A 57,671-nucleotide genomic window follows, 5' to 3' on the forward strand; every position below is an offset into this window, starting at 1 on the left:
AGAAAAATAATAAATAGTAAGAATAAGATGTAAATTTTACTGTTTCACTTCCTCATCAAAATATAGCAAAGTAGGATAGAGTTAGGACTAACTATAGTTATTGGTTGCTTAGGCAGAATAGAAAGAAGAATGACATTTAACGGAGATAGGTAATATGAAATTTCCTTTCCTTCCTCATAACTTGAAAAATGAAAGCATCAACTGAATAAATTTATGCAATATACAGTGAAACGAATTGAGCTTAAAATCCATTTTTATTTCTGTTAGGTGTTTTTATGCAATGGGTTGTCGCTGAAACATATTCATTTCCTTACGAGGCTCAGATTGCCAAAACGCAATTAGAAGCAGCAGAAATTCCAGCACGTATTGAAAATGAACATACTATTAATATGGATTGGCTTTACTCCAATGCTTTGGGTGGTGTGCGATTGTTAGTTCCTGAAAGCTATGCAGAAGAGGCTAAATCATTACTTGCCCAAGATTTTAGCCAAGAATTAGAACAACAGTTTGGAGCAGGTGAAAGTTGCCCTCATTGTGGTAGTCGTGATATACAGCCATATACCGAAGGAAAACGTCCCGCTTATTTGGTTTTTCTATTGCTTGGTTTTCCGCTCTTTTTTTATAAAAATGGAACGAAGTGTAAACAGTGTCAACATTTTTGGAGTTAGTGCTCTATTGGAAAGTCGGCAAGATATTTTAAATATGTAAACTTTAGATCAAATAAATTACTTACTAGAAAATATTGCAAAATTTGATCAATAAAACCAGCGCATCATTCAACAGGATTTTAAAGTTGAAGGGATGGTCAAAGACTATGTGGATTTTCATATTGAAGAATTAAGTGATGATTGCTTAGAAAAAATTGGGATTTCTAATCCAATAGACAAAGTACAGCAGTTTTTAACCAAACTATATTTAACAAGGCTAGGGCTTTATCCAGATGGAAAATATGATACAGCATATTTTACTGTCTTTAATTACACTGATAATCAGCAATTATCCGATCCACTGATTGTGGTCAAAATAGATCATCAAGGTCATTTGGATCATCTAAATTGGGAAAGTTGAAATATAGAGCTAAATCTAACATGTTCATATTTTGCTAAAATGAAACAAAGGCTAAGCTTTAAGCTTGATATATTCTGTGTTGAGTTTATATGCTTATTTGTACAAGTATAAGTAATTAATATTTGCTGAAAGCTGAATCGTACAATTTACAAATAATGGATCAACATGGATAGAAATACTCCCATTTATGTTTCTTTAACAGGTACAAACAGCCATCAGATAAAAATTCCAGCTGGGCAAGGAAGCTTCTCAATTGGTCGAATCGGCATGGACAAGAAAAAGTTTGATGTTCTTGTCGATGAGAATGCTGTAATCAATTGGGCTGCTTTTAATACTTTTTATACGCCACATGGTCAACAAAATGCGCATTTGCATCCTTATGGAGATTGGCCAAGATTTTTTTATTATTGGGGAAATGATCAGGGTTTTATTGAATGGGCGAAGAAAAGAGTGATAGAAGATTTTTCTTGGCGACCTACGCAAGCGATTTGTCTAGATTTAAGTCATGCTCAAATTCATAACTTTTCAATCAAAGCAGATCAACATCCAATCACATTAGTTTTAAGTCATGCTGATGGTGAGAATAAGAAGGGGTTATATTCGCTTCATTTGGCTGGTCATATTGAGTATTTTGAAATTATTACCACAGCAGCATATCCCCATATGAGAATAGAGCCAAGGACGAACAAAGATCCAATGGTATCGGCATACCATCTTCCTGTTATGAAAAATTTAGCGGCTATAACTTCGTTAGATTTAACTGTTAAACCTTTAGGTCAAGCTTTTGATTGTGAAAGCTTATTACAGTTTCCTAATTTAAAAAATCTAAACTTAACTGGGAATATAACCAATACAGCAAGTCTAAAACAACTTCAGCAACTTGAACGTATTGGAATACGCTATGCTGTAAATTTGGAAGGCTTTCCAGTTTTAAATACATGGGAAAACTTAAGGTCCTTCATTGGATGGAATATTGATGAAAAAACAGGGAAAAGGTTAAATGCTGAATTAAAGTATTTAGCTAAAGAAAAGCAACTGGATTATTCTTCGGTGTCTAAACTGAGGAGTTCAATATGGTTTACCACTGAATATGGAATTCCATTTGAAAATTGGGAAAGCAATAATGCAAAAATTGCACTCAAAGCATATAAATCTGCTTTAAAAGAAATCTCCAAGGCGAAGACGAAGCAAGATGTGAAAGGGGCAATTATTGGACTTGTAGAGATAATTAATACATTGCCCAATATTGAAACTGTTGAAAGAGAAGATACTGGTCTTGCTGTACTACAACTGGTTGAAGCTTCAACATTCGATATAGATCAAGCAATAGTGAATACTTGGTTTGATGAAATACGAAATTTTTAAAATATTCTGTTGTTAAGTAAAAAACGGCAAGTTTTCTTACCATTTTTAAATTTGGATTAGAAACTATATTGCATAGCAAAGCTGATAAGTGTTTTTTTCTGTAGATGCAACTGTCCAATTCGGTTTTTTTAACTACCGATTGAGTAGCAGCGAGTTTCTTATTGATGTTGTAGTCAGCGCTAATTCCGTAACTTACGATCGCCACGACGATTTTTCTGTCGTTGCAAAAATATATTTAGCTTTTAGTTGAATTGGTATAGAAGTAATTGCATAAGCAAAGAAATCTATTGAATTATCCGTGCCACACTGTTTAATCAATCCAATTCCGTATGTCTAAAAAGTGGATTTGGTTGCACTTAGTGGATAATGCTATGCTAGCAGAGGCTTAAAATCAGGCAGTAAAATAAATGCTAAAACAGCAAGAAAAATTGAGTCCATTGCAAGTTGAAAACCTATTAAAAACCTTAGCACAGCGTTTTCATCAGCATACAGAACGACATGCACAAATGAACTGGGATTTTGTCCAGAAACAACTTTTGCTTTGCCCAGAAAAGCTATGGGCTTTACAACAAATGGAAATGAGTGGCGGTGAGCCTGACGTGGTTGTTTTGCCGAACACAGAAGGTGTGTATTTTTTTGATTGCGCAATTGAGTCACCAAAAGGGCGGCGTAGTCTGTGTTATGACCGAGAGGCATTACTCAGTCGCAAAGATCATCCTCCTGAAGATACGGTGATAGACTGGGTAAATAAACATACCTTAGCACTAATGACTGAACAACAGTATTATGCTCTACAGCAAATATTCAATTTTGACTTAAAAACATCCAGCTGGGTCGAAACACCAATGATATTACGTCAGCAAGGTGGAGCGATCTTTTGTGACCAGCGTTATGGGCGTACATTTACCTATCATAATGGTGCTGCCTCATATTATGCGAGTCGTGGGTTTCGAACCTATATCAAACTTTAATTGTTAAAAATTGACAGCGTGAAATCCTAAGATTCTCTCGAGCTTGTTTGTATTTTTTGTGTTTAGATATAACTGCTGTTATATCCTACATATTGATATTTAAGTTAATGATTTTTAATTTTGGTTTGGGGAGCTGTATGTTTATTCAAGGATGACATTCATGTTGCTAAACCAAAGATCTGTCATAGATGATGAAAAGATATGCTCATTATTTTTAAAAGCACTGAATTTATATGATGGTTACTCAGCTAATGAATATGAATTTTATAAAATGAGTTTTTGTATTTTTGAGTCGAAAAAAAACGGCAAGATCACTTGCCGTTTTTTATTAAAGGTTCGGATTAGAAGTTATATTCCATACCTAAGCCAATAACAGTTTTCTTTTTCTCTGGTGTAGATGTAGTTGACCAATCACGTTTTTGTTGACCAACAACACCGTAGAAACGAGCTTGCTTATTGATGTTGTAATCAGCGCCAATCCCGTAAAGGTCTTGTTTACGATCATCACGGCCATCTAGTTCTGTTGTTGCAGAAATATATTCAGCTTTTAGCTTAATCGGTGTAGAAGGAATCGCATATGCAGCAGTGATGCCATAAGCATTTTCTTTCAAGCCTTTGAACGATGTTACTGTAGTACCAGAAGTGGTTGCAACTGTGTCATCAGTTGGTTGAGCTGTTTGCCATAATGCACCAAATACTAAGCCATCAAGACCAGCAGGTTTCAAGTCTACTGAACCTGTAACACGGATTGCGTCAGAGTAGATTGTGTTGCTGCCTAATTCAGAGCTATATGCATTATATTTAGATGCAACACCGAAGTTACCTGCAACAGCAGCAGCAAAACCGTAGTCTTTGTTGTCATAAGTAAGTGATGTAGAGATACCATCTCCGAAACTATCACGGCTACCTTTTTGACCTTTAGCATCATTTTTTAAAGCAGATGATTCTTCACCTTGCTGGAACATGATGTTGAAAGCTAAACCAGCCAATAATTTTTTATCAGTTTCAAAACCGATCACGTTTTTTAAACGATCTTCACCAACTAAAATCGCAGTCATATCGAGTTCGTTGTGATCGTTGAAGATATCTTGGTTGTTACCAGCAGCATTTTTGAAATATGAATCAAACTGACCAACTTTTAACGTTGCGATACCGTCTGATTTAATCCCCACGAAACGGTTACGGTTAGTGAAAGCATCGCCATCACCATCAGCACTGATTTGCCATTCTGCCAAGTAAACAGCAGACAATTTATCTGTTAATTTCTCTTCGCCTTTAACACCAATACGAGAAGCGTTAGAGTTTACTTTAGTTACGCTTTCGTCTTTAAAGCCATTCTTATCAATTTGATCTAAAGTTACGTTGAATTTACCATACAATGTTGGCGCTGCTTGAGCTGCGCTTATGCTAAGGGTGGCGATTGCTGCAGCGAGTAGCACTTTTTTCATTGAGATTTCTCCAAAACATGTTCAATGGGTTTGCAGTTACTTTTTTTATTCAGTAAGTGTGGGTTTGTGCACTACTTACTAACTTGCATGCAGTATCTGTAAACTTTGTTACATATCAGTGAAGAAAAAATGACAATTTAATGACGCGAATTTAACATTTGTGTAATTTGAATAAAAAAATGAGGCTTGATTAGCCCCATTGATTCTAAAAAGGTTTTTAATTAAGCCAGTGCAGTCTTAATTTTTTCAGCAAACCCTTTAATTTTTTCCTGATCGCCCATTTGAATAGCATGACGACCTAATTCATGCACCGAGCTCGGAATCAAATGAAAGTGTACATGAGGTACAGTTTGTCCAGCAGCAGCTCCAGAAAGTTGCATTAATACAATACCTTGAGCATCTAAAGCTGTTTCAATTGCTTGCGCTATTTTTTGCACAATCTTGATTGTATAAGCAGCAATTTCAGGATCTAAGTCGAGCAATGTCACTGCTGGAGTCTTCGGAATAATCAGGGTATGCCCATCGGCTTGCGGCATGATATCCATAAATGCAAGCACATGATCATCTTCATAAACTTTAATTGCAGGAAGTTCACCACGTAAAATTCGTGCAAATATATTCTGATCATCATAAGCCATGTTTATTTCCTTGAAGGTGTGAATGTGATTATTTACAGTTCAATTCTTTCTGACGTTCCTTGATAGAGTCAAGTTTTTGCTGCTCTTTTTCAGAAAATTTAGGCTTACTTGTATAACAATTGTCATTATTATATTTTGCTTTTGCTTCAGGATCTTTAAAACAGAACCCTTTTGATGCATAAATGACATTGTAATCATCTTGCAATTTTTTACATTCTTGGGTGTTATCAGCAAAAGCGTGACTAGCGACTAAAATAGATAAACTAGAAAGTGTAGCAATTACATATTTATTCATGATACGACCTCGAAATTGACATATTTACATGTCACTTAATGTGATTATAAGGTTTAGTTGTGATTATTCAATGACGAAAAATTAATCTAATGTAATTTTGCTCCATGATTCATACATTTTTACCGCGGTAGAAAAATCGCTATCAGGCTCTGAAAGACTATTGGCTGCGGTAATTAAGCTTTGTGTTAAACCAAGAATAGGTGCTGATAATCTTGCATCACGAACTAAATCAATGGCAATACCTGTATCTTTTGCCAATAAGGGTAAAGCAAAGGTCAGTGGAAAGCTACGATTGAGGATACGTTGCGGTAGTGCAGTTTCAGTCACACCACTTTTACCACTGGATGCATTGATACAATCAAGCGCTTCATTTAAATCTACCCCATGTGCTTTCAGCGTAGTAAATCCTTCAGCAGCAGCACATAAATGAACCGCCATCATCATATTATTTATAGCTTTTACTGCAAAGCCTGCACCTGAATCACCAACACGTTTAATTAATTTACCCATCGCCTGCATTGCAGGTAGGGCAATTTGAAACGCTTCTATGGAACCGCCGACCATAAAGGTCAGTGTTGCATTTTCAGCGCCAATGGTTTGACCACTTACAGGTGCATCCAAGAAGTGAATATTATTTTTGAGAAGATACTCAGATTGTTTACGCGCAGCATCAGGTACACCACTGGTACAGTCGACCCAAATCGCGCCATTTTTGATCTTTAAATCTTGGATTAAATCATCGATATCTTGGCTGGTCGGTAAACATGAAAAAATAATATCAGCTTGCACCGCTTGATCGAGTTCGACAGCTTGAGTAGCAAACTCAGTTGCATGTTGCTTGGCCTTTGCAAAATTTCGATTCCACACATATACGGTATCAAAATGTTTGGGTAAATGTGCTGCCATACGATAGCCCATTGCGCCTAAACCAATAAATGCAACTGTAGTCTTCATATCTATCTCTTAAATTTTTGTCGATCTTTGTTCTAACCATCTGGACAGTGTAGGCCAAAATTCATCTGCACTTTTTTGACTAGACATTAGCCCTAAATGTCCCCCAGGAATAAGAGTAAACGTGACATCACTACTCTTTGTCAATTCGCTTAAAGGCTTAACTGCGTCTGCGGTGACCATTTGATCATTTTTTCCAGCCCCAATCATCAATGAACAGTCGATATTGCGAAGTTCAATTTTATGGTTACTGAGCTGAATTGCCCCATTTTTCAGTGGATTTTGTAGCCAAACATTAAATAACATGTCTTGATTGACACCACCGGGGTAATCCACCATGTGATTTAAAAAATTTCCAAGGGTGGCGTGTTCATGCAAGAGCTCTTTGTCGTCTAGATTTAACAACAATTGTTTATGACCCTCATACCAACCCTTAGGATCTAAAATCTTAAAACCAATGGCATTGAGTAAGCCCGGGGTATGTATCAGTTTTTTCGGTAAACCACCTTTATATAACGTATCTTTCAGTTTTTGATTCTTTATAATCAAATTATTTATTTTTTGATAAAGTTTACCGATGCCACCCGATGCATAACTGTCAATTGGGCTGGCCAGTATAATTAAGTTTTTAACATAATTGGGTTGACGTAATGCCGTGTAAAGTAATACAAAAATGCCGGCCATGCTCCAGCCATGCAATGAAATTTGCTCACTTTGAGCATGTTCTCGGATTTTATTAATGCATAGCGGCATAGCTTCATCAATAAAATATAAAAAGTTTAAATTGCGATCCTGATAACTGAGTTTTCCCCAGTCCAATAAATACACATCATAGCCTTGTTCGGTAAAATATTTAATAAGTGAACGATAAGGGTAGAGATCGTAAATTGCCATATTGATCGACAATGGCGCAGTAAAAACCAAAGGTTCCTTAAATTTTTTTTCAGCAGCTGCGTAGTAACGCACTTTGGTTTGATGATGCTCTGCAATAATTTCATAAGGGGTACTTTGAGATAAAACCAATGACTTACCATTGAAGATACGTGTGGTTAGATTCTTCAATTTGGATTTGCGCTGTTGGAACTTAGCTGATACTTGTGTCATAAGCGGTGTTTGTCTCATTTTTATGCAGATTTAAGCGAAGTGTATGTGATAATTTACGATTTTACCTTGACCTTAAATACATAGGGCGCTCAAAATGTTGGCAATATTTTACAAAGGCAGTTTTTGGACTGAGTAGTTGAAATGAGCCAGCACGACGACATTGAATACCAACTTGATACTTTAGCGATTCGTACAGGTCATACACGCAGTTTTGAAGGTGAACATAGTGAGCCAATTTTCCTCACTTCGTCATTTGTGTATGAAAATGCAGCGGAAGCAGCAGCAAAATTCTCTGGTGCTGAGCCAGGTAATATTTATTCACGTTTTACCAATCCAACTGTAGCAATGTTTGAAACGCGTTTAGCTGCACTAGAAGGTGGTGAACGGGCTGTGGCAACAAGTTCAGGTATGGCTGCAATCATGGCCGTTGCAATGTCGTTCTTAAAAGCAGGCGATCATGTGATTTGTTCACGTGCTGTTTTTGGTTCTACAGTTTCATTATTTGAAAAATATGTTGCTAAATTTAATGTCGCAGTGACTTTTGTTGATTTAACTGATTTAACCGCTTGGCAAGACGCGGTACGTCCTGAAACTCGATTACTGTTTGTTGAGTCACCTTCAAATCCATTGGCTGAAGTCGCAGATATTCAAGCATTATCAGATTTAGCACATGCAAATGATGCTTTATTGGCGATTGATAACAGTTTTTGCACACCAATTTTGCAGCGTCCATTACAATTTGGTGCAGATTTAGTGATTTACTCTGCCACCAAATATCTAGATGGACAAGGTCGTGCACTGGGTGGTGCTGTGGTCGGTAATCACAAATTACTTGAAGAAGTATTTGGTTATGTTCGTACCACTGGCCCATCTATGAGTCCATTCAATGCATGGGTCTTTTTGAAAGGTTTAGAAACCTTAAGACTGCGTATGAAAGCGCATTCTGAAAGTGCACAAAAAATTGCCGAGTGGTTGGTTGCTCATCCAAAAGTGGAAAAGGTTTATTTTGCTGGCTTAGCAGATCATGTTGGGCATGAGTTAGCAGCCAAACAACAAACTGGTTTTGGTGGAATCGTTTCTTTTGAAGTGAAAGGTGAACGAGAAGGTGCTTGGAAAGTTATTGACCATACACAATTTATCTCGATTACAGGTAATTTAGGTGATGCTAAGTCAACAATTACCCATCCAGCAACAACGACTCATGGTAAGCTTTCTCCTGAAGCAAAAGCAGCAGCGGGTATTCGTGAAGGTTTAATCCGTTTGTCTGTTGGCTTAGAAGATGTCGATGATATTATCCGTGACCTTTCTCATGGATTAGATTTAATTTAAGATAAGCAAAATTTGTAAAAGAGTTTCTTTCATTTTCTTCTAGGCTTTTAAAAAACTAGCCATGAAAGTGCAAGACAGAGATTTAATTTAGGACTTTTGTTCGGAGTATTTTATGAACATTAATATGCTTATGCAGCAAGCGCAACGTATGCAGAAAGATATGGAAAGCAACGTTAAAAAGGCAAAAGAACAACTTGCCCAGACTGAAGTGAATGCTGAAGCTGGTGGCGGTTTGGTAAAAGTAACAATGACTTGCCGTAATGTTGTTAAGCGTATTGAAATCAGTCCAGATTTGTTGCAAGACGATCCAGATATGATTGAAGACTTGATTGCAGCAGCAATGAATGACGCGGCTCGCCAAGCTGAAGTCATTACAGAAGCGAAGATGAAAGAAGCCAATTCAGGTATGGGTTTACCACCAGGTCTTTCAGGTTTGTTCTAAGGAATCATAGGTGTTTAGCGACCGTTTTGATCAACTCGTACAAGCTTTACGAATCTTACCCAGTGTTGGGCCGAAATCGGCTCAACGTATGGCACTCCATCTGATCATGAAAAATAAAGAAGGTGCTATTGGTTTGGCGCATGCGCTAAACGAAGCAACTTCCTATATTCATGAGTGTAGTGTTTGTCATTCTTTAACTGAAAATGAAGTCTGTGATATTTGTTGCTCAAATGATCGGGATGATCAGCTGCTTTGTGTGGTTGAGTCTCCTGCAGATGTAATGGCAATAGAACAGTCTGGTAGCTTTAGAGGCAAATATCATGTATTGGGTGGACATTTGTCGCCTTTAGATGGTATTGGTCCTGAAGAAATAGGTATTCCATATTTAGTGCAGCGTTTAACCGATGGTAAAATTACTGAAGTAATTTTAGCCACCAATGCAACTGTAGAAGGACAAGCGACTGCGCATTATCTTGTAGAAGCGACAAAACATTTGTCTTTGCAAATGACACGGATCGCACAAGGTGTGCCACAAGGTGGTGAATTGGAATATGTGGATAGTCATACGTTGAGTCAGGCTGTTCATAATCGCATGAGAATGAAATAGCGATCTTAGACTTGCTACCATTTAGAGTTTGTTGAGCTTGGATGTTTAGCGCAAATGCGATAACGATTAAAAGATTAACAAACTCTGTCTCATTTAAAAATTATTTACATTCAATCTAAATTTTTTAGGTAAACTCAAGCTAAAGCAATGATTAGCCATGTTATTTATTACTTTAAAATATACTTTTATTAAGTTGTAAAACCTATATATAAAATAAATATTCACAAGAAACTTTATTGAAAAATAAGGTGTTTACGGAGAATTAGTTTAAAAATATTATATTTAAATTTTATATATTAAGGTAAAATCATATTTCATTTGAATGTAACATTTTGACTTAAACTGACATGTTTCAATTTATTAATCAACAGACCGATCTCGAACATGTGTTGAATTTGATGCAACATACTTCGACTTATGGTCTAGACACTGAATTTATTAAAGTCGACACACTTTGGCCAAAACTCGGTGTATTCCAAATTAATGTCAATGGTCAAGTATTTTTGCTCGACGGCACAACCTTAAATTTAGATCGCTTTTGGTTTCAACTTTTTCAAGCACAGCAAAATATTTTTCATGCTTGTGGAGAAGATATTGATCTCATTTATCATTATGCAGATCAGAAAAATCTGAAGAATGTCTTCGATACCCAAGTGGGGTTGTCTTTTTTAGGACATGGTCTACAAGTCAGTTATCAAAATGCATTGAAATTGGTGTTAGAGATTGATATTGATAAAGATCAAACACGTTCAGATTGGCTGGCTCGACCGTTAACAGATGAACAAATGAATTATGCAGCCAATGATGTTTTATACATTATGCGTCTGGCTGAAAAAGTAAAAGCTGAATTGGTCGAGAAAAGCTTATACTCACATGTGCTTGAAGATTGTCAAAATTTAACCTTTGAAATTGCTTCAGAAACACCAAAAGAAAAATTATATTGTGATATTGGTAATTATCGTCATTCCAGAAAACAATTGATGCAATTGCAACAATTAAGTGTTTGGCGTGAAGAAATGGTCAAAGCACTCAATCAACCACGGAGCTTTATTCTAAAAAATGCCACGATGATTGATTTGGTTGAAGTCAATCCTAAAAATAATTTTCAATTGTCCTCTGTGAAGGGAATACGTCCAAATATTGTGCGAGAGCATGGAAAAACAATTTTAGATTTATTGAAATTCCTACCTGAAACCGATGAATGGCCACTGCGTATTGCGCGCCCAATCAAGCATTCTTCTCAGGGAATCACGCTTGAAGTAGATGAGTTAATTTCTCAGGTTTCATTTGAAATGCAAGTACCTAAAGAAGTACTTATGCGTAAAAAATGGTTAAATGCCTTGTATCATCATGTGGTATTTCATGGCAATGAACAGGATTTACCTGGTTATTTGTTGGGGTGGCGTTATGAATTGCTTACCCAGCCACTTATCCATCTGTTACAAGAAGATATTAAGTTTTTAAGTATGCAGATGAAGGTCAATGAATAGCGGCTGTTACTGCTGCTGTTTAGATGAATAATCACCAATAGCCAAGAAAGCTTACTGCGTTATTGTTGATCAAAGATTTAGCAATTGGACATAAATAACGACTGATGCGTTAACTTTCGATAATGTATCCGTCGTTTTTTTCATGTATGCTGTCAACTAAGTTTTACTGAAGCTGTTGTTTAAAATGCATTGTGATATTTATAAATCGAGCAAAAAAGATGAAATGTATCTTTATGTGGCTCGCCCAAATCATCCAAATACAGACGAAAGTGCAGATCCCTTAGCGGCTCTTTCTGAGCCACTACGTGTTGCCTTTGGTCGTGCAACGCATGTAATGCATCTTGAACTGAGCGAAGCTCGACCTTTGGCACGTGTAAATGTGTTACATGTAATCGATTCACTCAATACAAAAGGCTTCTTTATTCAAATGCCGCCAGAAGGTTTAATTAACCCAAATGCGGTTGAACCAGAGGGATTACGTGGTGCTTGATCAGTTATCAGGAATATGGGCAAATTTTTTAGATCTATTTGATGCTATCCCAGAAGATAATATCGCAATAACCGTCTATATTCTTGGGACGCTGTTGATTTTATGGTGCTGGTATTCGATTTCAAAACGATTGCCATCGCCACTTGGCGGTATTACATGGATCATTGTATTTGCCGTTCTTGCAACCCCGACCATTTCTGAAGGACCAAACTCAGCGATTGCGCCAGCAATATTTGGACTGTTATTTGGTATTCTTACCAAGGATTCACCATTGATTTGGTCAAATCTTGCCTTAATTACATTTGTCATGGGTATTGGTTTAGTCATTGGATTTTTTTGGTCTAAATACAAAACCACGAAAAATACCCAAGCAAGCGCTGTAGCAAAAAATATTTCACCACTTTAAATAAAAAATAAAGGTAAGTTATGTCTGTCGATTCTCAACAATTCACAGGTACTGAACAGTATATCGCAACGGATAGTTTAAAACTGGCTGTAAAAGCAGCTCGAGCATTGCAAAAGCCATTATTGGTGAAAGGCGAACCTGGTACAGGTAAAACCTTATTGGCTGAACAAGTTGCTGAGAGTCTAGGTCTTAAATTAATTACTTGGCACATTAAATCTACAACCAAAGCACAGCAAGGTTTGTATGAATATGATGCAGTTTCTCGTTTACGTGATAGCCAGTTGGGCGATGACCGTGTTTACGATATTAAAAACTACATCAAACCAGGTAAGTTGTGGGATGCATTTACCAGCGAAGAACGCTGTGTATTGTTGATTGATGAAATAGACAAAGCAGATATTGAATTTCCAAATGACTTGCTACATGAATTAGACAAAATGTCATTTTTTGTCTATGAAACAGGCGAAACTATTACTGCAACCCAACGTCCGATCGTAATCATTACTTCAAATAATGAAAAAGAACTGCCAGACGCATTTTTACGTCGTTGTTTTTTCCATTATATTGAATTTCCTGATGAAGCAACGATGCGTGAAATTATCGCAGTTCATTTTCCGAATATCTCTGGAACACTGGTTTCAGAAGCATTACAAGTCTTCTTTAAATTACGCCAAGTGCCTGGCTTAAAAAAACCACCTTCAACATCTGAATTGATTGACTGGTTAAGCTTGTTAATGGCAGATGATATGCCTGAAGATATTTTGCGTAATCATGATAAATCAAAAGCGATTCCACCTTTATATGGTGCATTGATTAAAAATGAGCAAGATGTACAGTTGCTTGAACGCTTAGCCTTTATGTCACGTCGTTAATGAGGAGATCGCAACATGTTTGTGCGATTATTTTATACCCTCAGAAAATATGGTGTTCCAGTTTCAACACGAGAACTCATTGATCTCAACCAAGCAATTAGTGAAGGCTTGGTTTTTGCCGATCAAGATGATTTTTATCAATTAGTAAAGACAGTCATGGTCAAAGATGAACGCTTCTTTGACAAATTTGACCGTGCCATGAAAGATTATTTTGAAGGTATCCATACTTTTGATATCGATGATCTGCTCAGCAAAGTTCAAAAACTTCCCAAAGACTGGTTTGATTTAGAGTTACTTGAAAAACATCTCACACCTGAGCAGCGTGCTGAATTGCTGAAAGCAGGTTCGCTTGAAGAACTGATGAAGATGTTGGAAGAACGCTTGCGTGAACAACATAAAAAACATCAAGGTGGCAACCGTATGGTTGGCACAGGTGGAACTTCACCTTTTGGTGCTTTTGGTGACCATCCTGAAGGCGTGAGAATTGGTGGCCCGAGCCGTAAAAATTCAGCAGTAAAAGTTTGGGAACAGCGTAAATATCAAAATTTAGATGATGAACAAATTTTAGGTACTCGACAAATGCAAATGGCTTTACGTCGATTACGTAAGTTTGCTCGTCAAGGCGCTGCAGAAGAATTAGACATTAACAGCACCATTTATGAAACTGCCAAACAGGGCATTTTAGATGTACAAATGGTGCCTGAACGGCGTAACCGAATTAAAGTTTTGATGTTGTTTGATGTGGGGGGATCGATGGATTCACACATTGCACAATGTGAAAAATTGTTTAGTGCGGCAAAAACTGAATTTAAAACCTTAGAATATTTTTATTTCCATAACTGTCTATATGACTATGTATGGAAAGATAATCATCGTCGTTCTTCTACCCGAATGAATACATGGGATTTATTCAATACCTATGGTAAAGACTATCGTGTAATTGTGGTGGGTGATGCAAGTATGGCACCTTATGAGCTGAAATCGGTCGGTGGTTCTGTCGAATATATGAATGATGAAGCAGGAGACGTATGGTTACGTCGCTTACGCAATCATTTTGAAAAAACAGCATGGTTAAATCCAGAAGAGCAAGGTTATTGGCATTACACGCAAACCATCGCATTAATTAAACAATTATTCGACGATCATATGTTTCCAATGACCCTTAAAGGTATTGAGGATATGACGAAATATTTGTCACGATAAATTATTCTCAAGCAAAGTTGTTATTCATAAATTCAACGGCTGATTTATTAAATAGGGAAAGAAATGGATCATCAAATAAATGGTATTGCATTACCAAATGAACAAGGCTTTTTTGGTGAATATGGTGGTCAATTTATTCCACCTCATTTAAAAGAAGCAATGGATGAAATCAATGTTGCATATGAAGAAATCCGTAAAACGCCTGAATTTCAAAATGAATTGGCTGATTTATTTGCCAACTATGTAGGTCGTCCTAGTCCTTTATTTCATGCAAGACGTCTTTCTGATCAATTGGGTGGCGCACAAATCTATTTAAAGCGTGAAGACTTAAATCATACAGGCGCACACAAAATTAACCATTGTTTAGGCGAAGCTTTGCTTGCCAAATATATGGGAAAAACCAAAGTAATCGCAGAAACAGGTGCTGGTCAACATGGTGTTGCACTTGCAACCGCGTGTGCTTTGGTCGGCATTCCATGTGAAATTCATATGGGGCAGGTGGATATTGAGAAAGAGCATCCCAATGTCGTGAAAATGAAAATTTTGGGTGCAAAATTGGTTTCAGTCACTCAAGGTACTGCAACACTCAAAGATGCTGTAGATAGCGCATTTGAAGAGTATTTAAAAGACCCTAAAAACTTTATTTATGCGATTGGTTCTGTGGTTGGACCACATCCTTTCCCAAAAATGGTACGTGATTTCCAATCTATTATTGGCAATGAAATTAAAGTTCAAACTCAAGATCGCTTTGGCGCACAGCCCGATTATGTGGTTGCGTGTGTAGGTGGTGGTTCAAATGCAATTGGCGCATTCACGGCATTTTTAAATGATGTAGAGGTTAAACTGGTTGGTGTGGAACCTGCTGGTCATGGTTTGGATACTCAACAGCATTCAGCAACATTGACTTTAGGTAAACCAAGTCAGATTCATGGTATGGCATGTTATGTACTGGAAGATGAACAGGGTGCACCATTGCCTGTGCACTCGATTGCATCTGGTTTGGATTATCCAGGTGTAGGCCCTCAACATAGCTTCTTAAAAGATTTAGGCCGTGTGGAATATTCTACAGCAACAGATCAAGAGTGTTTAGATGCGTTTATGACCCTTTCGCGAGTAGAAGGGATTGTTCCTGCATTGGAAAGTTCTCATGCTGTGGCGTGGGCAATTCGTGAAGCGCCTAAATTAGCGAAAGAAATCAAAATTGTTGTAAACCTTTCAGGGCGTGGTGATAAAGATGCCGACTATGTTGCTGAGAAGCTAAACCTAAACTGATGATTAAAAATTGATTGATCTAAAAACCTAGCTTTGGCTAGGTTTTTATGTTTTCGTTAAATTTGAAATTCAGCCTTAGTTTTTATTTAATGAACTCGATTGTTTATCCCCGTGATAAATGAAGATATGCAACTCAAAGCTGGTGATTATTTCTATTATCTTGAAATTTAAAAGAGGTTTTACATGCAAGCTGAGCTGCCAACTTTCTATACACAATAAAAAACCCTCCACATGGAGGGTTATATTTTTATAATGTCACTTAACCTGAAATATATTGTCTTAACTGTTCAATCAATTTTCGTTGATCTTCCATCGTAGCTTTGACTAAATCGCCAATAGAAACAAATCCAACCAGTGTTTCAGCTTCAATCACAGGTAAATGGCGTAGGTGTCCGTCAGTCATTAAATTTAAACATTCTTCAACCGTATGGCCACGTGTCACAGAAATCACTCTAGACGTCATAATTTCAGCGACCGTTGTATGGTCAGAGGTACGCTGCATAAGCGCAATTTTACGCGTATAGTCGCGTTCTGAGAGGATTCCGACGACCTTTGTATCTTGAGTGACAACCACAGCACCAATACCTTTGTTTGCCATAAGTGTAATGGCTTCTAATACTGTGGCAGAGGGTGAAATCGTATAAATTTCACGACCAATCTTATCTTGGATTACTTGTGCTACTGTCGTCATAATTATTCTTCCTTTTCTAGGGTGCTTACCAATCTGCACACCTTTAACTTAACTGTATTTTTTAACTTTGCAAATACTTTGCAGTCATAAAAATATAAAGTTTATTTTTTACAACAATTTTAAACCGCTAAAAATATATCTTCGCCTTTAAGCCGGTTGAAATTGAACATGACTATGGAAAAAGAAATGTTCCATTTGAGAGGTTGAGAGTTTAAATTTTCGAGATGAGGAATTAAACAATGCAGGCATGATATTGAGCCGTGTCAACGTAGGTAACAGCGATTCTCTAAAATCTTTAGGTGTTATTCTGCGAGGGGTGTAGTGAGGCCAATGAATCTTTGCATACTGATGGGCTTGAACAGCGTTTAGCCAAAAAGGAAAATAAACTTCATTTGAACCAGACTTCATTGCCCAGCCATCATGGTAAAGTCCCCAAAGTACACCACAATACATGAGTGATTTTAAAATAGAAATTTTAATAAACAATTCATTCGAAATGGACTGAAGATGAATATACTTTTTCATAATTAACAATCTTATTTAGTACATTGCCTATTGTAGTTGAAATTCTTATAAGAACTGTTGGTGCTTTATGCTCAATCGTAAGCATTTATTAAAACAATAAAAAATGTATTGAAAGCGTAATGATTTATTAAAAAATAAAAAGGATAGGGGTTAAAAAAACGCCACCTAGGTGACGTTTTATTATGCTTGCATGGTTGCCATCTTTTGCCAATATTGGGCTTTTAGAGAATCACGTTCAACGCGGAAACCTTGGTAGTAAAGTTCTGCAAGAAACATTGCTGCTTTACCATGACCAGCTTTCGCAGCATCTTCTAATGCTTTTACCGCTTCTACAAAATTCATTTCACACTGGATTGTATTTACAGCATCTGCATAAACATGTTCTAAGTCTTGGTGAGAGATTTGATGAATCATATATAACTCCTTATTGTAATTATGATCTTTTAACATAGCTCCCCAACGGAGCTTATACTTAACTAATCTAACTTAACTTTATTAAACTAATATTACAATTAGCCTTGTTTGTCAAGCGATTTGAAATCTATGCTTGACGAAGATAAGATTACATGATTAAACATTAATCAGAAATAATATTTATTAAAATTAATATGAGAATTAAGACAAAGGGAGAGCAAAATGACAAACACTATAGATGGCTTTATTTTTGATGTACCCGCTGCTGAGACTCAGATCGTTGAATTAGCTCAGTATCATCGTAAACAACTGGATGAGGCAATTTATCATCAAGAAATCCATCTTGGGGATTATTGTTTAGCCCAGCGTAAACGCGTGTACGATTATACCCGAAACTTAAATCCAGTGCAAAAAGCAGGCTTTTATCGAATCTATGATGGTGAATTAAGGCGCCTTGCTGATGATGATGATTTGCATCCTGCGCATGCGGAGGGTGGATTGAGTATCTTTGCTGTTAGTATTGCATTGGCAATAATCGCGATTATTTTATATTTCGCATTCTTACGTGCAACGATCCTTTAATTGGCACGATATAGAAATGATTCACGCGTTATTTAACTTGGCTCAAGCCCTTTTCTTGAATAAGAGAAGAGGGCTTTAAATTTCATATCGACAGGCGATGATATCTATGGGGAGAATATTTAAGCACTGTCGTTCTCGCAATTTTGATCTTAAAGATCATCTTACAACCGATCTTCAGCTGTCTTGAAGAAAGCCCTATATTTTTATGGTCAGGATGATAAACTATCTGTAATTAGAGGTAGTTCATGCAAAAATTCAAAGATTATTTTCAAAAATTGTATAGTTCTTTTCCTGTGGAAAATATTTTGAATTCTTTTGTTGTTGTGATCATCGCACTGATGATTTTTCTTGCAACATTGGCTTTAACACGCCCAATTAATCCAGATCAATACAAATATGTGGTGCAATATTCACAACAAGCAGCCAATCCTAAGACGCAAAAGATTGCCCATCAATTGCGCAGCCAAGATCGTATTTATGTGGTTGAATATTTACGCCTACTACGTGCCTATCATTTTGAAAACCAACAGGTAAAACGATATCCTGCGGTGGATAGTAAAGATCCACAATAACTGACAATACTCATTTGGCTGGTTCCGCTTGCGGGCGAATTGTTTTTTGAATGATCAATGTCGGGACATCCGGCATGGCTTGTGTATTCACTTGCTTGTTTTGATTTGTACTGGATTGATCTGGGTTGGCTAAATCAGCACTTAACATGTCTTTTAATTCATTCTGATCCAGTGTTGGTGCAACAACAACCAAGGTGAGACGATCCGCACGAAGATGTTTTTGAATGGCTTTTTGAACTTGTTTGGTGGTGACTTGGCTCAATTGCTTTTGATATTGGGTCAAATAATCCGCAGGAAGTTGATAAAAACCAATCGATGCGATTTGTGCATTGATATTGGCATTGGAACTAAAGGTCATTGGGAAAGAACGTAACATGCCTTCTTTGGTTTCTTCGAGCTGTTTTCTTTGGATTGGATTTTTTACAAAATCACGTAAGGCTTGATGTGCAACTTTGATACTGTCCATCAATTGATTTTGTTCAGTGGAATAACTCAAACTGAAAAAACCCTGAGCCAATGTGGAGGTCAAATTACTATACGCTCCATAGGTATAACCTCGTTTAACCCGAAGTTCTTTCATTAAAATGGAATTAAATCCGCTTCCGCCAAACATTTGATTAGCGACTTCTAATGCAACACGATCAGGATCACTGCGCTGAATAGCCAAGTGTCCCATCATCACGTTGGCTTGCGTTGAGTTAAACGGAATGTAATGGATATTAAAATCACTTTGATCTTGTGGTTCAGGAAGTGCTTGTGCAGCTTCACCTTGGGTTAGATTTTGACTGATTAAATTGGCCAGTTGGGTTGCATCGGCTGCAGTTAAATTACCAGTAATCGCAATATTCATGTTTTGGGCAACAAGCAGTTTCTGTCGATAAGCCCTAAGTAGTTCTGGGGTAATTTTTTTAAGGCTCCCATTGGTCCCCACAGTCGGTTCGGCATAAGGATGTTGTCCATATAACGCACGATAAAAGCGAATATTCATAATCCGACTTGGATTTTCTTGGATTTGCTTTTGCCCAACCTTGGTATTATTTAGCACAAGATTTAAACCCGATGGATTAAATTGTGCATGATTCAGCACATGCAACATGGTATTGATAGCAGGGTTTAATTTTTCAGGATCTGACAAGACCCGGAGTCGGACGACAAACATATCACGGTACGCGGTAACGCTAAATTGAGCGCCTAATCCTTCAAATGTGGACGCGATTTCTTTTGCTGTGTATTGATCTGTGCCTTCAGTGATGAGTTTGGCTGCCATATTTGCCATACCATACAGACCTTTTCCTAGTGCTTCATCCTGTGACGAACCTGCATTAAAGGTGAGTTGAATATCCACAATAGGCAGGTCGGTGGCTGAAACAAACAGTGTTCTGACTTTTTGGTTGTTGGAGAGGTCTTGAACAAAGGGCGCTTGGTATTGTTGATGTTTATCTAAATTTTTTAAGCTTTGTAAGGTCAAATTTGCTTTAAGTGCTGAATCATCTATAACAGCATCGGTTTCATCATGATTGTCTAACTCAACCTCTGCATGGTTAAGGGGGGAGTAGAGTAAGCTGATGAACACAAACAAGGGTATTTTTATCGAATAGGTCGAGAATGGATTAAAATTCATGAGAGATCCTTTTTTATTCTTTTGTACTTTCAGGCATTAAATACAAACTACTCAGATTGGCTTTGACAAAATAAATATTGGCAATTCGTTGTAAATCTTGTGGTGTCACTTTGTCATAATGTTTGGGTAATTCATCCATTAAACGAAAACTTAGGCCGTTTACTTCCAAATTCCCAATCATATTGGCTTGTCCACCAATATCATCCTGACTATAGATTAAATTTGAAACGAAGTTGTTTTTGACACGATCGAGTTCAGCTTGATTGACCAATTCTGTTTTAAATAAATTCATCTCTTTTTCAATCGCTTTTTGTGCCTCATCCAGAGAAACATCATCACTTGGGATCGCGGAGATCATAAATAAACTGTCGCCGCGATTATAGGGGTCATAACTGACACTGATTGCGGTCAGCACTTTTTTATCTCGAATCAGACGGTCTTGTAAGCGAGCGGAGATTCCGCCATCCAGTAAGGACTGGATAATGGTCAGGGCGTAGGCATCTTGTGGGTTTTTTGCTGTAGCAATGGATTTGACATTCCAAGCCATAAACAAGTTGGGGACTTGTACTGGCAACTGCACTTCCATGTGTCGATAACCCATTCGATCAAACTCTAAAACATCATTACGGTCAGGAAGTTCCTTTTTGGGAATTGCCGCAAAATATTTTTCAACCTGTTTAAGTGCTTGTTCTGCATTGACATCTCCCACGATGACCAAGGTCGCATTATTGGGGGTGTACCAAGTTTGATACCAATGTTTAAGATCATCCAGACGAATATTCTGTAGGTTTTTCATAAAGCCAATCACCGGTTGACGATGGTGACTGGTTGGATAGGCGATCCATTTAAAACGTTCGTAGGCTAGATTTCGTGGATTATCATCTGTCCGTTGTCGTCTTTCCTCCATAACCACTTTGATTTCAGGATCAAAGTCTTGTTGTTTGAGGACCAGATTTGTCATACGGTCTGCTTCAAGTTCCAAAGCCAATGGAAAATACTTCTTGGGGTAAAGCTGATAATAGTTTGTGTAATTTGTATATGTGGCAGCGTTGGTGCGGCCACCATAAATTCGACTCAAACGCGCAAACTCATCATCAGGAACTTTTTTGGTTCCTTTAAACATCATATGTTCAAGCACATGCGAAATACCCAGTACATTACCTGACTCATCACTACTTCCCACGCCGTACCAGATTTGGGTCATAACAATTGGTGAACGATGATCTTCACGGATAATCACTTTTAAACCATTTTTCAGTGTGGTTTCAAAGGTGGTCCTAGAAAGTTGGCTTTGAGGTGCTGCCTGAAGTTGCGTATTTACCGTGTTAAAAGATAAAAATAAAAGTGGCGCAAGGATAACTTTGGATTGTCTAAGAAGATTTAAGAATTTAGATTTCAGAATATACACAGATAACCCAAAAATTTATTTTAAATTTAGAACTATTCTTAAAAAATTAATGATTTAAAGCAAGGCTGGAATGTTGCATTTTGGTTTGCTTGTTTTATCGCTGCTTTAACGCTAAAAATGATGCAATCTATGCTAAACTCATTCTTTTTTAACGCTATGCTTTTCAAGGAATCGGCATGCAAGAACAGCAAAATAAATTCTTGATTGATGCGGATATCGGGGATGACGATGTCACATTACCTAGTTTACCAGCCGTCAATGTGCCTATTATTGAAAATAATGTAGAAACACCTAAAACGGAACCTATTCAAACTGAGAGCCAAGATGCACAGATTGAATCGGCAGATGAAAAATCTAAAGGTGGCTTTTTTAGCCGCATGAAAGAAGGTTTGACCAAATCACGTAAAAGCCTTGCCGATGGTATGGTCAATATCCTGATTGGTGGTAAAGAAATTGATGATGAGTTGCTCGAAGAAGTAGAAGAGCAACTTTTGGTTGCTGATATCGGGGTAGAGGCGACTAAAACCATTATTGCGAATTTGACTGAGCGTACAGAACGTGGTGATTTGATTTACTCACATTCATTGTATAAAGCGCTACAAGAAGAACTGGTTGCTTTACTTGCACCTCGGGTAAAACCATTGCATATCGATCCCAATAAAAATCCATTTGTGATTTTGGTGGTGGGGGTAAATGGTGTGGGTAAAACCACCACGATTGGTAAATTAGCCAAACGTTTACAGGGTGAAGGTAAGAAAGTCATGCTTGCAGCAGGAGATACCTTCCGTGCAGCGGCAACTGAACAACTTCAAATCTGGGGTGAACGTAACAATATTGCTGTCGTGGCTCAAGGTCATGGTGCAGATAGTGCTTCAGTCATTTTTGATGCCTTTGAAAGTGCACGTGCCAAAGGTGTGGACGTTTTAATTGCTGATACAGCAGGGCGTTTGCATAACAAAAGTAACTTAATGTCTGAGTTGACTAAAGTAAAACGTGTGATGCAAAAAATTGATGCAACTGCGCCACATGAAGTGATGTTGGTGGTGGATGCTGGTACTGGTCAAAACGCGATTAACCAAGTTGAAATGTTTGACGAAGCTGTAGGCTTAACAGGTTTAACCATTACCAAATTAGATGGAACGGCAAAGGGTGGTGTGTTGTTTAATATTGCCAGTCGTACTCATGTACCAATTAGATATATTGGTGTGGGTGAGAAGATTGATGATTTACGTCCATTCTCTGCAAAATCATTTGTCGCTGCACTGTTTGAAACAGATAAGTAATTTAGATAACTATTTATCTTAAATGAGACTCCGCTTTATGCGGAGTTTTTTATTTTCTAAGATTGTGATTGATGGTGGTACGTTATTGAAAGAAGACATCATAAGAATGTCATCAAGTTGTACTTTAATGCGATGTCTAGAATCATCTGTCCAGATTTGCAATATTTTTACCACAAAACAAGCAATGAAAAGTATATAGGATATTTGCCATATTCTTATTGTTGTAAAGCTCAAAGCAATAGGGTGAGTTTAATGGTAAATTTTAATTGAATTGTTTGATTAATAAATACTTTAATTGCAATTTAAAAGGGAACCACATAAACACGGTAGCATTTAAAAATTCCCAATTTCACATATTGTTCTAAATATAGAACACATTGTTATGTATATAAGCATGACGAAACTAAGAATGATGCAATACACTCAAACCATGTTGAATAACACGACCCATTTGGTCATAGAAGGATTAACACCATGTCATTTTTAAATCAAATCAAACAACGCCGTACAATTTATGCAATTGGTAGAGATTTAAGCTTAGACCAAGCGAAAATTGAAGAAATCATCAAAGATGCAATCAAGCATAGCCCATCTTCATTTAACTCACAGTCTTCTCGTGCTGTGATTTTATTTGGTGACTCACATGTTAAATTCTGGACAATCGTTTTAGAAACTTTACGTAAAATCGTTCCAGCTGAAGCATTTGAAGGAACTTCGGGTAAAATTAACAGCTTTATCGCTGGTGCTGGTTCAGTGTTGTTTTATGAAGATTTAAGTGTGATCAAAGCTTTACAAGAACAATTCCCATTATATGCAGACAATTTCCCAGTATGGTCTGAGCATTCAACAGGTATTGCACAATTTGCAACTTGGACTGCATTGGCTGAAGCGGGTATTGGTGCATCTTTACAACATTATAATCCAATCGTAGATGAAGAAGTGGCGGCAACATTTGATGTACCTGCTGACTGGAAACTTCGCGCACAATTAGTATTTGGTTCAATCGAAGCACCAGCGGGCGAAAAAACATTTATTGATGATGCAACACGTTTTAAAACTTTTAACTAAGTGAAACATTTTGTTTTAAGCTGAGGTCTATTGCTTATTTAGCTTAGACCTTGCTATTCCAGAAACCTGTTTAGAATGTAAATTTTAAACAGGTTTTTTATGTGCAGTGCGTTATCCCTGCTTGTCGCCAGACAATAGGTAGAAGCCTATGATTAAATAATGTAAAAAAGCATAAGTGGTTTAAAAAAAATTATGCGATTCCATCTTGTTGCTAAAGATTCAAATCATCTAAATTGAAACAATAAGATCAGGTTTGAACAAACAGAAAAAAATATAAGTGAATCGAACAATTCTTTACACAGAATTATGGATTGGTTTTATCGACATTTAGCGCTATTCATGGCTTAATCTTTGCTCAAGGAATAAAAGTGTATAAAAAAATGGGGAAATTAGGGTTGATTCAGCACTTTGGTCTAATTCAGACATTTTAAAAAATTTATACACTGTTAAAAAGCGATTTAAGTTGATGATTTAGTTGTTGGTGTTGCTGTATTTTTGATCATTATTTTTTAAGTTAATATAGCTATTTTTTTTAATTAAAATGATCACTATTTAGCAATGTGATAATACTATTCAGCATGGTTTAAATCGGTATACTAGAAACTCTTGTTATAAAAAGTAGCAATATCAGGAAAGACAATGACTGCACGTATTCAAAAAGGCAAGTTAGCGATTGCTAAAGAACTTTACGATTTCATCGAAAATGAAGCACTACCAGGTTCTGGTTTAGATAGTGAAACATACTGGAAAAACTTTGAGCAAGTTGTTGTCGATCTTAGCCCTAAGAATAAGGCGCTTTTAGCGAAGCGTGACGAGATTCAGGCTAAAATTGATGAATGGCACCGCAACAATAAATTTGAACTCCAAGCTTATAAAGCTTTCCTTAAAGAAATTGGCTACTTATTACCAGAAGTAGAAGATTTTCAAATCAGTACAGAAAATGTTGATGAAGAAATCGCATTATTGGCTGGTTCGCAATTGGTGGTACCTGTGCGTAATGCACGTTATTGCTTAAATGCGGCAAATGCACGTTGGGGTTCTTTATACGATGCGCTTTACGGTTTTGACGTGATCTCTGAAGAAGGTGGCGCGGAAAAAGGTAAAGGCTATAACCCAGTTCGTGGCAATAAAGTTATCGCATTTGCTAAGAATTTCTTAAATGAAACATTCCCATTGGCAAAGGGTTCACATGCAGATGCAACAAAATATGCTGTTGAAGGCAAAAAACTTGTTGTAACTCTTAAAGATGGTTCAACCTCGACTTTGGCGAAAGAATCACAATTTGTCGGTTTTAATGGCGACGAATCTGCACCCGTTGAAATTGTACTTTTAAATAACGGCTTACATGTTGTTATTGAAATTGATGCAAATAGCCCAGTGGGTAAAACTGATGCGGCTGGTGTTAAAGATCTTGTTTTAGAAGCGGCTGTTACTACGATTCAAGATTTAGAAGATTCGATTGCTGCTGTAGATGCAGAAGAGAAAGTAGAAGGCTACCGTAACTGGTTAGGTCTAATGAAAGGTACGCTTGAAGAATCAATTGAGAAGAACGGTAAAACCGTGACGCGTACATTGAATAAAGATCGTACACATAAGAACTTGATCGGTGGTGAAACAACACTTCATGGTCGTTCATTGATGCTTCTTCGTAACGTTGGTCATTTAATGACGAACCCTGCGATCCTTGTAGATGGTGCTGAAATCTACGAAGGTATTATGGATGCTTTAATTACACCATTATTGACTTTCGCAGACATCAAAGGTCAAAACGAAAACAAAAACTCTCGTAAAGGGTCAATGTATATCGTTAAACCAAAAATGCATGGTCCAGAAGAAGTTGCATTTGCTGTTGAATTGTTTGAACGTTCTGAACAAGCACTTGGCTTACCAGCGAAAACTTTGAAAATCGGGATTATGGATGAAGAACGCCGTACATCTGTAAACTTGAAAAACTGTATTGCACAAGCGAAAGACCGTACTATTTTCATCAATACTGGTTTCATGGACCGTACAGGTGATGAAATTCATACCTTTATGGAAGCAGGTCCTTTCGTTCGTAAAGGCGAAGTGAAAAGCCAAATTTGGTTCCCAGCTTATGAAAACCGTAATGTGATGGTAGGTCTACAAGCAGGTTTACGTGGTAAAGCACAGATTGGTAAAGGTATGTGGCCTAAACCTGACATGCTTTTAGACATGTATAAAACCAAAATTGAACATCCTGAAGCGGGTGCGAGCTGTGCATGGGTTCCTTCACCATCAGGTGCTGTGATTCACGCGATTCATTATCATCAATGTAATGTTTCAGCACGCCAACAAGAGTTATTGAAAACTGAAGCGCTTCCGTTAGATGACTTGTTGACACCGCCTTTAGCGACAGATACAAACTGGACTGAAGAAGAGAAGACCAAAGAGCTTGAAAATAACCTTCAAGGTATCTTGGGTTATGTTGTTCGTTGGGTTGATTTAGGTGTGGGTTGTTCTAAAGTGCCAGACATTAACAATGTCGGTTTAATGGAAGACCGTGCAACGTTACGTATTTCTTCTCAACACGTTGCGAACTGGTTGCGTCATGGTATTGTGACTAAAGCGCAAGTTGAAGAAGTTATGCAGCGTATGGCGAAGATTGTTGATGAGCAAAATGCCAACGATCCTGAATATAGCAACATGGCGCCTGGTTTTGACGGTTATGCATATAAAGCTGCTTATGATTTAGTATTCAAAGGTGGTGAACAGCCGTCTGGTTATACTGAGCCATTATTGCATGCGTATCGCTTAAAGTTAAAAGGCTATACAGGCGATTAATTTTATCGTCTAATTTATCCTATTAGCTTATCAATAAAGCCTCTTCGGAGGCTTTATTATTTTTATGGTTTATTTTAAATGTTGCTTTGCTTTCATATATAAAATTTGTAGACCCGACTTTGAGTTTTAAGCCAATAATATAAAATCTCTGATACAATTTAAGGGAATTAATCATTAAGCTGAATTATAAATGACATCAATTCTGAAATTAGATGCGCTGAAAAATGCTGAAGTTGCAAGTACGCCTTATCCGTATTTTGTGGTTGAAAATGCTTTGGCTGACAGTGAAGTCCAGGCAGTAATCCAAGACTTTCCTAAAATTGAACAGGGCGGAAGCTTTAACATCGAAGATGTAGAAATTAAGCCTAATTTTGATCGCTTTCTAAAATCATTGGATACACCAGAATTTCGTCAAATTTTAACAGATAAATTTGATGTCAATGTGATGGAACATCCGATGATGATTACTTTACGTGGCTACTCTCGTCAAAAAGATGGGCGGATTCATAGTGATTCAAAAAGCAAATTGTTGACGGTTTTGATCTATTTAAATGAATCTTGGGATGCACCAAATGGACGTTTACGTATCCTCAATGACGATAAAGACATCAATAACTATGTGACTGAAATCAATGCAGGACCAGGCTCACTGGTTGCATTTAAAGTGACTGACAATGGTTGGCATGGCTATATTCCTTATGAAGGGCAACGTCAATCTATTCAAATTAACTTTTTGACCAGCGAAAAAGCCAATGCAAAACATAAGTTTTTCCACGGTTTAAGTGCCAAGGTAAAAAAGATTTTTGGATAAAAACAAAGAGGATAAATTTCGGTTTATCCTCAATTTAAATTGCGAGCTGTCTCAACTTTTTATCAATGTCTAAGGTTCTTATCAATGGATAGCGGCGATAGATAGATTCCACAATTATAAATTAATCATTTAAAATCTTATTATTATGTGTGCTAATTTTAAACCGATCAGCTTAATACAAGTTCAGCAGCTTGGCTTACCCGCGATACCTTTCTCGTATGAAGATGAAATATTTCCAAGCTTTCAAACGCCGTTGTTATTTAAATCTAATCAAGGGATTGAATGGCGTTTAGTCAACTTTGGTTTAGTGCCAAAATGGGCTGAGGATAAAGAAGCAGCAAAACATACTTATAATGCAAGAAATGAAACGCTGATGGAAAAGCGCAGTTTTGTAGAGGCTTTTAGCAAGTGCCAATTTGGCGTGATCCCCGTGACAGAGTTCTATGAATCCAAATACATCAATGGCCGACCACAGCGTTGGGGGGTAAGGCGTAAAGATGGCCAAGCTTTTTATATTGCGGCATTGTATGAGATTACCCGATTAAAAACCGGTGAAGTTGTTCGTTCAGCTACCATGATCAGTATGGACGCCCACCCCCATCCGATGATGAGTGAATTCCATGAACCTCGAACAGATAAGCGTTCGGTGGTAGTCATTCCACATCATCGACTTGATGAGTGGTTGGGCTTACAACAGCCCAATATTTCGAGTTTTATTGAGGGTTTCCCTGTGGCGGAGTTTGAGTGTTTTTATTGCCCCAAAGTATCAAATAACAAAAACTCGCCACAGTTGAACATCTTTGATGAAGAATCTTAAGGATTAATGTGCAAGATTCTTAAAGATGATTTTTAAATTTTCCATGGTTTTTTCAATTTGTAGTGGTGTTAAACCGTCAAATGACTGTTCAAGTACAACACTCATTAAATCGTTAATTTTTAGCGTCATTTGTTGACCAGCTTCTGTTAAATGTACTCGTGTAATACGTGCATCATGTTCACAAGAGTAGGTATCCACAAAGCCTTCCTCTTTTAAGCGATAAACAATTTTAGTCGTCGTCGACATTTTTGAAACGATCATTTCCGAAAGCTCAGAAACACTTGCATCTGGTTTGGCTTCTAAAGCAACTAATAATCGTCGTCTAGAGTTGTCTACCCCATACTTTTTAAGTACGTGATCTAAATTTAAAACATACTGAGAATGAACTTGACTGATCCAGTAGTATGGGAAATTTTCGATATTAAAATTTTCAGCTGCAGGTAAAAATTTTGCATATTTTTTAGTCATTTAGAGGTCCCTGTTTTTTGTAATTATTGCCATATATTAAGCGGTAATCATATTTTACTTTGAATACTTGAATCAATATGTGATAGATCACTTAATGAAAAAAACAAGTAAAATCGACGAAATGTAAATTTTGCTTGAACCAAACTTAAGTTAAAGTATTCAGTAAAGGCATTGTATAACTGTCTTAAATTAGATAAAAAGTAGTAATACCTTGCGTAAATTTAGTCGCTTCTTCATGCAATTTAGAATGAACAGAGTTCATTCTCTAGTTGTTAGTGTGGAATCGAAAGTTTCAAAACAACCGCAAAGGTTGATTTTATTGAAAGTCATTGAATGTCCCTGTGTCATAGTGGCTCCTCCTACGTATATTTCAGCTTGCTTAAGTATGAAAATTACCAAGAAGATGTTGTTAAAAGCAAGCTTATTAGTTAAAAAAATTAACATCTTATGTTATTTTAACTGAAAAATAAGAAAAATCAACTTGGCTTTACTGTTAATAATTAGGTTTGATTACGTCATAATGGGAATAAATCTAAGTATTTCCTCCCTAAATGCCCATATATCCGATTGAAAATCATTAATTAAATTAAAGCGGTTTATACCGTTAGAAGGTAAATAGCATTTAATAACTATAGTTATACACAATTTATATTGAAAAAAGCTAATGACATTTTTGTTAGATTGAGTGAAAAATAATTTGAATAAGATGAATCGGCATCTGTAAAGCATCGAATTGATCATGCGAGGCAGGGATTACTTACAATTCACCCGTATCGCAAGGTTATTCATAAGAAAAATCTTAAATAAATGTAAAATTTTTGTGAAAATTAATTACAACTGCAAGATATTGTGCATAATTAATCTAATTTAGTTGAAAAGGTTTCATTCATGGATCCGTCGTCGTGTAGGTCAAATTTATTTTTCTTCTTATATATTGATAATAATAAGCAGGAGCTCTAATAATGGAATTTTTATTAGACCCTGGAATTTGGGTTGGTCTTTTAACCCTAATTGTTTTAGAAATTGTACTGGGTATTGATAACCTGGTCTTTATCGCCATTCTTGCAGATAAACTTCCTCCTGAACAACGAGACAAAGCACGTATTATTGGCTTATCTTTAGCCCTAATTATGCGTTTAGGTTTGCTGTCTATTATTTCGTGGCTGGTCACATTAACCAAGCCTTTAATCGCTTTTGGCGGGTTGTCTTTCTCAGGTCGAGACTTAATTTTATTATTCGGTGGACTGTTCCTCGTCTATAAAGCCGTCACTGAACTACATGAAAAAATGGAAGGCAAACCTGAGGTTAAAAGTTCAGGTGCAGTTGTTTATGCAAGCTTCTGGGCAGTTGTGGCGCAAATCATCGTTTTAGACGCAGTATTCTCTCTTGATTCGGTGATTACCGCGATTGGTATGGTCGACAATATCTATGTGATGATGGCCGCTGTAACGATTGCTGTGGTTGTGATGTTGATTGCTTCTAAACCGTTAACAGCATTTGTCAATAAGCATCCGACAGTCGTGATTCTATGTTTAAGTTTCTTATTGTTGATTGGTGTGAGTTTAATCGCTGAAGGTTTTGGTTTCCATATTCCGAAAGGCTATATTTACTCGGGTATTGGTGTGGCAATTTTAATTGAAGCTTTTAACCAATTTTCCAGCCGTAATGTTGAAAAGCATCAGTCGAAAACGCCGTTGCGTCATCGTACCGCAGACTCAATCTTAAAATTGATGGGAAGTAAGCTGGATGCAGATTTATTACAAAGCCCTGAAGCTTTAGCTGCTCAAAAAGCCTTTGGTGATGAAGAACGCTATATGGTTGGTGGTGTATTGACACTTGCTGAACGCTCAGTTGCCTCAATTATGACGCCAAGAAATCAAATTTCGTGGATCAATCTTGAAGATGATGCGGAAAGTATTCGTCAGCAAATCTTGGCTGTACCACATAGTTTATTCCCGGTATGTCGCGGACAATTGGATAAAGTGGTTACGGTTGTACGTGCTAAAGAGTTAATTGATGTATTGGATGAACCAGAGCAATTACAAGCCTTGCTTAAACGTAGTCGTCCGATTTTTATTTTTGAAAAAATGAAAGTGATTGATGCTATTCATACTTTAAGAACGTCTAAGGGTTCTTTGGTCTTGGTGAGTAACGAATTTGGTAATATCCAAGGTTTGATTTCTCCGTTGGATGTGTTTGAAGCAATTGCGGGTGAATTCCCAGATGCAGATGAACAGTTAGAGTTGATCAAACTGAATGATACAACGTGGAAAGCATCAGGTATGCTTGACTTGTATCAGCTTGAGCTGGAACTTGGCATGTTGGATCTAGTTCAAGAAGACTCAGGTTACTTTAGCGTAGCAGGTTTGATTTTAGACAAGACTCAAGGCGAAGCAAAAGTAGGCACTCAGATTGAACAAGAGGGCATTTGGTTTGAAGTCATCGAAATGGATGAAAATCGGATCAAGACGGTAAAAATTACCCGTCCAGAGCAATTTTCGTAACTGTTTTACGATTAAATCGCAAGCAGATATAAAAAACTAAAAAAATGCCTCATTAATGAGGCATTTTTTTTGAATAAAAAGAGCACTTAGATAGGATTACTTATCTAAGTACTTAAAACTAAAAATTAATTTAAAATATTTTGTGCCATTGTTGGCCATAAATTTTGATGTGACTTCTTAAACATTAACATATGACCAATGGCTTTATGGCCTGTATCTTTCGGTTTAAGCTCTATCATTTCTGTGGTGGCTTTTGGATACAAGCGAAGTAAGTCTTTGACATTGGCTTCTGTAGCGATCTCATCATCCGATGACCAATACACTGTAATTGGGCATTGAATTTCGTTGTGATAGTCCTCGAAAATCGTTTTACCTATAGCGTTCATCACATAACCGGGTTTACTGCAAAATTCAGCCCATTGTTTTGCAACATTTTTGGGTAAATTTTCTCCCATGCCTAAAAACTTGGTTGCGCCATAGCCTTTGACTAAGCTTGAAACAGGGAAGATCATTTTAAACATGACAGGCGCCATACGTTTGGTTCGCCCTTTAAGTCCTTTTACATGTCCTGTAGAGCCTGAAATTGCAATTACTTGTGCCACTTTCTTGTAATTAGAAACAATGCCTAGTAATTGTCCCCCAGCACTATGACCTAAGAGTATGACTTGTTCTTTACCTGTTTTATTCAGCAATGTTTCAATAGCAGCAGGAATATCCAGTTGTCCCCAGTCTTGGATACTTGCAGTGGACTGACGAATAGGACCATGTAAAGACTCACCTATACCACGAAAATCGAAGACTAGTACATCTAAACCTTGTTGGGCAAGCCATTCTATAAAATGATGATAAAAACCTTGGGTAATACCTGTTGCAGGACAAACCAAAATAGGCAATTGATGGGTTGATTGTTTTGCCGGATAAAAACGTGCAGTTAAGCTATAGCTATCTGCACAAGTTATGGTTAAATTTTCAAATGTATTCATAACAATTCAATGGGGGATGCTTTAATGATTACTTTACATAAGTTCTAAAAAGAAACTTGATGAAAGTATGACTTATGAGTCAAAGGTAATATAAATATTTTAAGCTGTTGGAATTAGGATGTTTTAAATGGATTTAGTGAGTTTAAGTTTGTCGGTAAAGTTAGCTTTAATATTTAGTGGGATTTATCTATGGGTGGGTATGCTAACAGGGGTTTGGAAATATTACCAAATTAGTCGATCAGAAACGGCTCGAGCTCATTATTATGTCGATATCGCACATCGCAGTAGCTTGCTTTATGCTCCAGCCACTTTGATTTTAGCGGTGATGGCCTATTGTTCAAGCTGGACAGAAACCACAAATTTAATATTTGTCTTGATTAATTTATTCTTTTTTAGCTTTTCAATTGCCAGTTATGTTTTGCATGGTTTTTTAAAAGATACGACAAATCAATTCAAAGAACCACACCAATTAGGAACAATGCACTTACCGAAAATATTGTTACGTATAGCAATGCTGTTATTGGTACTCGGGGAGATTGTTGCGACTGGAGGATTATTACTAGGAATGTTTAATACTTTGTTTTAATACTTAAATTTTTATGATTTTCTTATTTAAGATGGATGCATGGCATCCATCTTTTATTCTGTAATCTTCGCGAGTTTACGAGATTTATGATCGACTACATCCCAAACATAGAAGGCAGCAGAAACGACTAATGCATAGGCAAAAAATTCAGGTTTTAAATTGCCTTGAATGAGTCCATGAATAAACAGAGTCACTAAAAGTGCAAGTGTTGTACTTAGATAGATGACCAGTTTTGTATTTGTCTTCAAAGAATTAATGAAGACTTGCTTATTGAAATGTATTGATAACATCCCCATTCCTCCTGTCTGCTCGACAAAAACCACATTGTTTTAGTCTGGATTGGTTTATTCAGTTGTACCATATCTAATTATTATTTCAAGAGCAAATAGCTCTATTATTCAAAATAATTATGACATATTTATTACAAGTGATGATTATTTTATAAAAAATGAAAATATAAGTAATTTTTTTGATAAATGATGTAATTGTTGTTGAAGTAGTGTGAGCTAGTTATCAAAATAAAATACAATAACTGAATAGGTCTTGAAAGTATTTTCGACTAAAGTTGATAAAAATTATGCAATATTTATGCAAAAATCGAAAAAAATGACTATTTTTTCAAAATAATTCAATTTTGGCATGGAGAACGGTTCACTCATTCAAAAAAAGCAACAACGCGACTGAATTTATCTTTGTTGAATTAAAATTAAGTTTTAGTATTTTTAGCCAAATGTTTTTTATACGTAGAGCAAAGCTTGATTTGATCTATTCAGGTGCATTGATCACATGTTTGAAGCACTAAGATGGATCAAACAACGCTTTAAAAATTGTGTCGCAAACAATAACGGCCTGTGGGGTAAACATGACAATTATTGATCACTGTTAAAATAAGATTTGGGTAAAATCAAATTTTAAGGATGATAATTAAAAAGCTTTATTTTTTAACTTTATCAATTACGACACAGATGATTAACACGATCAATGATGGGATCACCCATGCAAGATTCTGTTCATTTAACGGTAAGTTTTGAATCATCAAAGGTAAGCTGTCTTTAAAGCTTGTGACTTTAATTCCTTCAATAAGACCAAATAAAAATGCAACGCCAGTAACAGGTGCGATAACCGTGGTTGGGTTATTGAATTTACCCCAAAAGAAGCTCAATAGAATGACCACAATTGCTGGTGGGTAAATTGCACTGAGTACGGGAACTGAAAAAGCAATCAGTTTGGTTAAACCTAGATTTGAAATCACCAATGAAAACAACACCAAAATAACCACTAAAACTTTATATGGAATTTTTGTCAGTTCAGAGAAGTATTCAGCACATGCGCAGGTTAAACCAATCGCAGTAACCATACATGCAATAAAAATCAAAGCTGTCAGGAATAAAGAGCCTAAGTCACCAAAAGCATGTTGAACATAAGCATGCAGGATCACTGCGCCATTTTCAGCATTTGGAGCAGCATCATGACTGCCTAAACCAAGTTTAAATAAGCTGAGATAAACCAGCGTTAAACCTACACCAGAAATCAAACTTGCAATAATGGCATATTTGGTTACGAGCTTTTTATCTGTGACACCACGAGAGTGGATTGCATGAATAATCACAATACCGAAAACCAAAGCGCCTAAAGTGTCCATGGTTAAATAACCATTTACAAAACCTTCAGAAACAGGGCTGGTAGCGTAATTGTTGATCGCAGGAGAAATTGAACCAGTCGGGATCAGAAATGCTGCAATACCTAAAATTGCCAGTGCAATAATTTTTAGCGGCGCAAGAATATGACCCACTGTATCCAATAATTTATTTGGATAAAGAGAAACTAAAGTTACAAATGCAAAATAGATAACACTATAAATAAATAATGCTGTACCACCATTTCCAAAGTATGAGGAAAAACCAATTTCATAAGAAACAGTTGCAGTACGAGGTGTAGCAAATAATGGCCCAACCGAGAGATAACACACTACAGTCAGTACTAAGCTTGCGACTTTACCTAAAGGCGAGCTTAAAATCGCAATAGAACCTTCAGTTTTAGAAAGTGCCATAATGGTAATAACAGGTAAGCCTACAGCTGTGACTAGAAAACCTAGCGCTGCGAGCCATACATGTTCACCGGCTTGTTGAGCAACAATGGGTGGAAAAATAATATTGCCTGCCCCAATAAATAAGGCAAAGGTCATAAAGCCTAAAGCAATAATATCCTTTGTACGGAGATTAGTCATAAACTGTGGTTGAAAAAGCAAAACAGCGATTTTAGTAGAAATAGCTTATTTTTTGTATTTTATTTTATGGATAATATTCCCGTTTTTTATAAATTTTAACCAATTAGTCATATTGATTATATTTATGTGGATGATTCACAGTTAATTTTCAAAAATTGAAAAAATCAAAATTTTCAAAAAATATAGAATAGATAAAATCATCATATGGAAAGATTATACTTATTCTAAAATTTATGTGCTTGATTTTGCATTTTTATTGAATAAGATAGGCGGTAAATTGCCCTAAACGTATTGAAAAGGCATATAATATTTTTTCACTTTTGCGGACAGATCCAATGAAAGCTTCTACAGTCACCATTAAAACCGAACAAGACCTTGAAAAATTAAGAGTGTCGGGGCGTTTAGCTGCTCAAGTTTTAGCAATGATTGGTGAATATGTGAAGCCGGGCGTGACGACTGAGTATTTAGACGATATTTGCAATGATTTTATTGTCAATACGCTGAAAGTGATCCCTGCAAATATTGGATATTATGGTTATACCAAAACCACCTGTATTTCTCCAAATGAAGTGGTCTGTCACGGTATCCCATCAAAACACAAGGTTTTAAATGATGGCGATATTATCAATATAGATGTTGCGATTATCAAAGATGGTTATTTTGGTGATACCAGCCGTATGTACTATGTGGGTACAGTTAAACCTGAAGCGAAAAGACTGGTTGAAACGACTTATGAGGCAATGGTGGCTGGGATTCATATGGTCAAACCCGGTGCAACACTCGGGGATATTGGTCATGCAATCCAACAAGTTGGGCAACGTGAAGGTTATACGATCGTTCGTGAATATTGTGGTCATGGGATTGGTAAGATTTATCATGAGCAACCTAACGTATTACATTATGGTCAACCCGGACAGGGCTTAGTGCTTAAAAAGGGTATGGTTTTTACCATTGAACCAATGATTAATGCGGGGAAATCCAGTGTCAAAGAGCTGAAAGATGGCTGGACTGTGGTTACTGCGGATAAGTCTCTGTCAGCACAATGGGAGCATATGGTTGCTGTCACAGATACAGGATTTGAGTTGCTTACTCCTTGGCCTGAAGGCACTGGTAGCTACCCTGAAATTTAATCTTTAGACTTTGGTCTAATGAATGAATTATGCTCGATGATTTATTGTTTTTTTATCTTTGAAAATGAGATTTTTCTCACTTTATTTGCTGAAAATGTGGTTCTTTTAGGGGGTGTTTTCGGTTGAGAAATATCCAATAATTGTTTTTAAGTATTGGTTTAAATATTAACCAATCGCTAAGATAGCTTCCAGATTCTCGCTGTAGTTTCTATTGTTGTTTCAAGCTTTCTAGCTTACCCATCCTAGGGTAAGCTTTTTTTTGTCTATCGCTTCTCGATTTGCTTTGATTCGACGATTGAAAATTTAAAATAAGATGAATGAGCCTCCATTCATCTTATTGATCAGAATGCTATTTTTTAAGTTTAAAGTTTAAAATAAACGAAACAGCGAATCCAAATAGGAGTCCCCAAAAAGCGGAACCAATCCCAAAAAACTGAACACCTGATGCACTGAATAAGAAGGTGAGCAGTGCGGCTTCACGATCTTTGACTTCATGAAATGCAATCGCAATATTATGGCTAATCGTACCAAACAAGGCGATCCCCGCTAATGCCACAATAAAAAGATGTGGAAAAGACATCAATAGACTTGTCAATGTTGCCGCAAATAGCCCCATCAAAATATAAAAGAAACCACAGCTCATGCCAGCAATATAGCGCTTCGCAGGGTCTGGGTGAACTTGGTCATCCAGACTGACTGCAGCACTGATTGCAGCAATATTCACGGTATAACAGCCAAATGGTGCAAGCAAAGTCTGCGCTGTACCTGTCCAACCAATAAGTTGGTTAACATGGGGTTTATAGCCATAACTTTTAATCATCGCAATCCCTGGTAAATACTGAGATGCCATATTGATTACAAATAAAGGCAGTGCCAATCCGAGAATTGCAGACCATGTGAACTCAGGTGTCATCCATACTGGTTTTGCCAACCCCCAATGTAAGGTTGGAACATGAAACTCCATAAAAAATGGACAAATGATGATTCCAGCGATCACGGTAATCACAATACAATAACGTGCCCATAGCCGTTTAGTGATGATATAAACCGCCAAGAGGCTAAGAATAAATGCCCAGTCGTTTTGCATACTGGCAAATAGAGCAATACCAAACTTGAGTAATACGCCTGCCAGCATGGCACTGGTCAAACTCTGGGGAATATACGAAATAATTTTTTCAAATATGCCTAAAAAGCCTAGCGTGGCAGTCAGTAAACCACTCACCAAGAAAGCACCAATTGCTTCATAGAGTGAGTAGCCGCTGGCAGTGGCAATGATGAGTGCAAGTGCAGCGGTTGACCATGAGGTAGCAACAGGATATTTGAATTTCCAAGAAAGAATTAATCCTGAAAGACCTATACCTAAACCGAGTGCCCAAAACCAAGAGGTAATTTGTTCAGGGTTTGCGCCAAGTAATTGAGCCGCTTGTATGACGAGTACAGCCGAAACACTGATACCAATTAAGAAGGTAATGAAACCTGCAAATACAGCAGGTATAGAGAAGTCTTGGAGTAACTTTTGCATGATCCCTTGCTTTTAAATTTGATTGAATGGTTGAAAATGCAACCATCATACATGGATCATTTTAAAGCTTATAGGGTTAATTGGAATTAAATAGCAAAAGGAAAAATAAAATTGAATAAATTCTCATTTTGGGAGAATTTGGCTTTTTAAATCTAGAACTGTTTTAGTTGAAAACAATGTATAGATAAGCTGTCAAAAAACGCTGACACAAGAATATAATTTCCCTTAATGAGTATTTATAATCAAATCAATTACATGGAAAAATAAATTATTTGATTATAAAAAGCTTGCAATGCCACACCTTACATTCAAAGTTTAAATAGCTTTGCGTAGGCGATGCCTCACTTTTCAGAGATGAAAAGTGACACAAATCTTCTATTGAGCGGGGGTATGTCCTGTACCCCCGCCCAACGGCGACATCCATGTCGCCCCACGATAGGATCACCATCTAGAATTAAAAACTAAAAAAATGAATTAATAACCAACAGTTTCTAAAAGTTCATACAAAACATAAACTTCATTTATGCTCAATGACTTGATGCAAATCATTTGTATGAATAATTATGCGGTTTGACTATAGATTACCCATTGATAAAGATTAGATATTGCCTTGAATAGAAAGCGCAGTTTATCCAAAAGAATGCTTTTAATCGGGAGATTTATTTAGCTAAATCAGCTTACATCGTTGAAACAGCAAGCTTTATTCCAAAAGCACAGAACAGTAAACCTACACAAGCAACACAACCCGCAGCAATTTTGTAGCGTGTATTGAAAAAAGTGGCGAGCTTAACACCTGAGAAGATTAAGATCGTCAAATAACCCATACTGATGATTTGCAGAATCACAGAAAGTGCTGCAAAGCTTAAAGCAGGGTAAGGGTAATCAGGGTCAACAAACTGAACAAAGAACGAGAGATAAAATAAAATTGCTTTTGGGTTGAGTAAGCTAATGGTTAGCGCTGTTCGAAATGGGTGGAATTGTTTGTTAGATGCAGTATTCGATGTATTTGTTTGTAGCGTTTGTGGTTTGCTCTGCCAAGTTTTGATACTTGCGATCAGTAAACGAATACCGAGATAAGACAGATAGCTTGCACCAACAACTTTGAGAATGATAAATAACCAAGGAAAGGCATGTAGTAGAGAGGCAGCACCTAAAACAGTGCAGAGAATCAGGATTAAATCTCCTGTAAATACGCCTAAAGCACCGATATAGCCCGTTTTAATTCCAAATCGAGAGGCAATTGACATCACATACAATGAGTTAGGACCGGGTAAAATGACGATAAAAATAGTCCCTAGTATATATGTCACAATATCGGTAATACCAAACACAACATTCTCACTGTATAAGAAAAGCGAAATAAAAAAGCCGAGTGTTTATGATAACAAACTCGGCTTTAGAGTGTGAGCGATTTTAGTGCAATTTTAACCAAAAGCGCATCTACAATTTAGATTTATATAAATCATTCTAAATACATAGATTAGTCAATAAAATCAGCATCTAGGCCAAAAGATTGACGCAATAATAATGCAAGTTGTTCACGCGCTTTGATAAAACCGTCAATCCCGCTTTGCAATAATTGGAATGCCATTAAATCAGCTTCCAATTGTTGTTTAAATTCTGCTTTAGAGATCTCTTGATGTTCTTGAGCAGTCTGATCAGTGTCTAAGCTGAGTTGAGAAAGAACATGACGTTGATCATTGTTCAATTTTTCAAGCAGACCCGGTGCAACGGTTAAAAGGTCGCAACCTGCTAAACCTAAAACTTGGTCAATGCTACGGAAGCTTGCGCCCATCACTTCAGTTTTGATTTGATGTTGCTTGTAGTAATGATAAATTTGTTTAACAGACAATACGCCTGGATCTTTCTCAATTGGATAGCTTTCTACATTTTCAGCTTTTTTAAACCAATCTAAAATACGACCGACAAATGGAGAAATCAAAGTAACATTGGCATCTGCACAGGCTTTGGCTTGGTGTAAACCAAAAAGCAGGGTTAAGTTACAATGAATACCTTCTGCTTCAAGTACTTTCGCTGCCTGAATACCTTCCCATGTAGAGGCAATCTTGATCAAAATACGGTCTTGGTCGATCCCATATTCTTTATACAATGCAAGTAGCTCTTTAGCCTTGGCAATGGTTTCTTCGGTATTATAGGAAAGGGCTGCATCCACTTCTGTTGAAACACGACCTTCTACAATATTTAAAATTTCGACACCCAATTTGACGGTGAGAATATCGATGGTGCGTTCGACGAGTGCATCTAATTCATAACCTTCTTTTTTTGCTTGAGCATAGGCATCTTCAATTAGCTCACGACTTTCAGGCTGTTGTGCTGCTGCTGTAATGAGTGAAGGGTTAGTCGTTGCATCCAAAGGGCGAAATTGTTGAATTGCGTTTAAATCACCTGTATCAGCAACGATAGTGGTTAAGCGTTTTAATTGATCTAATGCAGATTGTGTCATTACCGATTATTTCTTAGTTAAAATATTTGTGATTTATTTATAACACAATGCGATTTGAGCAAAACAGGAAAATGTACTGAAAGGCCTATTATTTTGTATGAATTCTTTGATTTCGAATGTAATTAATCAAAAAACGAGCAGCTGAGCCTAAGTTGCTCTCACGACTCCAGACTAAGTCGACAAAATATTCAAATTTTGGTGTGAAATCGAGCAAATCTAAGATTTTTAACTTATGTTTGAGCTCTGGATTTTCATTAAACATTTCTAAGGGAAGTACCCCCCAACCCAGTTCTTTTAAAATTAAAGCACATGCTGAGTGGTGATTGTCTGTCCGCCAATAGTTTTTAGAATAGAGTAATTCGGGTTTAATGGTTCGATCACGACTTGCCACGACAATTTGTCTGGATTGTAGGATTTGTTCAAAAGTAACTTGTTTATGTGCTGATAATGGGTGATGAATAGCTGAAACAGGAACCAAGGCTTCTTTTTTAAATTCGACAAATTGCTCACGGCTTTCAAGTATTTCACGTTCAAACATCAATGCCAGTTGTGCCGTCTGATTCATCAGCATTTTCAGCGCATCTTCTTGTGGTGCTGAGAAGATATTAATTTCTAAAGTTGGAAAGTGCTCTCCCAGCAGTGCAATGTATTCAGCCCAGTCTGTATGCAATAATTCTGAAACCACCACGATATTTAATGAGGATTCCAAGCCTTCGCTAAGCGCAATCGCTTGTTGTTTCCACTGATTCATTTCTACCAGCAGTTGTTCAGTTTTTTCATATAAGCGTTGAGCTTGAGGTGTGGGTATTGGTTCCCGCCCTACACGATTAAAGAGTTTTAGATTTAAGTCTATTTCCAAGTTGGCGATAGACATACTGACAGCGGAGGGAACTTTGCCAAGCTGTCGTGCTGCTGCTGAAAATGAACCTGTTTCCATCACTGTTTTAAAGATGGTGAGTTGTTCTTGGTTGATATTCATGCGCTTGGCACCATTATGTTTAGTTTTTCAGTCTTTAAATTTACTCCAATTCACGCAACCTTTCAATAAAATTGAAAGAACCTGACTCGATTGATCAATATTATAAAAATATAATGCAACCATCGAATCAAGAAAGAGTAGTTTTAAATGATGATTTCCAAAAGAAGGGTTATTCATGCATTAAGCTATGAAGTCATCCTGTTGGTGATCATAGCGATTGCATTAAGTTTTATTTTTGAAGTGCCAATGGAAGTTACCGGCGTATTAGGTGTTGCAATGGCCGTGACTTCAGTGGTTTGGAATATGGTGTTTAACCATTTCTTTGAGCAATTTGAACGTAAGAGAAAGCTTAAACGTACCATTGGTGTACGTATTTTACATGCCATTGGTTTTGAGGGTGGTTTGATGTTAGCCACGATTCCAATGGTTGCTTACGCAATGGATATGTCTTTGTGGCAAGCAATTTTATTGGATTTTGGAATGACCACCTGTATTTTGGTGTATACCTTTATTTTCCAATGGTGTTATGACTTGATTGAAGAGCGTATGGGGGCAAAACCTGTACATTCTTAATTAAGCCTGCAATGCATTTATTTTAAATTTTAGTGAAAATTTCAAATGTGTTGCGATAGAGATCCCCTTAGTTTTATTGAAAAGTAAGGGGATCTTTTTTATAAAAATTTAATTAAATTAATTTTCTGGAAAAATTGTTTGATTATAAAAAAACTGCAATGCCACACCTTACATTCAAAGTTTAAATAGCTTTGCGTAGGCAATGCCTCACTTTTCGTAAGAGATTCCAAACCTTGCGCTGCAAACAAAGCTATGCTTTGTTTTTGCTCATGTTTGGCGAGGGGTACGTCCTTTACCCCCCGCCCAACGGCGACATCCCTGTCGCCCCACGATAGGATCACCATCTATGATTCAAAAGTACAAAAATGAATTGATAACCAATTGTTACTCAAAGTTCATATAAAAACATAAGCTTCATTTATGATCAGTTGCTTGATAGAAGTCACTTGTATAAATAATTAGGTGGTTTGACTATAAGGAATAAAAACTAGGTAAAACATAATCAATAAAGATAAAAAACCGTTACACGATCACAGCTCAGTTTAAACAAACTTTTGCAAAAGATAATTGGAATTCAATTTGTTTTGTAAAATTGTTCGCCTACAATAGGGTCTGTTAACATTTCATAAATGGCTTGCGTTGTAGGCTAAAATTGAGCAGGCAAGGCATGAAACGAAGAGAATAGCGAGACTATTTTCGAGTTTCATAACACAGACTGAGATAATTTTAACCACAACCCTTCGGGACTAGAGTTTTTTTGTCGCTACGTCGTTACGAACTACTCATTTAGCTGACTAAATTTCGTATTTCGTGCCTCGAATCGTCTAAAAAAACTCGTTGTCGCAAACATAGAAGAAGTGTCAACAGACCCTAATAAATTCAATATATGTAAGAGATGGATTGAGGCAAATATGGTGCAGACAGTTCAGGAGCAGCTGCCACATAGACACCAGCTTGCTGCTCAAGAATTACTTCAGGTTTCAGCAAATTTAAATAAGATTTATCTTGATCAATTTGACTATTTGTCCGAGATTACTGCGCACAACTTTTTCCAGTTTGATCCACAGCAGCATAAATTCAGTCTGGCAAATCAGTTACTCAATATCTACTTTGATGAAGAAAAGGGTTTAATTTTTGCTTTAAATTTTGAAAAGTTTCCGCGTTGTTTAGAAAATAAAATCAATATCAATCGTTTTGTTCAATATTTCTCAGAAAATATTTATTTTTATACAACAAAATATCATGAGATACATCCGACTGATTTAAAGACCAAAGCCCAAATCATTCGCCAAACACTGATTGAACAGGTTTTTGAGTGGGTGGATGGTGAAAATCGGGTAGAGCAGTATTTATATAATATTAGTGAAGCAGATGCAGAACGTATTGATCAAATTTTGCTGCACTACGAATATTTTGATTATGCCTATGTTTCTGATTTTGCTAAATATGGTAAAGCGATCCCTTTAAGTGTTGAAATTAATATTAAGCATTTAGTACTGATTAATTCTGTATTGGGTCAAGAGTTTTTGCCGATTCAGTTATTGGTACCTAAATTTCAACAGGCCATTTTTTCTTTAGATCAGTTTATTCCAGCGCATTATTTGCGTATTTTAAAGATTTTCCACCCAGAAACATTACGCTTACATGAACTCAGTCAGTATTTTGCAAGTTATCAATTACTGGCTGTACATGCTCAAGAACAACCGCAAATGCTTGCTTATGCAAAATATATGAAACGGGGCTTTTGGCAATATCAGGATTTATTGAGCAAGCTGCACTTTTTACAAAAAGATGCTGAATATTGGGAACAGGATCAAGTTCCACAATTTCCAATTTGTAGCCTTAAGCGCACTGCAAATTGGCTATTTAAACAAGATGAACAGGTCAATGATTGGATTAGTCGACATATAAAGGATCCCAATGTCAGGATCACGATCACAGCATTAAGTCTGATTGATACTTCAAAGATTTATCCTGAAGTCACTATAAGTGTTTTAAAGTATTTTAAAAATATTGCAGCGCGGCTATTTTTAATTGAATGTCATTCCTTTGCAATTACAAATGAATGGCAAAATCACCAAAAGAACAATCGTTATAGTTTTTTAAAAACAGAGATTGAAAATAAATCGAATAAGAAAATAATTTCTAATTCTTATTTATATATCGAAGAATGGTTGGATTTCGCTGCGTTGATGTTGGCGGATCAACCACAGATGTATAAAAAAATATACCTTAAGATAAATCGTATCATTCAAGCATTTATGCTGTTTGTACAACACATTGCTCAGGGCTTGCCCACGCAACTGATTAAGTTTATTGATCCGCAACGACAACAACATGCTGAATTTTTTATTCAGTTGCAAAAGCACAATATAACAGTCGATGATTTCCGTAAAAAACTGAAACACATGCAGATTGGTCGTGCATCTAACCATAGTATTTATGACAGCTTTGTTTTGGACTATGTGATGCATTTATTTAATGATCATCACGATATAGAGCGGAATGTCACTTGGTCTGGTCTATATCAACAAGCACAGCGTTGGCATCAACATCATTATTTTGTTGATACCTTATCGACACTTAAACAAAAAATAGATGTAGAGCATTGGGATCGCGTTGCACCAATGCAAAAGATTTATTTTGAAGAGTGGTGCTATGAAGAACTGAATAGCCTAAAACGAATTATTCAAGAGTCGTTGGTGTTTAAACACTGTTTGGCATTGTCCTATTGTGCGCGGATTGTAGATCGTGAATATGTAGCATTTCATGTATCGAAAGTTGATGATGCGACTCAGGAAATGACTTTGGGTTGTTATTATAAATTAGGACGTTTGGTCTTTGATCAATTGCGTTTACCCAACAATCATATTCCTGATGAGTTTTATATATTGAAAGCTCAAGCTTTTATTGATGATGTAAATCAGCATTTAAAATGGAAAAGCAGTATTCAACCCAATGAAGAATTGGGGAATTTATAGTTTGACGCAGATCATTTTTGAGTGAGTGACTTGGCTTTAATTCACTTTTCATGATGCATTTGGCTTAACTTTTTATGCAAAAATCGTTAGGCTATAGCCGTCCCATCCTGTTTAGGTAATTCAAGGCTGTTATGAAACAAGAAACTGCACTCAAACTTATGAAAGCGGGTGAAAATGTCTTTTTGACTGGATCTGCTGGTGCAGGAAAAACCTATACGCTTAATCAGTACATCAATTATTTAAAAGCACGCAAAGTCCCTGTTGCAATTACAGCATCAACGGGGATTGCAGCAACACATATGAATGGCATGACGATTCATACTTGGGCAGGCATTGGGATCAAAGATACGCTGACTGATGATGATTTAAAGCGTATGAAAGAGCGTAAATACTTAAAAGAGCATTTAGAAAATGCCCAAGTCTTGATCATTGATGAAATTTCAATGTTACATGCCAAACAGCTTAATTTGGTTAATCAAGTTTTAAAATATTTTAAAGAATCTGATGATGCTTTCGGTGGTATTCAAGTGATTGCAGCCGGAGACTTTTTTCAGCTGCCGCCTGTAGGAAAAAATAGCGAATTAAATCGAGATAAATTTTGTTTTATGTCAACCGCTTGGGTTGAAGCAAAATTTCGTGTTTGCTACCTGACAGAGCAGCATCGTCAAGATGATTCGGCATTGAATGACGTACTCAATGCGATTCGTGCCCAGAATATTCAGCCACAGCATATTCAAGCGCTACAAGATACCCGTAATCAAGACATTGGCGATACCTACACGCGTTTATATACCCACAATATGGACGTGGATAGCATCAACTTTCAGCATCTCAATGCGATTGAAGGGGATGATCATCAATTTGTAGCGGTGACAGATGGTAATGAAAAGCTGATCGAAACATTGAAATCTTCTGTACGTGCACCTGATGAGTTGACGCTTAAAAAGCATGCCAAAGTTATGTTCGTTAAAAATAACTTCGATATGGGCTATATCAACGGTAGTTTAGGTGAAGTCATTGGTTTTGAAGAGGACGATGAACTAGGAATGTTACCTAAAGTCAAAATGACCGATGGTACAACCTTATTGGTTGCGCCAGAAACATGGTCTGTTGACAATGAAGGTGGTAAAACCATCGCCAGTCTACAACAAGTCCCATTACGGTTAGCTTGGGCGATTACTATTCATAAATCACAAGGGATGACCTTGGAAGCCGCGGAAATCAACTTAAGCCATACCTTTGAAAAAGGTCAGGGTTATGTGGCTTTATCCCGGCTTAAATCGATTCAGGGTTTAAGATTATTAGGTTTTAATGATCAGGCGTTGGAACTGGATAGTCTTGCAATTAAAGCAGATCGCCGTTTTCAAGAGTTATCCAATGAAGCTGAAGTGCATTATGCAGATTCAGACTTAACCACACAGCACAATGCCTTTATTCGTCATTGTGGCGGGACGTTAAATACCACTGAAATTGAACGTAATGAAAAGAAGCTGGCGCGTAATAGTGGTAAAACCAATTATGCTTCGGCAACACTTGATGAAACACGTGAATTGTTTGAAAGTGGCTATGAGATTCAGGATATTGCGGTTGAACGTGGATTAACTCCTGCGACGATTATCAATCATTTGGCTCGTTTACATCGAGAACAAGGTTTAGATATCTCGATTGCAAATCCCGGTGAAGAAGTTGTAGAAAAAATTCGTGTGATTTATAAAAAATTAAAGAAACGTCAAGATCCAAGTCATTTTAATGATGATGGTGCGATTAAATTGCGTCCAATCGTTGATTTAACCAGTCCCAAAATGGGCTATGATCAGGTACGTTTGGCATTGTTATTTGTTGAGTGATAGATGTTTTTAGTGATGAATTAATGGCTAAATTTGAGAAAAAGTTATTAAGTCCACGTTTAGCTATTTTGTCTAAATACAAATATTCTAATAGTTATAATCTCTGCTTTCAGTTGTGCCCATTTTATTATGCGCATGAATTGATAGATTCAAATATTTCTTTTGAAGGGTTGGAGCTACCATCTCCATTTTTAAAAGATTTGCTTGGGTTGACGTTGGTTTTTGATGAAAATGAATGTGATGCATTTAATGGGTGTTTTACCATTAAAAGTATCCATAATCCTGTCGATTTATACCAATTGGCATTTATTGAAAGTCGTGACGGTTATCTAAAAGTGATTGCGAAAATCAAGATCGATTTTGAGTTTGAGCAATTTGATGATTTTGAAAATCTAGAATTGGTGATCAATGCTACTGTTGCATCTCAGATCTTATGATTCAATCGTTTTAAGTTAAAAAGAATGAATTAACACAGATGCTTATTGATGATTTTGTTAAGGTCTATCAATAGAATACAATAGATGTGGTGCTTTGAATGAGATAAAGAACCATAAAGCGCCCTAGTCCAGAAATGTTTCATCTCATGGTTATTCTTATTCTAAAATTAAAGTGAATTTCAGCATCGTATAGCTGTGTAGTAAATTTGGATGCTATACTCGCACTTTAACTTCCTTCAAAACCAGCGCTTTTTTATGACACTTACGCCACCTTAAGTTTATTTACCTCTTCTAATCTGTAAATAACTCATCACTGTCTAGTGATGTGGTGTAGTCGTTTGTGTGTCGTATATCACATCACTAGCCTATCAAAAAATCAAAAAAATAGGCGCTATTTATGTTATCTAATATCCGAGAACAATGGTTCTCTAACATCCGTGGGGATGTGCTTGCTGGACTTGTTGTGGGACTTGCACTCATCCCTGAAGCTATCGCTTTTTCAATTATTGCTGGTGTAGATCCAAAAGTGGGTTTATATGCATCATTTTGTATTACCGTCGTGATTTCGTTTGTTGGGGGACGTCCAGCAATGATTTCAGCAGCAACAGGCGCTATGGCATTGCTTATGGTCACTTTAGTAAAAGAGCATGGCCTTGAATATTTACTTGCTGCAACAATTTTAACGGGTGTGATTCAAATATTTGCAGGCTATTTGAAGTTAGCGAAGTTAATGCGGTTTGTTTCTAAATCTGTAGTGATTGGCTTTGTGAATGCTTTAGCTATCTTAATTTTTATGGCTCAGTTGCCTGAATTTGTGAATGTGACGTGGCATGTTTATGCTTTGGTTGCATTAGGTTTGGTAATCATTTATTTATTTCCGCTCATTCCAAAATTAGGAAAAATACTGCCTTCTCCACTTGTGTGTATTATTGCAATTACGATATTGGCAATGAGTCTTGGATTTGATGTGCGAACAGTTGGGGATATGGGGGCTTTGCCTGATACGCTTCCAATATTTTTACTTCCAGACATCCCTTTGAATGTTGAAACATTGAAAATTATCTTGCCGTATTCATTCGCATTAGCGGCAGTTGGTTTACTTGAATCTATGATGACAGCGACGATCGTGGATGAAATGACTGATACACCAAGTGATAAATATCAGGAATGCAAAGGGCAAGGAATCGCGAATATTGCATCTGGTTTTATAGGAGGAATGGCGGGTTGCGCAATGATCGGTCAATCTATGATTAATGTGAAATCAGGCGGTTTTTCTCGCTTATCAACATTTTCAGCGGGTATTTTTCTTCTTATTCTTGTTGTATTTATTAGTGACTGGCTCAAAGTGATTCCGATGGCTGCATTGGTTGCTGTAATGATTATGGTCTCTATTAGTACCTTTGAATGGCGTTCTCTAACTAGCTTTAAAGCAAATCCTAAAAGTAGTAATGCTGTGATGATCGTGACCGTCATAGTGGTCGTGGCTACTCATAACCTCGCATTAGGTGTACTCAGTGGCGTTTTGCTTTCAGCGCTATTTCTTGCCATTAAATTAGAAGATGATATTCAGGTGAAGTCTACTTTTGAAGGTTCAGCACGTTTATATGATTTAAGCGGTCAGATTTTCTTTAGCTCTTCTGAAAAATTTATGCAAAGTTTTGACTTCAAGGAGAAAATTTCAAATGTAATTATCGATTTGACTCACTCCCATATTTGGGATGTCACATCTGTTGCGATGTTGGATTCTGTTGTAAGCAAATTTCGTAAGAATGGAATCAACGTCACAGTACGTGGTTTAAATGAAGCGAGTTCAATTATGATCGATAAGTATGGCACACATGCCAGAATTTAAATTAATGAGACTCTATATTTATGTAGAGTCTCTAAAATCGGTATAATCTTAATTATGCAAGTACTTCGTAATATGAATTAGCTAAGATTCATTTATGGGATATATGCCACAAATGCTAAAACTAAAATCAGCAAGAGAGGGACAATAGTTTTAGCTTGTGAAATATTGATACAGCTGAAAAATACAATCAATGTAGTGTAAAAAAATAAAATGTTTGAAATAATTAAGATGCTAACTTAAGCCCAATGTCTAGCTTTTAAAAAAGATTCAAACTTAAAGTAATATTTACAGATTAAAATCAACGAAATATAGATTAGTATTTGATTTATCTCGAATTCCTTATCATTTAGAAAATTTAGTATTTGGAAGTAAATCTGTAGAGCTAAAAGTAAGCTAAAAAAAATAACACCTCTACGACTTGCTTTTTCTTTTACAGTTCTCATAAATCTAAGCGCTAAAATGCTAATTTCGCGTTAATTTTACAGTTTTTTTATATGTTAATGCTATAATTCTGACCAATATCCAGTACTTTCAAACGGTTAATACCATGCCACAAATGTTTATTGATTATTCTGACAATATTCAGAATTTAGATAAAAAGAAATTGATGTTGGGCTTAAATCATGCACTGTTTGATACAGGTTTAGTGGGGCACGCGCATGATATTAAATCCCGTATTCAATCAGTTTCGGATTATTTAATTGGCTTTGGAGATGAAAGTGGCGAGCAGAGTAATCAAGCATTTATTTTTGTACGTTTACAAGGTCTAAGTGGACGTACTGAACCACAAAAAGACTTAATGACTGAAAATTTATCGCAATTTTTACAGTCATTTGAAGATTATTCTGCACAGGGTTTAGAAATTCAGCTCTGTGTAGAGTTTGCTGAAATGCCACGAGAAATTTATAAAAAAGTTTTCGTGCAAAAATAATCAACTTGGGGCTTAAAAGATAGGCCCCAATCTTTTACTTATTCATTTCTGAGTTCGCATATTGCTTTAACCAGTTTTGGATATCGCGCTTGTAACTCAACACCATTGAGTAAATCTCTTTCAATCTCGCCCGCCGCAAAATCATAGTGATGTTCTGGATGTTGTAAATATACCGCATCACGAATCTCAGACTCTTCTTCATTTTCATGATGGACGCTATATGCTTCATCAGCAACATAGAGTAGACCCTCAGCCCAAGTGTCGCCTATATCAAAACTATATTTCCCGCTAACAAAGTTTTGAATATCTTCTTGTATGTCATCAAAGAATTCCTTGCCTTTGAGGATTAACCAACATCTAAAATAAATAAAACCATCATCTGATAAATAGGCATCGAAATTGAAAATACCATCTTTTTCAGTAAAATCAGATTCTAAAATTGTCGAGAGTTCTGCGATTTCAGCGCTATAGAGTTGTGAGAGTTTGAGCTGGAGTGTTTTTTCAAAAGTAATCAGTTGTTGTTTATCTAATTGAGATAAATATTGCACAAGATCTTGTAAATGCTGGTCAATATCATAATCAGACCAGTGAGCATTTTTGTTGTGATTCGACTGGTCTATTGCGTCCCAAAACAATTTTTCTTCTTCTCGTAATGACATCAGTGATTCCATAGGTTTAAGCTTAATTTTAATGCTAAAAAGCAAATTTATCTGTTTAGTTTAAAGACTTAAGACTTCTATATCAGCATATTGCCAAATTTTATCTGCACTCATTTGATATATTTCATCTAAAAATGCGACATTAAAGCTTCCAACAGATTGGGCTTTTTCAAAAGCCAGTTTTCCTGCAATCGCAAAATGGATATGTGCAGAGATTGTTGCAATCGTAGCTGTTGTGACTGCACTATAAGCTGCAATTAATGCCCCTAAAGCGCAACCTGTTGCCGTGACTTTCGGCTGTAAAAAGCTTCCGCCATTGACCTGAATCACACTATTAAATTCTTTAGATAGAATAAAGTCAGATTCACCAGAAATTGCAACACATTCGGTATGGGTTAAAAGTGCTAAAGCCTGTAAATACACTTCATTGCTTGACACAGTACTGTCTACACCTTTCGATTCAACCTGATTTCCGGCAAGTGCACTGATCTCTGAAGCATTGCCACGAATAACATTTGGTTTAAGCAAAACCAATTGATCAACTATTTCACTGCGCCATTTGAGAAATGCACCATAACCAACAGGGTCGAGCACCCACGGTGTATTTTTACTTGCTACAGTTTGCGCTGAAATTTGCATAGCCTGCATTTGTTCAGAGGTTGGTGTTCCCACATTGATACTTAATGCCGCAGCAATAGAAGCAAAGCTTTCAGCCTCAAATGGGTTATCAATCATTGCAGGTGAAGCCCCAGCAGCCAGTAAGACATTGGCAGCATAATTTGCTGCAACACTGTTGGTGATGCACTGGACTAAGGGCTGTTGAGTTTGCAACTCAGTCAAAGCATCCACAACTTTTTGTAAAATGACATCAGTGTGGGTATGAAGTTGATCCGTTTGAGAATGTGTAATATTTTCAGGATGATTCATAAATGCTCCTTACTGAGTAAAGTAGTGGTCTTGGTGTTTGCAACTGCGACAAAATAATGTCACATAATTTTGTGCATCATACTCAACCGTTAATTCGTTTGAGCCACAATACATACAGCGCTTTTGCGAATAGAAATTTAAGCGTGGTTCGATCTTTTTCCAAGATTTCCACACAGGTTGAAAGAAGATACCTTCATCGTAGCCTAAAAACCGATAAAACAGTATTTCACTCATCCTACTTAATGGAATATTCGGTGGACGTGGCAGGGTTGAGGTTTCCCATTTTTCTGCAATTGCGCGTTCTCGATATTGTTGCACTGTTTTTTTGAGAATATTGGTATTAATAAAGTTTTCGTTACGAATTTGTAGCGCCTTTTTTTGATATAAATATTCAAGCGCAGTTTGAATGAGATAGAAAATTTGCCCAACGGCTAATGTGTCGAGTAGGTGATAACAGAAGATTTGGAAGTTTTTATTGCCCGAAATCTGGATACCCCACGTGCGACAATAATGTTGGGTAAACTGTACAATTTCTTGATACAGCACAACATAGAGTGCATTTTTGACTTCTTCGGATGTTTTAAATGGGATACCTTGGCTTAGATTTTCATAGAACCAATGGCGTAGTTGTGTTGCGATACTAAACATACTCGGTTCGGAATAACCATCCAAACGAACATTGATATAGTATTGATGTGCATCATCACTAAAATCTTTGGCAACAAAAACATTGTCTTTAATCAGTTGATTGAGAAGTTGACTTTGAAAATAGTAATTGGGGGTAATGGGATGATATTTAATCACTTCCCAATCAATAAACTCTTGATGGTTGGTATTTTCATGCACCTGATTGTCTAAAATACTCAGTAAAAATAATTTATGTAAAAAACTGAGCTGGTCTAAACCTAATTCAAAATTATCTTTTTTCTTTAGCTTACGGGTTTCTTGCAAGCGAGTTTCTTTAATCAGTTTACGCCGTTTGCTTTGGCATGTTTCACAATGACAGTTGCGTTGATTGTTTTGAAAAACTTGATGATTGCAATGGCTACATTGGTGAAAACTCACTTCTTTCTCAAATTCTTCAGCTTCAACATAATACATACTTGCCTGACAAAGTGGGCAAAATGTACTTTCATCCAGCTGTTTTTGCAGAATTTGAAGCATAGAGATAAATATATAAATTATTAAGGACTTTTCATTATACACATCTATATAGATGAAAGCTGATTGCTTAAAATGAATGTTTTATAAAATATACAATTCAATGATGATTGAATCCATTGTATGATTATTCAATGATATTCAAAGACTAAATCTCAACGAGCGAATCCATTTGAGTGCAAGTTTAGATGTTTCGGAATGGGATCATTTTTTAATCTTTTTATCTGGACTGTACGTAGAATGCCATTATGGTATTTTCTTGCTCAAAGCACTTAAAAATATTCAAATTGATCCGATTGAGAACCGTTATATGGGGCGCTTCGTTGCGTCAAAACATATTGACCATTCGGAATTATTGCAGGATAAAATAGCGCAGTCTGGTTTACATTATCATTTTGAAAAGCAAATATTCGTAATCCCTTTACAAAAGTAACAATGTGGAGCTTTGGGGAAATGAAGATTGTATGGTTTATCAGTTTATATGGTTTAAATGCGGTAAATAGAACGTATCTATTGATTCTATTTACCGATAAAAGGTGATTTAAACAATAATCCTAACGCTTATCTGCCTCAATAAGCAGCAGGGCATGGTAATTCAGAATCCTCAAAATGCTCCATTTTAGCCTGAAGCAATGCCTTGGCTTTTTTAGCTGGAACTTTGTGCTGTCCTAGCATTTCATATTGTTTTAAAAGCGCTGTCACTTCACTGGTTTTTAAAGGAATGCCTTCACAAGTCATAAACATCGCAATAACCTGATGATCTAACTTCGCTTTATCCAGCATTTGCATCGTTTTAATGTTTTCAACACGGACTATATGGTCTTTAAAAATCATGTTGCACCTCATTTTTTGTTGAGTATTTTTATTGTGCGATATACACAACATTAAACAAGCAAGAACTGTGCTCAAAATGTAGTCGCTTTGAAAAAAGTGTAATGTTGTGCATCGAGGTGTTTAATGATTTATCGCGCACCAACGGGTTGGTACAATCCATTACCCTTACCAATATGTGATTGATAGATTGGAATCCATGGTGCGAAGAATATATTTTGTTTCCATTCATTTAGCACATTAAAACCGTTACGTGCAATTGCGATACGATGTTGTAGATTGGCCAGATTGGTTGCTGTGAATGGTGCGCGTATAATCAGATAGGGGGTGAAAATTAATTTAAATTTATTGATGCCCACAAAGATATCACCACGTAAGCCTAAATTCTCTAAACTCAGCGAGAGCATAAAATTATTAATTTTAGCAAAATCACGCATTATTGGCTTATCCCACATCGGCTGTAGAATTTTTTCTTGTTCATGAATGCCAAAGCTGATAGCTGCATCTGTAGCCAACTTTTTAAATTTTGATGAATAAATGCTTGATCTAAGCGCTTCTTCATCCGCGATTTTCTGTAATTGAAACGCTTGAGTCAGGGTTGATCCATAACCAGTCAGTTGTTGTGCCAACACTAAAGCATCATAGTGTTGATGCATGATACTGAGTCCACCAATATCTGCCATGACATTGGCCTGCCCATTAATTAATTCATTATTGGCTTGGGCAATGGTGGACTGTAATGTCGGTACATTCATCCCTGCAATAATGACACTTTGACCATTGGTGACATTTAAGGGATCTAAAGCATTGGACAATGAGAAGGTTAATGCATAGGTAGAACGGACATCATTGGCTACAAAAATACCCAGATTTGGCCAGAAGAATTTTGGATTGTTACGACTGAGTGCATCGTAATACATTAAAATAAAAGCATTAGTTGCAAGTAATATTTTTTGTTGTGACTGGTTGCCATAAGTATTTATAGCAAGCTGCCTAACTGTGGAAAATTGCTGGCGAATTTTGCTTCGGATACTTTCGTACTGTTGAATAGTGGTAGTAATGGATGGGTCGAATAGAAAGGTTTGATTATTGGCAATGTTGTAAAGTTGCTGGTACAGGTTTTTTTCAGATGTGTTGAGGTTACGTTGTGCCATATTGGCATTCATATTGTAGGCAAGTTTTGAGAGCTGTGCTGGGCTCGCTTGAGTGGCATAGCTGGTTGCTGCCATTGTTTGTGTGGCATAAGGTACGACCAAAACAGCTGTAATACCGATGATACATCTCGTTAATATTGCTTTAAATCTGGATATGGTTTTCTTATTCATGGGGAACATCCTGTTAATTTGTTTTTTAGAATTATGCTTATTTTGAATGTGTGCTATTCAAAGGTTCTAGTTATAGATAAGAAAAAATAAATTTAAAATGTGCTTTTAGGACAAGCAGATGAATGGTTTTTCCAGTAAATGATAAAATTATGTGATAAGTAAAATGAATATAGTTTCATTATAAAAATCAGAACAAATCGCCATTGTCATAAAACTGTCATCACGACATTGCATAGTGCAATAAATTTTACATATATTTGACATAAGAGTAGAGCAATATGGCATTTAAATACGGCGTTGCTGCATTAGCTTTAATGCTAAGCGGATCAGTTTTTGCAGCAGTCACTTTATCTGCGCCAGAAGAAATTGTAGTATTGGCGGTAAACGATCAAGAAGTGAATTCAGGTTTAATCCGTAAAAAGAATGAATATAAAGTCGATGCTGGTCAAGTTGCAGTAAGTGTTCGTTATCAGCAATATTTTGAACATTTAAATGGTGAACACGACATTTTAAAATCGGGTGTGGTCACAGTGACAGCGCCAGATTTAAAAGATGGTCAAACTTATAAAATTGCTTTGGTAAATCCACCTCAGCGTTTTGAAGATGCAAAAAAATATGCAGAACAACCAACGATTGCGATTTATGACAATAAAAACCGTCTCGTGGTGCAACAGACTGGTGTGAATACTGAAGCGAAGCCTTGGTTAGGTTCTGGTTTATTCGGCAAAGTGATTGATTTAACTTCAAGTAAGAAAGCGCCAGTAAATCAACCAGCAGCTGTATATGCAACAACGACAAGCCAATCGCCAGCAACAACCTCAGTTGCTAAGACTACTCAAACCGTGAGTGATGCCAATTCGGCAGATCGCCAATTGATTCAAATCTGGCAAAATGCAAGCAAGGCTGAACGTCAGAAGTTTATGACTTGGTTAGCTGAGCAATAATTTGAAGTACATGTAAAAGACCATTTCGATGGTCTTTTTTGTGTTATAACAAAGTGTATTTTTGAAAAAAAGAATAAAAATGTTTGAAAGTTTTTTGATGTCAGATGATTTTCTTTATACAGTAGCGATCATTTTTACCGCTATTGGCTTATTTGCTTTTAGCTGGATTCCATATCGAGCTTATTGTATTACAGCGCAACTCTTTCAGAATAAATCTAATATTTTCCATTTTCTGGCTTTCTTTGCTAGTTTAGGTATTTTATATATCTGGTCAATCTCATTTTATAAGCTAATCTTTAAATGTATTGCCGGCACTGCCCAAATGCATTGTTCGGGTAGTCGAAGTGGAGAATTGCTGATTCTCTTGGAGGTTGTTTTATCACTGGTCATTTTTGAATTGGTCTTATTTATCTTCAAGTTTTTAAAAAGCAAACTGTATGCAGCTTAATTTTAGAACAGCACGAATATCCGACATTACAAATTTAGTTGATTTGATTAATTCTGCTTATCGACAACAAGACGGTCGTAGTTGGACGAGTGAATCAGAGATTGTCACGGGTGATCGAATCAATACCGAGCAATTAGAACAAACATTGGCTCAGAATAATTTTCAGTTATTTGTTGCTGAATTAGATGAGCAAATTGTGGCATGTATTGGTCTGACTTTTATCCAGCATGATGTGGAAATCGGCACATTTTGTATTGCAGCTAAATTCCAAAATCAAGGTATTGGCAAATATGTTTTAGATTTTGCTGAACAGTATCTGCATGACAAAGTCCTATCTAACCATTGTCATTCCACGCATTTCGTTATGTGGGTTTTAAGTGTACGTCATGAATTGATTGCTTATTATCAACGCCGTGGCTATGTACAAACGGGTGTAGTGGCGGATTATCCTTTAAATGCAAATGTAGGCATACCTGTTATAGATTTGCATTTAATTGAAATGAGAAAGAGGGTGCCCAGTAAAGTTTCATCCAATTAAAATAAAACCCTGAATAAATCAGGGTCTTATTTTTTCAAATTTAGGACTTAGCTGAAGAACCAAGTGTAATAGCCCCATAGCATGAGTGGCCATGCGATATAGGGACTAAATAACCATTTCCATAACCAAAACTGTGGCAGAAATCCTACCCCATGTATAAAGCCACCTGAAATACCAATCATCACCATCATGAGCGCACTATGGTTATAGTGACCATTGGCATCAAGCATTGCGCCAGGATGAATCAACAATACCGCAGCAAGAGGCAATGCCATCAAAAACGAAATGGCCATTGCAAACTTATTCGGCTTTCTTTCTTTTGTTGTCATTGCGATCTCTGTCATGGTTTATTCCTCATCCAAATCTTGATGATGTTCAATATAGAGTGCACTTAAAACACCTGCAAAACACGCCATCAAGATCCCAAGAATCCAAGCGAAATACCACATAAATATTCTCCTATTTGCTTAGACACAGCCTTAGTACAGGCTGTGTGAGTTGTCTTGAACATGTTTGTTGGTGATAACGCCCCACATTTTGTAATAACACCATGTGGTATAGATTAAAATAATTGGCACAAATATAGAAGCAACCACAGTCATTACTGTCAATGTATTCTTACTTGAAACCGCATCCCACATGGTTAAACTTACAGTTGGGTTGATACTTGATGGCATTAGGAATGGGAACAGTGCAAAACCAGCAGTTAAAATTGATCCAGTCACCGCTAAGGTAGAACCTGTAAAGCTCACGCCAGCTTTGTTTTTACCAGCACCAAAGATAATCAAGATTGCGCCAAGAATTGCAGA

At 36.7% G+C, this 57,671-nt stretch carries 59 protein-coding genes (1 of these 59 running past the window's edge); 33 read left to right on the plus strand and 26 right to left on the minus strand.

All coding sequences use genetic code 11. The features are described 5' to 3' along the window. Positions 1-275: 275 nt before the first annotated feature. From FY049_RS16900 to FY049_RS16915, 4 genes are all read left to right on the plus strand, one after another. A complete protein-coding gene (locus FY049_RS16900; protein ID WP_446084037.1) occupies positions 276-668 on the plus strand; it encodes a putative signal transducing protein in 393 nt (130 codons plus the stop codon). A gap of 133 nt (positions 669-801) precedes the next feature. Continuing rightward, on the plus strand, positions 802-1,068 hold the full coding sequence (locus FY049_RS16905; protein WP_446084038.1) for a DUF2004 domain-containing protein: 267 nt from the start codon (positions 802-804) through the stop codon (positions 1,066-1,068). 165 nt (positions 1,069-1,233) lie between these two features. Beyond that, positions 1,234-2,433, plus strand: coding sequence for a hypothetical protein (locus tag FY049_RS16910; protein ID WP_446084039.1), 1,200 nt, complete (start codon positions 1,234-1,236; stop codon positions 2,431-2,433). 407 nt (positions 2,434-2,840) lie between these two features. Further along, a complete protein-coding gene (locus FY049_RS16915) occupies positions 2,841-3,404 on the plus strand; it encodes a DUF4256 domain-containing protein (RefSeq protein WP_446084040.1) in 564 nt (187 codons plus the stop codon). A 341-nt stretch (positions 3,405-3,745) separates the two neighbouring features. Here the strand turns inward: FY049_RS16915 and FY049_RS16920 are convergent, their stop codons facing one another. The 5 genes from FY049_RS16920 to FY049_RS16940 all read right to left on the minus strand — a co-directional run bounded on the left by FY049_RS16920 (position 3,746) and on the right by FY049_RS16940 (position 7,840). Next, a complete protein-coding gene (locus FY049_RS16920; protein ID WP_056511834.1) occupies positions 3,746-4,852 on the minus strand; it encodes a porin in 1,107 nt (368 codons plus the stop codon). A gap of 221 nt (positions 4,853-5,073) precedes the next feature. Next, positions 5,074-5,490: an HIT family protein gene (locus FY049_RS16925; RefSeq protein WP_056511831.1), complete on the minus strand. Its 417-nt coding sequence runs from the start codon at positions 5,488-5,490 to the stop codon at positions 5,074-5,076. Between the two features lie 28 nt (positions 5,491-5,518). Further along, complete coding sequence (locus FY049_RS16930; protein WP_004719576.1) at positions 5,519-5,785, minus strand: YARHG domain-containing protein; 267 nt, start codon at positions 5,783-5,785, stop codon at positions 5,519-5,521. Between the two features lie 81 nt (positions 5,786-5,866). Then, entirely contained in the window at positions 5,867-6,739 is an 873-nt protein-coding gene (locus FY049_RS16935; RefSeq protein ID WP_446084041.1) for an NAD(P)-dependent oxidoreductase, read from the minus strand. Between the two features lie 9 nt (positions 6,740-6,748). Further along, positions 6,749-7,840, minus strand: a complete 1,092-nt coding sequence (locus FY049_RS16940) for an alpha/beta fold hydrolase (RefSeq protein ID WP_056511927.1) — start codon at positions 7,838-7,840, stop codon at positions 6,749-6,751. Positions 7,841-7,981: 141 nt separating this feature from the next. Between FY049_RS16940 and FY049_RS16945 the strand changes: the two genes are divergently transcribed. From FY049_RS16945 to trpB, 9 genes are all read left to right on the plus strand, one after another. Then, entirely contained in the window at positions 7,982-9,169 is a 1,188-nt protein-coding gene (locus tag FY049_RS16945; RefSeq protein ID WP_166782322.1) for an O-succinylhomoserine sulfhydrylase, read from the plus strand. Positions 9,170-9,281: 112 nt separating this feature from the next. Then, positions 9,282-9,611 carry a YbaB/EbfC family nucleoid-associated protein gene (locus tag FY049_RS16950; protein ID WP_004719585.1) on the plus strand — a complete coding sequence of 110 codons (330 nt, stop codon included), beginning with the start codon at positions 9,282-9,284 and terminating at the stop codon, positions 9,609-9,611. 10 nt (positions 9,612-9,621) lie between these two features. Then, positions 9,622-10,218, plus strand: a complete 597-nt coding sequence (gene recR, locus FY049_RS16955) for a recombination mediator RecR (protein ID WP_004719588.1) — start codon at positions 9,622-9,624, stop codon at positions 10,216-10,218. A 347-nt stretch (positions 10,219-10,565) separates the two neighbouring features. Further along, positions 10,566-11,708 carry a ribonuclease D gene (locus FY049_RS16960; RefSeq protein WP_016539239.1) on the plus strand — a complete coding sequence of 381 codons (1,143 nt, stop codon included), beginning with the start codon at positions 10,566-10,568 and terminating at the stop codon, positions 11,706-11,708. A gap of 184 nt (positions 11,709-11,892) precedes the next feature. Next, positions 11,893-12,198 carry a YcgL domain-containing protein gene (locus FY049_RS16965; protein ID WP_004822235.1) on the plus strand — a complete coding sequence of 102 codons (306 nt, stop codon included), beginning with the start codon at positions 11,893-11,895 and terminating at the stop codon, positions 12,196-12,198. Further along, on the plus strand, positions 12,191-12,604 hold the full coding sequence (locus tag FY049_RS16970; RefSeq protein WP_016539240.1) for a hypothetical protein: 414 nt from the start codon (positions 12,191-12,193) through the stop codon (positions 12,602-12,604). Before FY049_RS16965 ends, FY049_RS16970 begins: the two co-directional genes overlap by 8 nt. 20 nt (positions 12,605-12,624) lie before the next feature. Continuing rightward, positions 12,625-13,476, plus strand: coding sequence for an AAA family ATPase (locus FY049_RS16975; RefSeq protein ID WP_004719598.1), 852 nt, complete (start codon positions 12,625-12,627; stop codon positions 13,474-13,476). A 15-nt stretch (positions 13,477-13,491) separates the two neighbouring features. Further along, the gene (locus FY049_RS16980) at positions 13,492-14,679 is read left to right on the plus strand and encodes a vWA domain-containing protein (protein WP_004822231.1); all 1,188 of its coding nucleotides are present in this window, start codon (positions 13,492-13,494) and stop codon (positions 14,677-14,679) included. A 63-nt stretch (positions 14,680-14,742) separates the two neighbouring features. Continuing rightward, complete coding sequence (trpB, locus tag FY049_RS16985) at positions 14,743-15,951, plus strand: tryptophan synthase subunit beta (RefSeq protein ID WP_004719602.1); 1,209 nt, start codon at positions 14,743-14,745, stop codon at positions 15,949-15,951. Positions 15,952-16,210: 259 nt separating this feature from the next. Here trpB and FY049_RS16990 read toward each other — a convergent pair whose 3' ends face one another. The 3 genes from FY049_RS16990 to FY049_RS17000 form a co-directional block, all read right to left on the minus strand. Then, a complete protein-coding gene (locus FY049_RS16990) occupies positions 16,211-16,642 on the minus strand; it encodes a CBS domain-containing protein (protein ID WP_446084042.1) in 432 nt (143 codons plus the stop codon). Between the two features lie 147 nt (positions 16,643-16,789). After that, complete coding sequence (locus FY049_RS16995; protein ID WP_446084043.1) at positions 16,790-17,167, minus strand: DUF2750 domain-containing protein; 378 nt, start codon at positions 17,165-17,167, stop codon at positions 16,790-16,792. 180 nt (positions 17,168-17,347) lie between these two features. After that, positions 17,348-17,581, minus strand: coding sequence for a hypothetical protein (locus FY049_RS17000; RefSeq protein ID WP_004719607.1), 234 nt, complete (start codon positions 17,579-17,581; stop codon positions 17,348-17,350). Between the two features lie 222 nt (positions 17,582-17,803). On the opposite strand from FY049_RS17000, the gene FY049_RS17005 reads away from it, so the two are divergent. Next, positions 17,804-18,163 carry a hypothetical protein gene (locus FY049_RS17005; protein ID WP_224963734.1) on the plus strand — a complete coding sequence of 120 codons (360 nt, stop codon included), beginning with the start codon at positions 17,804-17,806 and terminating at the stop codon, positions 18,161-18,163. A 245-nt stretch (positions 18,164-18,408) separates the two neighbouring features. Continuing rightward, positions 18,409-18,735, plus strand: a complete 327-nt coding sequence (locus tag FY049_RS17010) for a hypothetical protein (protein WP_224963733.1) — start codon at positions 18,409-18,411, stop codon at positions 18,733-18,735. Positions 18,736-18,745: 10 nt separating this feature from the next. On the opposite strand, the gene FY049_RS17015 is transcribed toward FY049_RS17010, so the two are convergent. Both FY049_RS17015 and FY049_RS17020 read right to left on the minus strand, forming a co-directional pair. Continuing rightward, positions 18,746-20,356: a M16 family metallopeptidase gene (locus FY049_RS17015; RefSeq protein ID WP_224963732.1), complete on the minus strand. Its 1,611-nt coding sequence runs from the start codon at positions 20,354-20,356 to the stop codon at positions 18,746-18,748. 13 nt (positions 20,357-20,369) lie between these two features. Further along, entirely contained in the window at positions 20,370-21,764 is a 1,395-nt protein-coding gene (locus tag FY049_RS17020) for a M16 family metallopeptidase (protein ID WP_056511802.1), read from the minus strand. A gap of 176 nt (positions 21,765-21,940) precedes the next feature. On the opposite strand from FY049_RS17020, the gene ftsY reads away from it, so the two are divergent. The 5 genes from ftsY to FY049_RS17045 all read left to right on the plus strand — a co-directional run bounded on the left by ftsY (position 21,941) and on the right by FY049_RS17045 (position 28,545). After that, positions 21,941-23,047: a signal recognition particle-docking protein FtsY gene (ftsY, locus tag FY049_RS17025; protein WP_034617276.1), complete on the plus strand. Its 1,107-nt coding sequence runs from the start codon at positions 21,941-21,943 to the stop codon at positions 23,045-23,047. A gap of 474 nt (positions 23,048-23,521) precedes the next feature. After that, entirely contained in the window at positions 23,522-24,115 is a 594-nt protein-coding gene (locus FY049_RS17030) for a nitroreductase family protein (protein WP_004719619.1), read from the plus strand. A 639-nt stretch (positions 24,116-24,754) separates the two neighbouring features. Continuing rightward, complete coding sequence (locus tag FY049_RS17035; RefSeq protein WP_224963731.1) at positions 24,755-26,917, plus strand: malate synthase G; 2,163 nt, start codon at positions 24,755-24,757, stop codon at positions 26,915-26,917. Between the two features lie 190 nt (positions 26,918-27,107). Further along, entirely contained in the window at positions 27,108-27,728 is a 621-nt protein-coding gene (locus FY049_RS17040) for a 2OG-Fe(II) oxygenase (protein WP_004719624.1), read from the plus strand. 145 nt (positions 27,729-27,873) lie between these two features. After that, entirely contained in the window at positions 27,874-28,545 is a 672-nt protein-coding gene (locus FY049_RS17045) for an SOS response-associated peptidase (protein WP_224963730.1), read from the plus strand. Between the two features lie 3 nt (positions 28,546-28,548). Here FY049_RS17045 and FY049_RS17050 read toward each other — a convergent pair whose 3' ends face one another. Then, positions 28,549-29,013: a MarR family winged helix-turn-helix transcriptional regulator gene (locus FY049_RS17050; RefSeq protein ID WP_004719627.1), complete on the minus strand. Its 465-nt coding sequence runs from the start codon at positions 29,011-29,013 to the stop codon at positions 28,549-28,551. Between the two features lie 962 nt (positions 29,014-29,975). Here FY049_RS17050 and FY049_RS17055 point away from each other — a divergent pair. After that, the gene (locus tag FY049_RS17055; protein WP_004719629.1) at positions 29,976-31,517 is read left to right on the plus strand and encodes a TerC family protein; all 1,542 of its coding nucleotides are present in this window, start codon (positions 29,976-29,978) and stop codon (positions 31,515-31,517) included. A gap of 125 nt (positions 31,518-31,642) precedes the next feature. Here FY049_RS17055 and FY049_RS17060 read toward each other — a convergent pair whose 3' ends face one another. Next, positions 31,643-32,500: an alpha/beta hydrolase family protein gene (locus FY049_RS17060; protein WP_056511789.1), complete on the minus strand. Its 858-nt coding sequence runs from the start codon at positions 32,498-32,500 to the stop codon at positions 31,643-31,645. Between the two features lie 127 nt (positions 32,501-32,627). Here FY049_RS17060 and FY049_RS17065 point away from each other — a divergent pair, with 127 nt between their 5' ends. Beyond that, complete coding sequence (locus FY049_RS17065; protein ID WP_224963729.1) at positions 32,628-33,086, plus strand: hypothetical protein; 459 nt, start codon at positions 32,628-32,630, stop codon at positions 33,084-33,086. Positions 33,087-33,139: 53 nt separating this feature from the next. Here FY049_RS17065 and FY049_RS17070 read toward each other — a convergent pair whose 3' ends face one another. Both FY049_RS17070 and brnQ read right to left on the minus strand, forming a co-directional pair. Then, the gene (locus FY049_RS17070) at positions 33,140-33,376 is read right to left on the minus strand and encodes a hypothetical protein (protein ID WP_004719635.1); all 237 of its coding nucleotides are present in this window, start codon (positions 33,374-33,376) and stop codon (positions 33,140-33,142) included. A 644-nt stretch (positions 33,377-34,020) separates the two neighbouring features. Then, on the minus strand, positions 34,021-35,313 hold the full coding sequence (brnQ, locus tag FY049_RS17075; RefSeq protein ID WP_056511784.1) for a branched-chain amino acid transport system II carrier protein: 1,293 nt from the start codon (positions 35,311-35,313) through the stop codon (positions 34,021-34,023). Positions 35,314-35,648: 335 nt separating this feature from the next. Here brnQ and map point away from each other — a divergent pair, with 335 nt between their 5' ends. Then, on the plus strand, positions 35,649-36,443 hold the full coding sequence (gene map / locus FY049_RS17080; RefSeq protein WP_151802897.1) for a type I methionyl aminopeptidase: 795 nt from the start codon (positions 35,649-35,651) through the stop codon (positions 36,441-36,443). A gap of 349 nt (positions 36,444-36,792) precedes the next feature. Here the strand turns inward: map and FY049_RS17085 are convergent, their stop codons facing one another. The 4 genes from FY049_RS17085 to aceR form a co-directional block, all read right to left on the minus strand. Beyond that, positions 36,793-37,965 carry a benzoate/H(+) symporter BenE family transporter gene (locus FY049_RS17085; RefSeq protein ID WP_034617575.1) on the minus strand — a complete coding sequence of 391 codons (1,173 nt, stop codon included), beginning with the start codon at positions 37,963-37,965 and terminating at the stop codon, positions 36,793-36,795. 677 nt (positions 37,966-38,642) lie between these two features. Beyond that, complete coding sequence (gene leuE, locus FY049_RS17090; RefSeq protein WP_224963728.1) at positions 38,643-39,296, minus strand: leucine efflux protein LeuE; 654 nt, start codon at positions 39,294-39,296, stop codon at positions 38,643-38,645. A 149-nt stretch (positions 39,297-39,445) separates the two neighbouring features. Beyond that, positions 39,446-40,429 (minus strand): transaldolase, encoded by a 984-nt coding sequence (gene tal, locus FY049_RS17095; protein ID WP_446084044.1) that lies wholly within the window; start codon positions 40,427-40,429, stop codon positions 39,446-39,448. Positions 40,430-40,517: 88 nt separating this feature from the next. Further along, complete coding sequence (gene aceR, locus FY049_RS17100) at positions 40,518-41,408, minus strand: HTH-type transcriptional regulator AceR (RefSeq protein ID WP_004719646.1); 891 nt, start codon at positions 41,406-41,408, stop codon at positions 40,518-40,520. Positions 41,409-41,555: 147 nt separating this feature from the next. Here aceR and aceI point away from each other — a divergent pair, with 147 nt between their 5' ends. The 6 genes from aceI to FY049_RS17130 all read left to right on the plus strand — a co-directional run bounded on the left by aceI (position 41,556) and on the right by FY049_RS17130 (position 50,029). Further along, positions 41,556-41,981 (plus strand): chlorhexidine efflux PACE transporter AceI, encoded by a 426-nt coding sequence (aceI, locus tag FY049_RS17105; RefSeq protein ID WP_004822192.1) that lies wholly within the window; start codon positions 41,556-41,558, stop codon positions 41,979-41,981. A gap of 911 nt (positions 41,982-42,892) precedes the next feature. After that, positions 42,893-44,962 carry a hypothetical protein gene (locus FY049_RS17110; protein WP_446084045.1) on the plus strand — a complete coding sequence of 690 codons (2,070 nt, stop codon included), beginning with the start codon at positions 42,893-42,895 and terminating at the stop codon, positions 44,960-44,962. 131 nt (positions 44,963-45,093) lie between these two features. Further along, positions 45,094-46,809: an AAA family ATPase gene (locus FY049_RS17115; protein WP_004822190.1), complete on the plus strand. Its 1,716-nt coding sequence runs from the start codon at positions 45,094-45,096 to the stop codon at positions 46,807-46,809. 23 nt (positions 46,810-46,832) lie between these two features. After that, positions 46,833-47,246, plus strand: coding sequence for a hypothetical protein (locus FY049_RS17120; protein ID WP_446084046.1), 414 nt, complete (start codon positions 46,833-46,835; stop codon positions 47,244-47,246). A 397-nt stretch (positions 47,247-47,643) separates the two neighbouring features. Then, on the plus strand, positions 47,644-49,098 hold the full coding sequence (locus FY049_RS17125; protein ID WP_446084047.1) for a SulP family inorganic anion transporter: 1,455 nt from the start codon (positions 47,644-47,646) through the stop codon (positions 49,096-49,098). Positions 49,099-49,645: 547 nt separating this feature from the next. Further along, positions 49,646-50,029, plus strand: coding sequence for a 5-carboxymethyl-2-hydroxymuconate Delta-isomerase (locus tag FY049_RS17130; RefSeq protein ID WP_056511760.1), 384 nt, complete (start codon positions 49,646-49,648; stop codon positions 50,027-50,029). Positions 50,030-50,067: 38 nt separating this feature from the next. Here the strand turns inward: FY049_RS17130 and FY049_RS17135 are convergent, their stop codons facing one another. From FY049_RS17135 to FY049_RS17145, 3 genes are read right to left on the minus strand one after another with little or no spacing between them, the layout of a single operon-like run. Next, positions 50,068-50,688, minus strand: a complete 621-nt coding sequence (locus tag FY049_RS17135; protein WP_234623710.1) for a DUF4240 domain-containing protein — start codon at positions 50,686-50,688, stop codon at positions 50,068-50,070. Positions 50,689-50,748: 60 nt separating this feature from the next. Continuing rightward, the gene (gene thiM, locus FY049_RS17140; protein ID WP_446084048.1) at positions 50,749-51,615 is read right to left on the minus strand and encodes a hydroxyethylthiazole kinase; all 867 of its coding nucleotides are present in this window, start codon (positions 51,613-51,615) and stop codon (positions 50,749-50,751) included. A 9-nt stretch (positions 51,616-51,624) separates the two neighbouring features. Beyond that, entirely contained in the window at positions 51,625-52,779 is a 1,155-nt protein-coding gene (locus FY049_RS17145) for a hypothetical protein (protein WP_333666813.1), read from the minus strand. Between the two features lie 169 nt (positions 52,780-52,948). Between FY049_RS17145 and FY049_RS17150 the strand changes: the two genes are divergently transcribed. Then, positions 52,949-53,209: a DUF6678 family protein gene (locus FY049_RS17150; protein WP_004719665.1), complete on the plus strand. Its 261-nt coding sequence runs from the start codon at positions 52,949-52,951 to the stop codon at positions 53,207-53,209. Positions 53,210-53,346: 137 nt separating this feature from the next. Here the strand turns inward: FY049_RS17150 and FY049_RS17155 are convergent, their stop codons facing one another. Next, positions 53,347-53,610, minus strand: a complete 264-nt coding sequence (locus FY049_RS17155) for a hypothetical protein (protein ID WP_004719666.1) — start codon at positions 53,608-53,610, stop codon at positions 53,347-53,349. A 128-nt stretch (positions 53,611-53,738) separates the two neighbouring features. Then, positions 53,739-54,932 (minus strand): hypothetical protein, encoded by a 1,194-nt coding sequence (locus FY049_RS17160; RefSeq protein WP_262781502.1) that lies wholly within the window; start codon positions 54,930-54,932, stop codon positions 53,739-53,741. A gap of 278 nt (positions 54,933-55,210) precedes the next feature. Between FY049_RS17160 and FY049_RS17165 the strand changes: the two genes are divergently transcribed. The 3 genes from FY049_RS17165 to FY049_RS17175 all read left to right on the plus strand — a co-directional run bounded on the left by FY049_RS17165 (position 55,211) and on the right by FY049_RS17175 (position 56,862). Next, on the plus strand, positions 55,211-55,876 hold the full coding sequence (locus tag FY049_RS17165) for a YccT family protein (protein ID WP_056511748.1): 666 nt from the start codon (positions 55,211-55,213) through the stop codon (positions 55,874-55,876). A gap of 79 nt (positions 55,877-55,955) precedes the next feature. Continuing rightward, on the plus strand, positions 55,956-56,324 hold the full coding sequence (locus tag FY049_RS17170) for a hypothetical protein (RefSeq protein WP_446084049.1): 369 nt from the start codon (positions 55,956-55,958) through the stop codon (positions 56,322-56,324). Beyond that, on the plus strand, positions 56,314-56,862 hold the full coding sequence (locus tag FY049_RS17175) for a GNAT family N-acetyltransferase (RefSeq protein WP_446084050.1): 549 nt from the start codon (positions 56,314-56,316) through the stop codon (positions 56,860-56,862). Before FY049_RS17170 ends, FY049_RS17175 begins: the two co-directional genes overlap by 11 nt. 47 nt (positions 56,863-56,909) lie before the next feature. Here FY049_RS17175 and FY049_RS17180 read toward each other — a convergent pair whose 3' ends face one another. The 3 genes in view from FY049_RS17180 to cydB are tightly spaced (at most 30 nt apart) and all read right to left on the minus strand, a layout consistent with a single transcriptional unit that may run on beyond the window. Beyond that, complete coding sequence (locus FY049_RS17180; protein WP_224963717.1) at positions 56,910-57,206, minus strand: cyd operon YbgE family protein; 297 nt, start codon at positions 57,204-57,206, stop codon at positions 56,910-56,912. A 3-nt stretch (positions 57,207-57,209) separates the two neighbouring features. Further along, on the minus strand, positions 57,210-57,311 hold the full coding sequence (cydX, locus tag FY049_RS17185) for a cytochrome bd-I oxidase subunit CydX (protein ID WP_002120988.1): 102 nt from the start codon (positions 57,309-57,311) through the stop codon (positions 57,210-57,212). A gap of 30 nt (positions 57,312-57,341) precedes the next feature. After that, on the minus strand, positions 57,342-57,671 hold the final stretch of the coding sequence (cydB, locus tag FY049_RS17190) for a cytochrome d ubiquinol oxidase subunit II (RefSeq protein WP_004719675.1). Its footprint extends 816 nt past the window's final position; the window shows 330 of its 1,146 coding nt (coding positions 817-1,146); its start codon lies beyond the right edge, outside the window; the stop codon is at positions 57,342-57,344.

The organism is Acinetobacter sp. 1125_18A (genome assembly GCF_052824985.1).

Coding starts and splice junctions, on each gene's coding strand:
- FY049_RS16900 (WP_446084037.1), top strand. CDS start 276: ATGCAATGGGTTGTCGCTGAAACATATTCATTTCCTTACGAGGCTCAG.
- FY049_RS16905 (WP_446084038.1), top strand. CDS start 802: ATGGTCAAAGACTATGTGGATTTTCATATTGAAGAATTAAGTGATGAT.
- FY049_RS16910 (WP_446084039.1), top strand. CDS start 1,234: ATGGATAGAAATACTCCCATTTATGTTTCTTTAACAGGTACAAACAGC.
- FY049_RS16915 (WP_446084040.1), top strand. CDS start 2,841: ATGCTAAAACAGCAAGAAAAATTGAGTCCATTGCAAGTTGAAAACCTA.
- FY049_RS16920 (WP_056511834.1), bottom strand. CDS start 4,852: ATGAAAAAAGTGCTACTCGCTGCAGCAATCGCCACCCTTAGCATAAGC.
- FY049_RS16925 (WP_056511831.1), bottom strand. CDS start 5,490: ATGGCTTATGATGATCAGAATATATTTGCACGAATTTTACGTGGTGAA.
- FY049_RS16930 (WP_004719576.1), bottom strand. CDS start 5,785: ATGAATAAATATGTAATTGCTACACTTTCTAGTTTATCTATTTTAGTC.
- FY049_RS16935 (WP_446084041.1), bottom strand. CDS start 6,739: ATGAAGACTACAGTTGCATTTATTGGTTTAGGCGCAATGGGCTATCGT.
- FY049_RS16940 (WP_056511927.1), bottom strand. CDS start 7,840: ATGACACAAGTATCAGCTAAGTTCCAACAGCGCAAATCCAAATTGAAG.
- FY049_RS16945 (WP_166782322.1), top strand. CDS start 7,982: ATGAGCCAGCACGACGACATTGAATACCAACTTGATACTTTAGCGATT.
- FY049_RS16950 (WP_004719585.1), top strand. CDS start 9,282: ATGAACATTAATATGCTTATGCAGCAAGCGCAACGTATGCAGAAAGAT.
- FY049_RS16960 (WP_016539239.1), top strand. CDS start 10,566: ATGTTTCAATTTATTAATCAACAGACCGATCTCGAACATGTGTTGAAT.
- FY049_RS16965 (WP_004822235.1), top strand. CDS start 11,893: ATGCATTGTGATATTTATAAATCGAGCAAAAAAGATGAAATGTATCTT.
- FY049_RS16975 (WP_004719598.1), top strand. CDS start 12,625: ATGTCTGTCGATTCTCAACAATTCACAGGTACTGAACAGTATATCGCA.
- FY049_RS16980 (WP_004822231.1), top strand. CDS start 13,492: ATGTTTGTGCGATTATTTTATACCCTCAGAAAATATGGTGTTCCAGTT.
- trpB (WP_004719602.1), top strand. CDS start 14,743: ATGGATCATCAAATAAATGGTATTGCATTACCAAATGAACAAGGCTTT.
- FY049_RS16990 (WP_446084042.1), bottom strand. CDS start 16,642: ATGACGACAGTAGCACAAGTAATCCAAGATAAGATTGGTCGTGAAATT.
- FY049_RS16995 (WP_446084043.1), bottom strand. CDS start 17,167: ATGAAAAAGTATATTCATCTTCAGTCCATTTCGAATGAATTGTTTATT.
- FY049_RS17000 (WP_004719607.1), bottom strand. CDS start 17,581: ATGATTCATCAAATCTCTCACCAAGACTTAGAACATGTTTATGCAGAT.
- FY049_RS17005 (WP_224963734.1), top strand. CDS start 17,804: ATGACAAACACTATAGATGGCTTTATTTTTGATGTACCCGCTGCTGAG.
- FY049_RS17010 (WP_224963733.1), top strand. CDS start 18,409: ATGCAAAAATTCAAAGATTATTTTCAAAAATTGTATAGTTCTTTTCCT.
- FY049_RS17015 (WP_224963732.1), bottom strand. CDS start 20,356: ATGAATTTTAATCCATTCTCGACCTATTCGATAAAAATACCCTTGTTT.
- ftsY (WP_034617276.1), top strand. CDS start 21,941: ATGCAAGAACAGCAAAATAAATTCTTGATTGATGCGGATATCGGGGAT.
- FY049_RS17030 (WP_004719619.1), top strand. CDS start 23,522: ATGTCATTTTTAAATCAAATCAAACAACGCCGTACAATTTATGCAATT.
- FY049_RS17035 (WP_224963731.1), top strand. CDS start 24,755: ATGACTGCACGTATTCAAAAAGGCAAGTTAGCGATTGCTAAAGAACTT.
- FY049_RS17040 (WP_004719624.1), top strand. CDS start 27,108: ATGACATCAATTCTGAAATTAGATGCGCTGAAAAATGCTGAAGTTGCA.
- FY049_RS17045 (WP_224963730.1), top strand. CDS start 27,874: ATGTGTGCTAATTTTAAACCGATCAGCTTAATACAAGTTCAGCAGCTT.
- FY049_RS17050 (WP_004719627.1), bottom strand. CDS start 29,013: ATGACTAAAAAATATGCAAAATTTTTACCTGCAGCTGAAAATTTTAAT.
- FY049_RS17055 (WP_004719629.1), top strand. CDS start 29,976: ATGGAATTTTTATTAGACCCTGGAATTTGGGTTGGTCTTTTAACCCTA.
- FY049_RS17060 (WP_056511789.1), bottom strand. CDS start 32,500: ATGAATACATTTGAAAATTTAACCATAACTTGTGCAGATAGCTATAGC.
- FY049_RS17065 (WP_224963729.1), top strand. CDS start 32,628: ATGGATTTAGTGAGTTTAAGTTTGTCGGTAAAGTTAGCTTTAATATTT.
- FY049_RS17070 (WP_004719635.1), bottom strand. CDS start 33,376: ATGTTATCAATACATTTCAATAAGCAAGTCTTCATTAATTCTTTGAAG.
- brnQ (WP_056511784.1), bottom strand. CDS start 35,313: ATGACTAATCTCCGTACAAAGGATATTATTGCTTTAGGCTTTATGACC.
- map (WP_151802897.1), top strand. CDS start 35,649: ATGAAAGCTTCTACAGTCACCATTAAAACCGAACAAGACCTTGAAAAA.
- FY049_RS17085 (WP_034617575.1), bottom strand. CDS start 37,965: ATGCAAAAGTTACTCCAAGACTTCTCTATACCTGCTGTATTTGCAGGT.
- tal (WP_446084044.1), bottom strand. CDS start 40,429: ATGACACAATCTGCATTAGATCAATTAAAACGCTTAACCACTATCGTT.
- aceR (WP_004719646.1), bottom strand. CDS start 41,408: ATGAATATCAACCAAGAACAACTCACCATCTTTAAAACAGTGATGGAA.
- aceI (WP_004822192.1), top strand. CDS start 41,556: ATGATGATTTCCAAAAGAAGGGTTATTCATGCATTAAGCTATGAAGTC.
- FY049_RS17110 (WP_446084045.1), top strand. CDS start 42,893: ATGGTGCAGACAGTTCAGGAGCAGCTGCCACATAGACACCAGCTTGCT.
- FY049_RS17115 (WP_004822190.1), top strand. CDS start 45,094: ATGAAACAAGAAACTGCACTCAAACTTATGAAAGCGGGTGAAAATGTC.
- FY049_RS17120 (WP_446084046.1), top strand. CDS start 46,833: ATGGCTAAATTTGAGAAAAAGTTATTAAGTCCACGTTTAGCTATTTTG.
- FY049_RS17125 (WP_446084047.1), top strand. CDS start 47,644: ATGTTATCTAATATCCGAGAACAATGGTTCTCTAACATCCGTGGGGAT.
- FY049_RS17130 (WP_056511760.1), top strand. CDS start 49,646: ATGCCACAAATGTTTATTGATTATTCTGACAATATTCAGAATTTAGAT.
- FY049_RS17135 (WP_234623710.1), bottom strand. CDS start 50,688: ATGTCATTACGAGAAGAAGAAAAATTGTTTTGGGACGCAATAGACCAG.
- thiM (WP_446084048.1), bottom strand. CDS start 51,615: ATGAATCATCCTGAAAATATTACACATTCTCAAACGGATCAACTTCAT.
- FY049_RS17145 (WP_333666813.1), bottom strand. CDS start 52,779: ATGCTTCAAATTCTGCAAAAACAGCTGGATGAAAGTACATTTTGCCCA.
- FY049_RS17155 (WP_004719666.1), bottom strand. CDS start 53,610: ATGATTTTTAAAGACCATATAGTCCGTGTTGAAAACATTAAAACGATG.
- FY049_RS17160 (WP_262781502.1), bottom strand. CDS start 54,932: ATGAATAAGAAAACCATATCCAGATTTAAAGCAATATTAACGAGATGT.
- FY049_RS17165 (WP_056511748.1), top strand. CDS start 55,211: ATGGCATTTAAATACGGCGTTGCTGCATTAGCTTTAATGCTAAGCGGA.
- FY049_RS17170 (WP_446084049.1), top strand. CDS start 55,956: ATGTTTGAAAGTTTTTTGATGTCAGATGATTTTCTTTATACAGTAGCG.
- FY049_RS17175 (WP_446084050.1), top strand. CDS start 56,314: ATGCAGCTTAATTTTAGAACAGCACGAATATCCGACATTACAAATTTA.
- FY049_RS17180 (WP_224963717.1), bottom strand. CDS start 57,206: ATGACAGAGATCGCAATGACAACAAAAGAAAGAAAGCCGAATAAGTTT.
- cydX (WP_002120988.1), bottom strand. CDS start 57,311: ATGTGGTATTTCGCTTGGATTCTTGGGATCTTGATGGCGTGTTTTGCA.